This window comes from Shewanella algidipiscicola, from assembly GCF_003605125.1.
Lineage (GTDB): Bacteria > Pseudomonadota > Gammaproteobacteria > Enterobacterales > Shewanellaceae > Shewanella > Shewanella algidipiscicola.
On record NZ_QPQT01000014.1, the window covers coordinates 57,672 to 115,342 of the forward strand.

The 57,671-nt window shown below is 47.3% G+C and carries 49 protein-coding genes and 1 other RNA gene (2 of these 50 cut by a window edge); 25 read left to right on the top strand and 25 right to left on the bottom strand.

Features of this window, described 5'->3' with window-relative positions; translation table 11 throughout:
* The 8 genes from DVO77_RS14980 to DVO77_RS15015 form a co-directional block, all read left to right on the top strand.
* Positions 1-289, top strand: the final stretch of a protein-coding gene (locus DVO77_RS14980) for a LysR family transcriptional regulator (protein ID WP_119978890.1). 674 nt of this gene lie to the left of the window's left edge; the window shows 289 of its 963 coding nt (coding positions 675-963); its start codon lies off the left edge, out of view; its stop codon occupies positions 287-289.
* A 210-nt stretch (positions 290-499) separates the two neighbouring features.
* Positions 500-1,942: a disulfide bond formation protein B gene (locus DVO77_RS14985; RefSeq protein WP_119978891.1), complete on the top strand. Its 1,443-nt coding sequence runs from the start codon at positions 500-502 to the stop codon at positions 1,940-1,942.
* A 123-nt stretch (positions 1,943-2,065) separates the two neighbouring features.
* Positions 2,066-4,267, top strand: a complete 2,202-nt coding sequence (locus DVO77_RS14990; protein ID WP_119978892.1) for a molybdopterin-containing oxidoreductase family protein — start codon at positions 2,066-2,068, stop codon at positions 4,265-4,267.
* 11 nt (positions 4,268-4,278) lie between these two features.
* Positions 4,279-4,827: a 4Fe-4S dicluster domain-containing protein gene (locus tag DVO77_RS14995; RefSeq protein WP_110459039.1), complete on the top strand. Its 549-nt coding sequence runs from the start codon at positions 4,279-4,281 to the stop codon at positions 4,825-4,827.
* Positions 4,824-5,456 carry a TorD/DmsD family molecular chaperone gene (locus DVO77_RS15000; protein ID WP_110459038.1) on the top strand — a complete coding sequence of 211 codons (633 nt, stop codon included), beginning with the start codon at positions 4,824-4,826 and terminating at the stop codon, positions 5,454-5,456. The genes DVO77_RS14995 and DVO77_RS15000 overlap by 4 nt, the downstream gene beginning before the upstream one ends.
* A 9-nt stretch (positions 5,457-5,465) precedes the next feature.
* Positions 5,466-6,437, top strand: coding sequence for a formate dehydrogenase subunit gamma (locus DVO77_RS15005; protein WP_110459037.1), 972 nt, complete (start codon positions 5,466-5,468; stop codon positions 6,435-6,437).
* 131 nt (positions 6,438-6,568) lie between these two features.
* The gene (locus tag DVO77_RS15010; RefSeq protein WP_211328820.1) at positions 6,569-7,657 is read left to right on the top strand and encodes a porin; all 1,089 of its coding nucleotides are present in this window, start codon (positions 6,569-6,571) and stop codon (positions 7,655-7,657) included.
* A 199-nt stretch (positions 7,658-7,856) separates the two neighbouring features.
* Positions 7,857-11,417, top strand: coding sequence for a hypothetical protein (locus tag DVO77_RS15015; protein WP_119978894.1), 3,561 nt, complete (start codon positions 7,857-7,859; stop codon positions 11,415-11,417).
* Positions 11,418-11,499: 82 nt separating this feature from the next.
* On the opposite strand, the gene DVO77_RS15020 is transcribed toward DVO77_RS15015, so the two are convergent.
* The 3 genes from DVO77_RS15020 to DVO77_RS15030 all read right to left on the bottom strand — a co-directional run bounded on the left by DVO77_RS15020 (position 11,500) and on the right by DVO77_RS15030 (position 14,824).
* Positions 11,500-11,847, bottom strand: a complete 348-nt coding sequence (locus DVO77_RS15020; RefSeq protein ID WP_119978895.1) for a YkvA family protein — start codon at positions 11,845-11,847, stop codon at positions 11,500-11,502.
* Positions 11,848-11,925: 78 nt separating this feature from the next.
* Complete coding sequence (locus DVO77_RS15025) at positions 11,926-14,238, bottom strand: YgiQ family radical SAM protein (protein WP_119978896.1); 2,313 nt, start codon at positions 14,236-14,238, stop codon at positions 11,926-11,928.
* A 187-nt stretch (positions 14,239-14,425) separates the two neighbouring features.
* Positions 14,426-14,824, bottom strand: coding sequence for an MAPEG family protein (locus tag DVO77_RS15030; protein WP_119978897.1), 399 nt, complete (start codon positions 14,822-14,824; stop codon positions 14,426-14,428).
* 222 nt (positions 14,825-15,046) lie between these two features.
* Between DVO77_RS15030 and DVO77_RS15035 the strand changes: the two genes are divergently transcribed.
* Together DVO77_RS15035 and DVO77_RS15040 are read left to right on the top strand one after the other, a co-directional pair.
* Positions 15,047-16,267: a threonine/serine exporter family protein gene (locus DVO77_RS15035; RefSeq protein ID WP_119978918.1), complete on the top strand. Its 1,221-nt coding sequence runs from the start codon at positions 15,047-15,049 to the stop codon at positions 16,265-16,267.
* Positions 16,268-16,537: 270 nt separating this feature from the next.
* On the top strand, positions 16,538-18,124 hold the full coding sequence (locus DVO77_RS15040) for a BamA/TamA family outer membrane protein (protein ID WP_119978919.1): 1,587 nt from the start codon (positions 16,538-16,540) through the stop codon (positions 18,122-18,124).
* 103 nt (positions 18,125-18,227) lie between these two features.
* Here DVO77_RS15040 and DVO77_RS15045 read toward each other — a convergent pair whose 3' ends face one another.
* Positions 18,228-20,069 carry an SLC13 family permease gene (locus DVO77_RS15045; RefSeq protein ID WP_119978898.1) on the bottom strand — a complete coding sequence of 614 codons (1,842 nt, stop codon included), beginning with the start codon at positions 20,067-20,069 and terminating at the stop codon, positions 18,228-18,230.
* 373 nt (positions 20,070-20,442) lie between these two features.
* On the opposite strand from DVO77_RS15045, the gene DVO77_RS15050 reads away from it, so the two are divergent.
* The 6 genes from DVO77_RS15050 (at position 20,443) to DVO77_RS15075 (ending at position 25,523) form a co-directional block, all read left to right on the top strand.
* Complete coding sequence (locus tag DVO77_RS15050) at positions 20,443-20,925, top strand: TlpA disulfide reductase family protein (protein ID WP_110459024.1); 483 nt, start codon at positions 20,443-20,445, stop codon at positions 20,923-20,925.
* A 3-nt stretch (positions 20,926-20,928) separates the two neighbouring features.
* Positions 20,929-21,144 (top strand): DUF4266 domain-containing protein, encoded by a 216-nt coding sequence (locus DVO77_RS15055; RefSeq protein ID WP_119978899.1) that lies wholly within the window; start codon positions 20,929-20,931, stop codon positions 21,142-21,144.
* Positions 21,135-22,427, top strand: coding sequence for a DUF3570 domain-containing protein (locus DVO77_RS15060; RefSeq protein ID WP_110459022.1), 1,293 nt, complete (start codon positions 21,135-21,137; stop codon positions 22,425-22,427). Before DVO77_RS15055 ends, DVO77_RS15060 begins: the two co-directional genes overlap by 10 nt.
* Before the next feature lie 142 nt (positions 22,428-22,569).
* Positions 22,570-23,412 carry an FAD:protein FMN transferase gene (locus DVO77_RS15065; RefSeq protein WP_119978920.1) on the top strand — a complete coding sequence of 281 codons (843 nt, stop codon included), beginning with the start codon at positions 22,570-22,572 and terminating at the stop codon, positions 23,410-23,412.
* 69 nt (positions 23,413-23,481) lie between these two features.
* A complete protein-coding gene (locus DVO77_RS15070; protein ID WP_110459021.1) occupies positions 23,482-24,141 on the top strand; it encodes a response regulator in 660 nt (219 codons plus the stop codon).
* On the top strand, positions 24,141-25,523 hold the full coding sequence (locus tag DVO77_RS15075; RefSeq protein WP_119978900.1) for an ATP-binding protein: 1,383 nt from the start codon (positions 24,141-24,143) through the stop codon (positions 25,521-25,523). The genes DVO77_RS15070 and DVO77_RS15075 overlap by 1 nt, the downstream gene beginning before the upstream one ends.
* A gap of 185 nt (positions 25,524-25,708) precedes the next feature.
* Here DVO77_RS15075 and DVO77_RS15080 read toward each other — a convergent pair whose 3' ends face one another.
* The 3 genes from DVO77_RS15080 to rsmI form a co-directional block, all read right to left on the bottom strand.
* Positions 25,709-27,259, bottom strand: a complete 1,551-nt coding sequence (locus tag DVO77_RS15080; RefSeq protein WP_119978901.1) for a GGDEF domain-containing protein — start codon at positions 27,257-27,259, stop codon at positions 25,709-25,711.
* A 374-nt stretch (positions 27,260-27,633) separates the two neighbouring features.
* An RNA gene (gene rnpB / locus DVO77_RS15085) (RNase P RNA component class A) lies at positions 27,634-27,985 on the bottom strand.
* Between the two features lie 74 nt (positions 27,986-28,059).
* Positions 28,060-28,902: a 16S rRNA (cytidine(1402)-2'-O)-methyltransferase gene (gene rsmI / locus DVO77_RS15090; protein WP_119978902.1), complete on the bottom strand. Its 843-nt coding sequence runs from the start codon at positions 28,900-28,902 to the stop codon at positions 28,060-28,062.
* 88 nt (positions 28,903-28,990) lie between these two features.
* Here rsmI and DVO77_RS15095 point away from each other — a divergent pair, with 88 nt between their 5' ends.
* The 4 genes from DVO77_RS15095 to DVO77_RS15110 all read left to right on the top strand — a co-directional run bounded on the left by DVO77_RS15095 (position 28,991) and on the right by DVO77_RS15110 (position 32,393).
* Entirely contained in the window at positions 28,991-30,823 is a 1,833-nt protein-coding gene (locus DVO77_RS15095; protein WP_119978903.1) for a penicillin-binding protein activator, read from the top strand.
* Positions 30,820-31,164: a YraN family protein gene (locus DVO77_RS15100; protein ID WP_110459016.1), complete on the top strand. Its 345-nt coding sequence runs from the start codon at positions 30,820-30,822 to the stop codon at positions 31,162-31,164. The genes DVO77_RS15095 and DVO77_RS15100 overlap by 4 nt, the downstream gene beginning before the upstream one ends.
* A 69-nt stretch (positions 31,165-31,233) precedes the next feature.
* Positions 31,234-31,827 carry a phosphoheptose isomerase gene (locus DVO77_RS15105; RefSeq protein WP_110459085.1) on the top strand — a complete coding sequence of 198 codons (594 nt, stop codon included), beginning with the start codon at positions 31,234-31,236 and terminating at the stop codon, positions 31,825-31,827.
* Positions 31,824-32,393: a BON domain-containing protein gene (locus tag DVO77_RS15110; RefSeq protein ID WP_110459015.1), complete on the top strand. Its 570-nt coding sequence runs from the start codon at positions 31,824-31,826 to the stop codon at positions 32,391-32,393. Before DVO77_RS15105 ends, DVO77_RS15110 begins: the two co-directional genes overlap by 4 nt.
* 26 nt (positions 32,394-32,419) lie before the next feature.
* Here the strand turns inward: DVO77_RS15110 and DVO77_RS15115 are convergent, their stop codons facing one another.
* On the bottom strand, positions 32,420-33,286 hold the full coding sequence (locus DVO77_RS15115; RefSeq protein WP_119978921.1) for a DMT family transporter: 867 nt from the start codon (positions 33,284-33,286) through the stop codon (positions 32,420-32,422).
* Between the two features lie 132 nt (positions 33,287-33,418).
* On the opposite strand from DVO77_RS15115, the gene DVO77_RS15120 reads away from it, so the two are divergent.
* Positions 33,419-34,294, top strand: a complete 876-nt coding sequence (locus DVO77_RS15120) for a LysR substrate-binding domain-containing protein (RefSeq protein ID WP_110459014.1) — start codon at positions 33,419-33,421, stop codon at positions 34,292-34,294.
* A 70-nt stretch (positions 34,295-34,364) separates the two neighbouring features.
* Here DVO77_RS15120 and trpS read toward each other — a convergent pair whose 3' ends face one another.
* The 3 genes from trpS to rpe are packed head-to-tail and all read right to left on the bottom strand — an operon-like array spanning position 34,365 to position 36,746.
* Positions 34,365-35,366, bottom strand: coding sequence for a tryptophan--tRNA ligase (trpS, locus tag DVO77_RS15125; protein ID WP_119978904.1), 1,002 nt, complete (start codon positions 35,364-35,366; stop codon positions 34,365-34,367).
* Positions 35,367-35,370: 4 nt separating this feature from the next.
* Positions 35,371-36,069 (bottom strand): phosphoglycolate phosphatase, encoded by a 699-nt coding sequence (locus DVO77_RS15130; protein WP_119978905.1) that lies wholly within the window; start codon positions 36,067-36,069, stop codon positions 35,371-35,373.
* Positions 36,066-36,746, bottom strand: coding sequence for a ribulose-phosphate 3-epimerase (rpe, locus tag DVO77_RS15135; protein ID WP_110459011.1), 681 nt, complete (start codon positions 36,744-36,746; stop codon positions 36,066-36,068). Before rpe ends, DVO77_RS15130 begins: the two co-directional genes overlap by 4 nt.
* A gap of 214 nt (positions 36,747-36,960) precedes the next feature.
* Here rpe and DVO77_RS15140 point away from each other — a divergent pair, with 214 nt between their 5' ends.
* A complete protein-coding gene (locus DVO77_RS15140; protein ID WP_110459010.1) occupies positions 36,961-37,308 on the top strand; it encodes a hypothetical protein in 348 nt (115 codons plus the stop codon).
* Positions 37,271-37,492, top strand: a complete 222-nt coding sequence (locus DVO77_RS15145; protein ID WP_119978906.1) for a DUF2970 domain-containing protein — start codon at positions 37,271-37,273, stop codon at positions 37,490-37,492. Before DVO77_RS15140 ends, DVO77_RS15145 begins: the two co-directional genes overlap by 38 nt.
* Here DVO77_RS15145 and DVO77_RS15150 read toward each other — a convergent pair.
* The 9 genes from DVO77_RS15150 to DVO77_RS15190 all read right to left on the bottom strand — a co-directional run bounded on the left by DVO77_RS15150 (position 37,489) and on the right by DVO77_RS15190 (position 46,544).
* A complete protein-coding gene (locus DVO77_RS15150) occupies positions 37,489-38,328 on the bottom strand; it encodes a Dam family site-specific DNA-(adenine-N6)-methyltransferase (protein WP_119978907.1) in 840 nt (279 codons plus the stop codon). The two genes, DVO77_RS15145 and DVO77_RS15150, sit on opposite strands and share 4 nt — an antisense overlap.
* A gap of 52 nt (positions 38,329-38,380) precedes the next feature.
* The gene (locus DVO77_RS15155; RefSeq protein ID WP_119978922.1) at positions 38,381-39,853 is read right to left on the bottom strand and encodes an AAA family ATPase; all 1,473 of its coding nucleotides are present in this window, start codon (positions 39,851-39,853) and stop codon (positions 38,381-38,383) included.
* Between the two features lie 16 nt (positions 39,854-39,869).
* Entirely contained in the window at positions 39,870-40,946 is a 1,077-nt protein-coding gene (gene aroB / locus DVO77_RS15160) for a 3-dehydroquinate synthase (protein ID WP_119978908.1), read from the bottom strand.
* 15 nt (positions 40,947-40,961) lie between these two features.
* The gene (gene aroK / locus DVO77_RS15165; RefSeq protein ID WP_110459006.1) at positions 40,962-41,477 is read right to left on the bottom strand and encodes a shikimate kinase AroK; all 516 of its coding nucleotides are present in this window, start codon (positions 41,475-41,477) and stop codon (positions 40,962-40,964) included.
* Between the two features lie 215 nt (positions 41,478-41,692).
* Complete coding sequence (locus DVO77_RS15170; RefSeq protein ID WP_110459005.1) at positions 41,693-43,744, bottom strand: type IV pilus secretin PilQ; 2,052 nt, start codon at positions 43,742-43,744, stop codon at positions 41,693-41,695.
* 22 nt (positions 43,745-43,766) lie between these two features.
* Entirely contained in the window at positions 43,767-44,282 is a 516-nt protein-coding gene (locus DVO77_RS15175) for a pilus assembly protein PilP (RefSeq protein WP_110459004.1), read from the bottom strand.
* Entirely contained in the window at positions 44,282-44,902 is a 621-nt protein-coding gene (locus DVO77_RS15180) for a type IV pilus inner membrane component PilO (protein ID WP_110459003.1), read from the bottom strand. The genes DVO77_RS15175 and DVO77_RS15180 overlap by 1 nt, the downstream gene beginning before the upstream one ends.
* A complete protein-coding gene (locus DVO77_RS15185; protein WP_110459002.1) occupies positions 44,899-45,477 on the bottom strand; it encodes a PilN domain-containing protein in 579 nt (192 codons plus the stop codon). The genes DVO77_RS15180 and DVO77_RS15185 overlap by 4 nt, the downstream gene beginning before the upstream one ends.
* Positions 45,465-46,544, bottom strand: a complete 1,080-nt coding sequence (locus DVO77_RS15190) for a pilus assembly protein PilM (protein ID WP_110459001.1) — start codon at positions 46,542-46,544, stop codon at positions 45,465-45,467. Before DVO77_RS15190 ends, DVO77_RS15185 begins: the two co-directional genes overlap by 13 nt.
* A 186-nt stretch (positions 46,545-46,730) precedes the next feature.
* Between DVO77_RS15190 and DVO77_RS15195 the strand changes: the two genes are divergently transcribed.
* Positions 46,731-49,280 carry a penicillin-binding protein 1A gene (locus DVO77_RS15195; RefSeq protein ID WP_119978909.1) on the top strand — a complete coding sequence of 850 codons (2,550 nt, stop codon included), beginning with the start codon at positions 46,731-46,733 and terminating at the stop codon, positions 49,278-49,280.
* A 101-nt stretch (positions 49,281-49,381) separates the two neighbouring features.
* Here the strand turns inward: DVO77_RS15195 and argH are convergent, their stop codons facing one another.
* From argH to argC, 5 genes are all read right to left on the bottom strand, one after another.
* Complete coding sequence (argH, locus tag DVO77_RS15200) at positions 49,382-50,746, bottom strand: argininosuccinate lyase (RefSeq protein WP_119978910.1); 1,365 nt, start codon at positions 50,744-50,746, stop codon at positions 49,382-49,384.
* Positions 50,747-50,818: 72 nt separating this feature from the next.
* Positions 50,819-52,036: an argininosuccinate synthase gene (locus tag DVO77_RS15205; RefSeq protein ID WP_110458998.1), complete on the bottom strand. Its 1,218-nt coding sequence runs from the start codon at positions 52,034-52,036 to the stop codon at positions 50,819-50,821.
* 64 nt (positions 52,037-52,100) lie between these two features.
* Positions 52,101-53,006 (bottom strand): ornithine carbamoyltransferase, encoded by a 906-nt coding sequence (locus DVO77_RS15210; RefSeq protein WP_119978911.1) that lies wholly within the window; start codon positions 53,004-53,006, stop codon positions 52,101-52,103.
* A 47-nt stretch (positions 53,007-53,053) separates the two neighbouring features.
* Complete coding sequence (gene argB / locus DVO77_RS15215) at positions 53,054-53,839, bottom strand: acetylglutamate kinase (protein WP_110458996.1); 786 nt, start codon at positions 53,837-53,839, stop codon at positions 53,054-53,056.
* A gap of 22 nt (positions 53,840-53,861) precedes the next feature.
* Positions 53,862-54,845 carry an N-acetyl-gamma-glutamyl-phosphate reductase gene (gene argC / locus DVO77_RS15220; protein WP_119978912.1) on the bottom strand — a complete coding sequence of 328 codons (984 nt, stop codon included), beginning with the start codon at positions 54,843-54,845 and terminating at the stop codon, positions 53,862-53,864.
* A gap of 520 nt (positions 54,846-55,365) precedes the next feature.
* Between argC and ppc the strand changes: the two genes are divergently transcribed.
* Positions 55,366-57,671, top strand: the 5' portion of a protein-coding gene (ppc, locus tag DVO77_RS15225; RefSeq protein ID WP_119978913.1) for a phosphoenolpyruvate carboxylase. The gene runs 331 nt beyond the window's last position; the window shows 2,306 of its 2,637 coding nt (coding positions 1-2,306); it begins with the start codon at positions 55,366-55,368; the stop codon falls past the right edge of the window.

The window sequence follows — 57,671 nt, forward strand, 5'->3', positions numbered from 1 at the left end:
TTATACAGACAGTGTTGCGACTGCGATGCAATTGTTAGCTAAATCAAACAGCATTACCCTTAGTTGCAATCAATTTACCCGAAACTTCGTCGATATGATTCCAGCTATAAGTTATCGACGATTACCTGATGAAATGATTAAAACAATAAAAGAAATACGAAGCGAACACCGCGCCGTAGGCAATTATATTCTATATGGGAATATTAATAACTCCCCAGCATTCAACTGGGTTAAATCAAAACTTGTTTATGGATTAGAACGAGAGTGGCGCTTAGCTACGGCCAAATAAAACATAAATCACAAATGAAACACGAGGTATTAAATGGAGTTCACACTTTTTTGCATCGCGGCCTACGCGGCCTATCTTGTTTATAAGAAACCTGAAAAAGAAAAATTAGCAGACAGACTTCTTTTCAGTTGTATAGGAATGAGTTTCTTTATTTGGATCATGATGTCTTGGGGCATTTTACTTCCAGTTGGAAATTATTAGAGAGATATTATGAAAGAGCATACATTTAATAAGTTAGCATCGTTTGCCTCGATAATTATCATGGCTTTACCCGTCGGAATAGCCTGTTTCTTTTTCGGATTCATTCTTCTTGATAACCCATGTGCATTTTGCTGGCAAGAGCGCACAGCCATGATACTGGTGTCGCTTACCGCGCTCTACATCGTTCGCTTTGGTATCAAACCTAAATATATAGCGGCTTTGGTATGGCTAGGTATTTATGGTGCTTTTATGGCATTACTACACACCTCAATTAATTTGGGAAGTGATATAGGTCAAGGATTCTCATTAAAAATAATGGGCGCTCACACTTATACATGGGCATTACTTGTCTTTGTCATCGTTTTGGTCGTCGTCGCATTACTGATGCTCACACTGGGCAATAAATTCCCTGATAATGCCTATAGCAAAAAACCTTTCGACACCTTACCGAAGCTTGCTTCTTGGGTATTTATTTTCGTCATTGCTGGCAACATAGTGCAAGCATTTACCCAAACAGGTCCTATTCCGTTCGTGGGCCAAGACAGCCCGGGGCGAGTTTCCTTCAATCCCAAGTTTATCAGCTGGGAGTTAGATCACTGGCCAACGTACGCCCCTAATGCTCGTGGCGCTTATGGTATTAGCGATCCCGATATTGAACAGTGGCAGCCAGCATCACCTCTATTTACTGCGGCTCCAACAGCTAAATTACTCAGCCAGGCCTCACTACCGAATACTATCTCTGGCCGCGTAACCGCCATTGATTATCAAGCCGAAAAGCAAATTTATGCCATAACCACCTCCAATAATTGGGTCTATATCCTTGACCATGAGCTCAAGTTACTCAATCAAGCGCAGATCGACGGTATGTACATGCTGCATATTGAGCAACTCAACGGAGTCGCCTTCACTTCTACAAATACTTTGATGGTCATGGGGTTTAACAAGGCTTGGGCCGAATTGGTTTTAGACCCTGAACAAAACTGGGAAATAAATTATCGCGGCTTCACTCAAAGCAGCGACGGCATAGGTGAGACAGCCCGTGGTCAGTTTAGCACCATCCGAGCCAAGACCAGCTACAGCCTGACGCTGGGTTACAGCAAGATGCTGGATCAATATATCACAGTCACCACCCGCGATGAGCTCAACGAAACATTAGTGGTATCGAGATTCGACAAAGAAGATACGACACTGTCTGCCGAAGCCAACCTTAAAGGGTTAACTGGTAAGGCGCTGCCGAAGCTAACTGGGATCAGCATCGATGGCGAGCAAGCTTGGTTACTCAATAATGATGCCAGCGAAGTGCTGCAGTTCAATTTAACCACAGGCGAAGTGAGTGCAATGACCCAACTCGTCGGCACCACTAATCCTCAAGGGCTTTTGGTTCACGACGGTCAACTCTTAACAGTCAGTCGAGTCAATGGCCAAAACCTACTTCAAACGTTCGTAATGTAACCCATCTTAGCCCTAGAGGGGAATATCCCTCTAGGGTAACGCTGGGTCAATCCCAGCAACATAAAGGCCTTAGGGCTAATAATCATAACCGACCAACGGTCCACATTATGGTGAGTGATGACGATGAAAATCAATAGACGCACATTTTTACAAGGAGCCAGTGCCACGGCGGTACTCTCTTCCTTATCAGGGTTAACGCCCGGAATGGCTAATGCTAAAGTTGCTGGAGTCAATTCGGGGCTGCTAGCTAAACGTAATGGCAGAGTCGTTTACCACAGCTGTTTACGCAACTGCGCCGCTCGTTGCCTGCTTAAGTTTAGAGTACAGGATGGCATAATGACCTATGTCACTGGAGCAGAAGAACAAGCGAAAACTGGCAAGGCTCCCTGCCTTAAGGGGCAAAGCTATGTACAGTATACTTACGCCGCCGACCGAATATTACACCCTATGGAGCGAGTGGGTAAAAAAGGCGAAGGCAAATGGCGCCGCATCTCTTGGGAACAAGCCTATGAGAAAATAGCCAAGCGTTTTAATCAAATAGTTAATGAACATGGTTCCGAAGCCATACTGCCTTACAGTTACTCTGGTAACTATGGTGCCATAGGCATGTCTGCATCGGGCGAGCGTTTTTGGAATCGCATAGGTTCCTCTATTTTAGAACGTAAAGTGTGTACTTACGCCGCCTACGATGGGCTCAAATCGCTTTATGGTACCTTTCTCGGTCCCGATCCTGAAGATGTCTTACTTAGCGATGTCTACTTAACTTGGGGTCACGATGAAGTCGTTTCTAACACCATCGCCATCAAGTTAATTAACCAAGCACGCGATCGTGGTACCAAACTACTCGCAGTAAACCCACAACGTACCCCACTCTGTTCTCAAGCCGATATATACCTACAACCACGCCCGAGTACCGACGTACAACTGTGTGCGGGCATTATTAAATACCTAGTTGAAAAAGATCTCGTAAACCACGAGTTCATCTCCGAGCAGACCGTAGGGTATGACGAGCTCCTCAAGCGACTCGATGAAATCAGCTATGACGAAATCGAAACTATTACTGGTGTTCCAAGAGATAAGATGTTCGAGTTTGCCCAGGTATTAGGGGAAAACGAAAAAACCATGCTACGGATGGGATATGGTTTCCAACGTAACTTTAATGGTGCCAGAATGTCACGGGCGGTCGCCATGTTACAAGCCGTGACCGGTAACTTTGGTAAACGAGGCAACGGCCTTATCTACGATAATGTTCATGCCGGTGGTGGGTTAAATCAATATCAGGCCAGCGGTAAATATATGCGCAAAAATCCAGATGCGCAGCGGATCAATATGACTGAGTTGGCTAAAGCGCTACATCCTAGTCATCCCACCAGCCACGATAAACCGAGTAAGCCGATCCATGGGATGATCATTTATAACGGCAATCCTGTGGTAGTGGCTCCCGATACCAACGCCGTCCTCGATGGCATGAAACGCGAAGATCTGTTTGTCGTCGGCCACGATATGGTCATGACTGACTCACTTCAATACTGTGACATCATTGTTCCTGCCGCGAGCCAGTTTGAGACCGAAGATATCGTCGGTGATTACCACGGCTATTATGTTCAAGTCTGCCAAAAAGTGATTGAACCACTGGGCGAATCTAAATGTAACTGGACCTTTTTTCGCGAGCTAGGACAAGCGATGGGCTTTAAAGATGAAGCGTTTCAAGCCAGTAATGATGACATCATCAAAGAACTCCTCGACACCGACTCGCCCTATTATAAAGGGGTCAATTATGAGCGTTTGATGAAAGAAAAGTATATCAAACTCGATGTACCTCAACCTGTCTTGGCTGATGGGAAATACGATACACCCAGTGGCAAAATAGAGTTCAGCTCTAAGCTCATGGCCGACGCAGGATTTCATCCGGTACTCGACTGGGGGTTACCAGAGGATGAGATGGAACCAAGAGAGCGTGACCTCCCCTTTAGATTACTCTCATCTGGCGTTCCTCAACGCGTTAACAGCTCTTTTTATAACGTTAAATATATTCGTGCCATTCCCGCTTATTACGTCAAAATCCACCCTAAAGATGCGCAGCAATATGAGATCAAGCATAACGACAGAGTCACACTGAGTAACCATAGAGGCGAAGCCAAATTTGTCGCTATGGTCACCACAGGCGTACCACAAGGCTCGTTAATGACCCCCAAATGCAATTGGCTCAGGCTCAATCCTAATGGGACTGACGGTTGCACAAATTCGTTAACGACAGACAAATTAACCGATATGGGCGGCTGCTCAGCCTATCATTCAACCCGCGTGGCACTGGCTAAAGCCTGAAGGAGATCCTCATGAAAAACAAACATCAACTCGGATTTGTCTTCAGACAAGAAAATTGTGTCGGTTGCCAAGCCTGCACCATCGCTTGCCAGATCCATAATGAGCTGCCTGAAGATGTCCGCTTTCGTAAAGTAGACCGCTTTGAAGTTAAGCGAGATGACGACATGGTCGATGTCTGGCTAAGCCATTCTTGCATGCATTGTGGGAATCCTGCCTGCCTAATGGTTTGTCCATCCCAAGCATATACCATCCGCAATGACGGATTAGTGGTACTCGATAGAGAGAAATGTACCGGCTGTGGTTTATGCATCAATGCCTGCCCGTATGATGCCGTTGTCATGCTAAAGACCGATGGAAAAGCCGCTAAATGTAACATGTGTATCGAGCTTATCGATCAAGGGCTTAAACCAGCATGTGTCGATGGCTGCCCAGTAAAATGCCTCGATACAGACAGAATAGAACAACTGTTAACCCAGAGCCACACCGTCAGTAAAGAGGGCATCGGTTATGGGCACTGCATTACCAAACCCAATATGGTGATCGTCAAGGAGCGGCTATGACAAAGCTTGAATTTGGCCCCGTAGCCCTTGGGTATCACGCACTCAAAGGAATGCTATTTACGCCAGCAAGCGATGAATCGCTGCAACAGCTCATCAACTGGCTGGAGTCACAGCCACGTTATGGCGAACTACTTAATGAAGCTCGGCAATGGCACGGATCGTCGTTAGAGTTGGAATGTGACTTTAATCGGATGTGCATCGGTCCTACCAAGTTGCTAGTGCCACCGTATGAGTCGGTCTATCGTGATTATGGCAGGCAAATTCATACCGAACGCACCGTAGCCGTAGCCGATTTTTATCAACAGTTAGGCCTCATTCCCGACTCTGGATTTAACGAGCCGGCAGATTATATCGGCAATGAACTGGAGTTTCTCTTCTGCGCCGAGGCCATGAGCTACCAACAAGTACAGCAAGATCCACAGGCTGCAGCCGAGCTGACGCTGTTAGCCCAGACGTTTTTACAACATCACTTAGGCACTTGGTATCAAGACTTTACCACTGGCATGTCTAAACATGCTCGGTTGAAGTTTTGGACTTGTTACGCCCAAGTCTTGGAGGATTTTCTTGCTGACAGACTGGGGACGCTCGAGATCAATAACCCAATTAAAAAGTGTCACTTAGATGCTTAAGGATTTGAAATGAAAATGATAACTGCTGTTATCGCTGGAGTGATGGCATTTATGTGCAGCTTTCACTTACTGGCAGCCGACACTCTGATACCTGAGCCACAACAATGGCAACCGATACAAATAGAAGTTGTTCAGGGAGATATCCCCGAACTCAGGGGGATGCCGTTACAGGCTCAGTTTCCCGCACCACAACCTTCGGTCAACCAAGAATACATAGAGATCCTCAGCCCTGCTTCATTCTGGGCCGATCTACTAAATTATGGCTTTTTCGGCATGATCGCCTTACTCGCGCTTTTTGTTGTCATCAATGGTAAAGCCAAACTCAACCAAGGCTTTTCTGGTAAAAAAGTCGACCGCTGGAGCGGTATGGATGTTCTCGTACATTGGGTCGGAGCAATTGCCTGCCTAGCACTGGTTATCACAGGTCTCATCATGACCGCCGGCCGCTTTTGGTTAGCCCCCAATATGGGGGCTTACCAATGGTTCGGCTTTATCGATACCTCTGTTGCTCTACATAATCTGATGGCATTTCCCTTCATGCTTGGCTGGGCAGTCATGGTGATAAAGTGGGCTAAAAAACAGTTACCCGAAGCCTGTGATATCGGCTGGCTTAAAGCAGTTGGTGGCTACCTCAATTTTGGGCCCTTTAAAGGTAAACACCCGGATGCCGGTTTCGCTAACGCGGGGGAAAAACTGTGGTTCTGGTGCTTCACCCTCTTTGGTGCATTAATGGTTGGCTCAGGCTTAATCTTGATGTTCCCAAGCTTAGTGGCCACTAAAGATGGTGCAAATTTGGCGCTCATCCTACACCTTGTGAGTGCCTTTGTGCTCGGCGCCTTCACTGTCGTTCATATCTATATGGCCACCGTCATATCTGAAGGCGGTATGGAATGCATGCTCAGCGGTCAATGTGACGAAAACTGGGCAAAACAGCACCATAACCTTTGGTTCAACGAACTCAAAAAATCAAGCAAAGTGTAAAACGATCTCGAGGCTTGGTGCATTAGCGCCGAGCCCTTCCCCCTTACAACCCATGTATGCAATGACTTGCTTAACGACCCTTAACATTAAGAGGTTGGCGGCTTCTTGCATACAAAAAATGGTCTACCACAATGAACATAAACCTTACTCTGCACCAAGGCACTCTCATTTTTGTAATGGGACTGTGTACCACATCGGCTTATGCAACGGAAAACAATACGTTGACGTCACAAGTTGAGGCGCTTAATCAACGTATCGCCCAACTTGAGCAACCTAAAAACCCGTCACAATTTAAAAACAGTCAAATCAGCCTCTACGGCTCTATTCGCCCAACCTTGAGCTATCTTGATGACAATGATGAACATACTTGGGATGTGCGCGATGCGCTATCTCGAATCGGTGTCAAAGCCAGCACAGCATTCGCCGACGGCTGGACAGCGATTGCACTAGGTGAATGGAGTATAGATATCGCCAATTCAGGCGACTTTGGTAATGCCCGGCAGGCTTATGCCGCAATCTCTTCACCATATGGCCAAGTGGCTATTGGCAAGCAGCGACCAGCGCAATACACCTTAGTTGCCGAATATGTGGACATTTTTAACCATGGCAACAGTCCCTATGCGTATGATCACGAAAGTCCATTTTTTGTCGATAATTTTGTGACTTATCAATTAATCACGGGTGATTTTACCTGGATGGCAGGCGCTCAAATTGACGAAGACAGAGGCGATGCAAATGCCGATATGATTAACATTGGGTTGGGTTATGACGTTGGGGCATTACACCTAGGGGTAGGCTATGTCACCCAAGATACCTTAATTAATGATCAGGTTGATGGCGATAACCAAACCCTTGGCGCTGTCGCTGCTTATACCTTCGACAACGGCTTATATCTGGCCGTCAGCTATCAAGATAAGCAGTATAACCTCGACAACCAAGCCCTTAACGCCGACCGAAGTGGTAGCACATTAGATACCGCACTAGCTTATCCACTGAACGATGAATACCAAATTAAATTGGGGTATTTTCAGTTTAAAGATGGCATCGATGGTAACCACTCTGCAAACTACAATGGCTTCAACTCCACACTAGAGTGGAATCCGCTCGATAACGTGCGCGTGCACTTAGAGTATCTCAATAAACAGATCGAAAATGGTCAAGACGATCAAGCTGTCACAATCGGCTTTAGATACGACTTCAACCTCACCTGGCAAGGTTAATTTAGCCCTTTTCTATTAATACTCATCAAAGAGGCCGATCGCCAGCCTCTTTCGCTTAAGCAACGTAATGCTAAGGCTTAGCATCAACAACTGTCACAAAAAAAACATGTAACGCTTTGTTATTTATAGGGTAACAATGTAAAATCACTTCTTTACTCCGCTAAATTTTCCAACTTATTTCATTGAACAAGGCGTTAGAATGGACTCATTTCCAAAATCTCAGATCATCGAATTTGATCGCACTAGCATCAACAGTATCGAGCAAGCATTAACTGAGTATCAAGTCAGGCTAGATGCGCATCAAGCCTTTAACGATGGCCATTTTGATATCGCCTTCATGGATATCAGCTGTGGCCATAGACAACACCTGCAACTGGCAGATACGGCCCATGCCGCTTTAGTCATCAAAGCCCTCAATTTGACGCCTGATGGCGGCTATAACTTACAAGATATCGTCAGTGAAGAGAGCAGCCTGTATATTTCAGAAGCCATTCTATTCGGCCTCGCCCTCGAACATGACGCTCTTAAGCCGCAACTGCGCCGAACCGCGCAAGCCATAGTTGATTATGCGCGTTATGAGAATGACACCAGCGAAATGTGGGTCGATGATATGCGTGTCTTTGGCGCCGAAGCGCTATATATGTTGGCCCAACAAGATGCCGAAGACGCGGTTTATCTGGCACAATTTTTTATTCCCTATTGGGACGATGAGCACGCTACCGGTTATGAACACATGCTGCTCAGCCTTGTCAAGCAGCATGGCTGGTGCGAGGCTATGATGAAAGCATTCATTTGGTGTGACAATACCGCCTTCCGCTTTGCCTTCTACGGTAGTCACTGGGAGGCCACATCTGCGCAATATGAACCGCTAGGGGTATACCTGCAGCAAAATCCACAACACTACCCGCGCTTTATTGAATTAATTAAACAACGCTTTGCCGCGCAACCTATGCTTGCCTACTGCGAAAGTGAAGATCTCGACAGCCAAAATCCGATCTTGGCCATCTACCAAACTCTGTTCCCCGAGTTTTGTAGTTGGGAGGAGGATGAAAACGACATTGAGCTCGGACGTCACTTTATCCATGATAGCCTCGAGAATGAGGCAATGGATCTACAGCTTCAGTTACAAAACGAGCTCGACGGCCCACTGATGGTCTACGCCCAGAGTGTGTATCAACAACAGCAAGATGAACGTCTTTATGATGCCCGCAAGGAAGCACGGCAAGCGGAAATGGGCGGCATTCATATGTTAACCGACTTCATTGCCACCTTAGATAATGGCGAAGCCATACTGGAATATGTGGTACTCAATAAGCAGCCGAGTGTCCTTGATAGCCTTGCCCCCTTCGATATTTGGACACATTGTAAAACCCATGCACCGTCATTATACGATGCCATGGATGACGCCTGTTGGAATAGAGGCAGTCTGGAAAATCTGCGTGAAAACTTGCACGAGGTATTACGCTACCCCGCCAACGATCTACTCGAAGAGGAAGATACTTTCGTTAGGGTTGAATTCGAACATGGCCTCTTGTCAAAAGCCTTTGTTACCCCAGATAAAAACAGTGTCGACCACGTTAAGTCGGCTCATATCATGCTGAGATTTATTGATATTTTTTACCACTTGTTAGGCCAACAGCCCCTATCTTCCCAGCTGTGTGAAATGCTCACGGGTGAAGGCGGCTACCAGGCCGTGATGACCACCGAGGCCTATTTTGCCCGCTATGATCCTGACCCCAGCAGCGCACCCGGCGAGCTTAACAAGCACGAAAAACATAAGCTCGAACAGCTTATCAATAGCTTTTACGATTTAGATGACCCCGTCACCTCCACTATGTTGCAGCAGGCAGATCAGCTGTTCCGTCAACGCGCATGCTATGACACTAACCTATGGCATGAGGATAATCTCGGTACCGATGCACTCAAAGCCTACCTGCTAAAGCAAGATAGCGATAAGCAGATTAATGACAGTTATACCGCAGCGCTGCAAGCGGAATTAACCGGCGTATTCAAGCGCGCGTTAGCCTTACTGCTCGAGCGCGCCGAGATTCAGGGCCAAGGTCATCGTAAAGAGCTAGGATTTACCCCTGCTGAGCTCGAGCAGGTCAGCCATTTTTTCACAGCCGATGAGGCCGAGCTCAGTCAGCAAGGGATCATCGAACTCTTCGATCAACACCTACACAGAGACGAGGTGTGCCGCCGATCTGATCTCTACTTCCCTAAGATCAGTGACAAGCAGATCAGCTACCACTGCTTCAAAGACTATGATGATGATTATCAGCGTGTAGCGATTATCTGCTTCTGGTTGAAACAGTTGCCAATAGCACAGGCTCATATCGCCGAGCGGTTGTGGCAACTGTTAATCGCCATGGCGCCAATGAAGATGATCCGTCACATCAGCCGTCTCTATAGTGAGCATGATTACCGCTTACGGTTTGATAACCCCCTCGATGAGATTAATTTCTATGAGATGCTAAACCACCACGGTATCGCCGAAGATTATACTTTAGCGTTTCAGGTCGAGCAGTCCATCTACAGCTCACAACGTGAGAACGATTACCTTGCTTTAGTCGAACTGATGCAAGCCACGACCCTCAGCGCCCAAGCGGATACCAGCATGATGGGCGCAAGACAACGATCCCAAGCACAGGCGTTGCTGCGGGGACTCGATTATACCTATCAAAGCCATAAGCTGAATTTTCATCAGGATGTCTCGCTCAGATTCCCTGAACTTCCCTTTGCATTAGATGATGATTTTAGACAATGCTTGCGCCACTTTATCGCGCTGAACATCCAATCGTGGGAGAACGTGATTGCGCACACATTTGCCGCATCGACACTGTTTTTTGGCTTTATCGGCGATACCAATGATTTACCCAAGAAGCTGAGACTGCCCGTCAAGTTGCATCCACAGGCCGAGATCAGTCAATCTCGCCATTGCGATAACATGAGTTGGATTAATGTCACCATTGCCCAACGTGTTGGCGACGAGTTGCAACTGTTAGTTGTCGATAAAGCCTCTGCCGCCCAAGAGCAATTCTACTTCGGCGGCCAACTCCTGATCCTTGATAGCAAGGTAGATGCCAGCGCAGTGCTCCATGCTCTGCATCAGTTACCCGACTTAACACAGCGCCAACACATTATCGACAATACCCTCTGGTCTTACTTACAGGGGGAAACCCCCTATGAGGCGATCGCTCCCTTATTTAACGCATATTTATCTACAGAGACCACCGTTGGTGTCGACCAATATCGTTGCTATAGCGTGGGACAGTTTTTGTGGTGCATCGATGTTGAGCGCCGTGAACGACTCATGTTGCTGCTGGCGAATCATAGCTACCGGGCTTACAAGATAATGATGGAGGAACTCGTCAAGGGCTATATGGATAGGCACGTACAAGAGGGCGCTATCGATTTGGCGACGCGCCTAACCCTCGATAGCGACGACTATGAAGATGACGCCTATCTGATGCTAACTGATTGGTTATTAAGCCATGATATTAAGCGTGAATTAATTGTGCTGTTTGCGATTAAAAACTATCACTCAGGCATGGGAGATCGCCTAGCGGCACTCGCCCGTGAAGGGACGCTCAAGCCGATATTGACTTATCTGCATGTGAGTAATCGCGCCGCCTTGGTGGATATCTTAGCCGAGCAAGCCGATGCGGCGACACTACTGACGATATTTAATGGCGATAAGTCACGTCAGGTGCGTGACCGCCTCGCCGCAGTGAGTCCCACTGCGACCGTCGCCATATAATATGCAGTCAGCACGCATATCCTGTGGCCACTGTGGTTAAAGATTCATGACCTTCAGGCTATGTGTTGTCGATAGATTCGCGTTAATCAAACCAAGCGGCGGTTTTTTCTGCCGCTTGGCTTTTGACATGGTCATCGACATACAGACTTACCATGGTCAGCGCCGCGGCAAGCGCGCCTAAATCATCGGTAAAACCGACCAGAGGTGTCAGGTCGGGAATCGCATCGATTGGGGCAATAAAATACGCTAACGCACCAAAAATAATGGTCTTGGCCCATTTAGGGGTGTCGGGACGTTGCGCTGCATAATATAAACACAAGGCATTCTCTATCACCTCACGCCCTGCTTGCTTGGCAAACTGTTTCACCTTTTGCCAAAAACTGGCGTCACTATAGGTGTCGCTGCCATCATTGGACGCATGTTTACTCATGGAAAGCTCCTTAAAAAAATAGGGCAATATCGATGATATTCCCCTATTTTGATGCATTTGACTAGGTCTGTGACCTAACTAGCGTTGATGCTTTGGCGTAGTACCCCAACCATTTTTAACTGGCCGCTTAGCCCCTTTGCCTGCGCCTTGCCCTGCAGGAGCCGATTGGCCTGAACCACTTTTATGGGCCGAGGGCTTCCCCTTGGCTTTAGGTTTACCTGCGTTAGGCTTGCCCGCCTTATCCTTACTCTTACGCTCATCAAACTGATCGGCCGAGAAGCGAGTCACAGCTTTCTTTCCTGCTGGCGTCTTGCCCTTAGCCGGCTTAGCTCTAAAGCCTTGGCGCTCTTGGCGGGTTTCTACCGGCACTAAACAATGGGCGCCGCTACCGATCAACTTCTCTTTGCCCATGGCAATTAAGGCTTCACGGATCATTGGCCAGCCAGCAGGGTCATGGTAACGCAGCAAGGCTTTATGCAGCTTACGTTGACGACCGCCCTTGGGTACTTGGACGGTTTCGCTGGTATGTTTCACATTTTTAAGTGAATTGAGCTCTGTATGATAAATGGTGGTGGCGTTCGCCATCGGCGACGGATAAAAGTTTTGCACCTGATCGAGCTTAAATTTTTGCCCTTTAAGCCACAACGCCAAGTTCACCATATCTTCATCTGTGGTGCCTGGATGCGCCGAAATAAAATAGGGGATCAAATACTGCTTCTTGCCCGCCTCAGCCGAATACTTATCAAACAGTTCTTTAAACTTGTCGTAAGTGCCCATGCCGGGTTTCATCATCTTATTGAGCGGCCCCTCTTCGGTATGCTCGGGGGCAATTTTAAGATAACCGCCCACATGATGACTGGCCAACTCTTTGACGTAGCGTGGATCTTCGGTGGCTAAGTCGTAACGCACACCCGAAGCAATAAGCACTTTTTTAATGCCCGGCACGTCACGTGCCGCGCGATACAGATCGATCGTCGCCTGATGGTCGGTGTCCAGATGACCACAAATGGCCGGGAACACACAGGATAAACGGCGACAGGTCTTTTCGGCTTTTTCGCTCTTACAGCCTAAGCGATACATGTTAGCCGTTGGCCCACCCAAGTCAGATATCACCCCAGTAAAACCGGGCACCTTCTGCTGAATATCTTTGATCTCTTTAATAATAGAGTCTTGCGAGCGGCTCTGAATAATTCGCCCTTCATGCTCAGTAATAGAGCAGAACGAGCAGCCACCAAAGCAACCACGCATAATATTAATCGAGGTCTTGATCATGTCATAAGCGGGGATCTTGGCATCGCCATAGACAGGATGCGGTACCCGTTGATAGGGCAGATCAAATACGCCATCCATCTCATCGGTGTTTAATGGCCATGCTGGCGGATTGACCCAAATCGCGCGCTCGGCGTGAGTCTGAAATAGGGCACGGGCACAACCGGGATTTTGCTCTTGATGCAAAATACGTGATGCATGAGCATAGAGATACTTATCTTCGGCCACTTTTTCATAGCTAGGTAACAACACATAGGTATTTTCCCAAGGCTTAGGCCGAGGTGGCTGCACTGAAATAGCCTTGGGCGCATCGTTGTCGAACACCTTAACATCGCTCGGCCCTGACAGATTTTGACAGCCCACATCGTCGGCACCATAAGGATTAGGAATAGGATCGATTTTATGCAACTGATCTATCTTGCGTGAATCCATGCCCTTCCAACCCGGCAGTGGCTCCTTACGAATCACTGTGGTGCCTCGCACATCATGGATCTCACTAATAGGCTCACCCGCCGCCATGCGGTGCGACAACTCAACCAGCGGACGTTCGGCGTTGCCGTAGACTAAGATATCGGCCTTGGCATCGAGAATGACTGAGCGGCGCACTTTATCTGACCAATAGTCATAATGGGCGATACGGCGCAAGCTCGCCTCGATGCCACCAATGACGACAGGCACTTGCTTAAAGGCTTCTTTGCAGCGCTGGGTATAAACGGTGACGGCGCGATCGGGGCGCTTACCGCCAATATTTCCTGCGGTATAGGCATCATCATGACGCAGGCGACGCTCGGCAGTGTAACGGTTGATCATCGAGTCCATGTTGCCTGCAGTCACGCCGAAATAGAGGTTAGGCTTGCCTAACTTCATGAAGTCATTTTTATTCGACCAATCAGGCTGGGAGATAATGCCAACGCGAAATCCCTGCGCCTCAAGCATACGGCCGATAACGGCCATACCAAAGCTGGGGTGATCCACATAGGCATCACCTGTGACAATAATAATGTCACATGAATCCCAGCCCAGTTTATCCATCTCTTTGCGAGACATAGGCAAAAAAGGTGCCGCCGGTTCGGTACGGCCCAAATACTTGGGATGTGTAAATAACGTGGATTCAACCTGCATGAATAATACTGCCTAACTATCAAACCAATAAATAAGTGTAGTCACTTAGGGAGGTGCCCCAATTGACCTTGTCATTTGCGCCAATTACAGCAATGATGCAACGCTCGCGGCGCAACATCAAAAAGGACGCGGAGTATAACAGCTCCCCCCTCATTATTGCGACCAAAAAAGCAGCAATCTGGTAATATTATGCGCCGATAATAAAATAGCCAATATTAACCACAGATAGCGTAAGGATAACGATCCAGGTCAATAACACTCCCCAAAACCGCCCAACATGATACCCCCCTTGCCCCAAGGTTAACCCTAGCGCATGCAGTACTCTGGCAAGCAGCCAAATTAGCCCTAAAAGATGCAAATAACCATGAGGCAACCCGTTCAGTTCAGCCACCAGCAATAAGATAAGCGCCATAGGCGCATGCTCAATCAGATTACCATGTACTCGGTTGGCAAGCCGCAATGTGGGCTGGTCATCTACCCCTAAACCAACCTTTAAACGCCGCCTTAACTTCACCACACGCAGCGCAAAATAGACCGCCATGATGGCGGTTAATCCGATATATAAACTGGATACTGTGACCGACATTGTCTCTCCTTGATGCTGTGGTTGACACTGTTATCGCGCCACAGCTGTTTTACGAGTAAGTTGCTGAACGCAGCAATTGTAAACCCAAGGTTAACATTAGATGACCCATACAGGTGATGCGCGTTAAAAAAACACCAAGCCGTTAACCTTTTTAACTTAAGATAGGGTAAGATGCGCTCGCTCGAGCACTCCCCATCAGCTTTATCATCACGGAACACGCAATTGGATAGCGAAGAATTTATAGAGAAGCGCAAGTTTATCATTAAGTTAGGTAAGTATTTGCATAAATTTGGCACCCCTGCTTACCGCTTAGAATCTCACCTTCAGACCATCTCTAAATTATTAGGCATTGAGGGATATTTCCTGATATCACCGACGTCGATGACCTTTGTGTTACAGCATGATGCCGACCAAGAATATAACCATGTGGCCCGAGTCAAGCCTGGCGATCTCGATTTAGGCTCGCTAGCGCGAACCGATGAGCTGGTTGGCGAGCTCGTTTCCGGTCAGCGCACCTTGCAAGAGGCCACCGAAAGACTCGAAGAGATTGCTAACAAACCCAGCCCTTACGGCACCCTATTGACCTTATTGGCCTTTGGGTGCTCGGCAGGCGCCTTTGCCATGCTAATGGGCACCAGTTGGCATGACGTATTTTGGTCGGCCACCTTAGGCGTTATGGTGTATGGCCTTGTTTACCGCGCCGAGCACTCGACACGTATTGCCGAAGCCCTAGAACCCTTGGCGGCCATCTTGTGTGCCATCGTCGCCTGCGGCATCGCCTATTTCGACCCTTTCATTAATATTCCGGTGGTGATTCTCTCCGGCATTATTATCTTTGTCCCCGGGCTGGCGTTAACACTGGGCTTAGCCGAATTGGCGGCGCGGGATTTAATTTCGGGCACCGCGCGGATCATGGACGCGTGCATGCTGCTGTTTAAGCTCTATTTTGGCGCCATCTTTGGCATGGTGATTGGCTCGGCAATTTTTGGTGAAACCATCTATTTCGAACCCGATCCCTTGCCTCGCTGGGCCATTTGGTCAGCGGTCCCCATCTTGTCCATGGCATTGGTTATCATCTTCAAGGCACGTTTAAAAGATGCCGCTTGGGGGGTGTTTGCCGGTATTATCGCCTTCTTTTCGGCCATGCTTGCGGGGATCTATTTAGGTGAATCTATCGGCATCTTTTTTGGCGCCTTGGCGGTCGGGATCTATTCCAACTTATATGCTCGTTGGATGAAGGCTCCCGCCTCCATTGCCCTACTGCAGGGGATCGTTATCTTGGTGCCGGGCAGTAAAACCTATATTGGTCTCAATACCCTCATATTGGGTGAAACCATGCTTAACCAATCGCATATTGGCTCGCAAATTTTCTTAATTTTTATGTCACTGATCGCCGGACTCATATTTGCCAACGTCGCTGTACCACCGCGCGGAACCCTATAATCTACGCACTATGCTGATGCAATACGGCGCATGCATCAGCATTTGCGTAAATAAAATCATTACCTTATTTCAATTCCCAGCTTGACTAATACTGACACTGGGTGTGTTATTTAAATGTATCTTTATTGTAAGTCATGGGTACTTTGATCATCACATAACAATAAGGTGGGTCGCTCCATGCCATATGTCGCTCGCTATCTCGCGCTATTAAGTTACCTGCTGCTAGCCCCACTGCATGCGGCGACCTCCCCTGAGCCGACATCTGCGCCAATGAATACCCAAGCAGGATTAGCCAACACAGCACAAACTGATCTCCAAACGGTAAAAACCCCGATCAACAATATCGTTGTCGTCAGCCATGCTATCTTCGATGAGTCCGATCCCGAGGCTTTTTTTATTCACCGCTGGGCCAACTTTCTGCACATCAATACGCGCGAGTCGACCATACTCAGCAAGCTCAGCTTCGACGCTGCCGATCAGGTGTCACAACAAGATATTGAAGAAGCGCAGCGCATCTTAAGGTACGAGCCTTACATCCGCGATGCCCAGATAACATTTGCGCAGCCCGATCCCGATGCGGATCCAACTGGCCCAGGAAAAACAGTATTAGTGGAAACGTGGGATAATTGGTCGCTACTGCCCACGTTTAGCGCCGGCAGAAGCGGCGGTGACAGTAAGCTTGCTATCGGTATTAAAGAAGATAACTTACTCGGTTACGGTATTCGTACTCGATTGAAATATAAAACCAGTACCGATCGCAGCGGCTACCAACTGGCCTTTCAAGCGCCCATGGATAACTGGGTAAAGCGCGCCACCCTCTCTGTCAACTTTTACGACAACAGCGATGGTGAGGCGGCCATGGTTGATTTTACCAAGCCATTTTATACCCTAGATGATACCAACATGTACTCAGGCCAGTATATCAATGATTTACGAACCGATACCCTGCGCCAAAATGGGAACGATGTGAATCAATTTGAGCACCAGATCAATTTCAATAATGTCCAGTATGGTTGGCGCCTAAACAAGGAAAATGACTGGCGTTCTCGTGTGCTGGTGGGGGTCACCCAAGATCAACATAGCTTTGAGCATATCGCCGAATTTACCGATGCGCCGCTGCCACAAGACAGAGATTACCTCTATCCCTGGATAGGCTATCACTACCTGCAAGATGACTTTAAGGTGCTCAATAATGTTTACCTTATCAACTATAACGAAGACATTAATCTCGGTTGGCAACATTATGTCAGTCTTGGTATCGAGACCCAAGACACCGATGACAGCTCCCCAGTTGGCTACCACATCAACTGGCGATCATCTCGGGGTTACCAAAGCGATGCTCAACTACTGCTGATGAACATCGATGGCGAAGGCGTGTTTGCCACCAGCCAACCCGACTATTTTAAGGTGAGTACGACAGCGGAATATTTTTATCAGATGTCGCCTAAGTGGACCGCTTACGCCAAAATGCGCCTGAGCGCATCACAAAATAACTATCTAGATCAAACATTTGCCCTAGGTGACAACACTGGAGTGCGTGGCTACCCAAATGATTACCAGCATGGCGATAATCAATGGTTGTTGACCGCCGAAATTCGTAACTATCCCAATATTAATCTGTATCAACTGGCCGAACTGGGCTGGGCGGTGTTTAGTGATTATGGTCATGCCACTGGCGGAACCGACCAAGATAATGAAGAGTCCGGCCCCATAGGGAGCTTTGGCATTGGTGCCCGCATTTACTCGTCGCGATCCAGTTACGGCAGTGTGGCTCATATCGATTTATCAGTGCCCTTTACCAGTGGCGCCGACGTCAACAGTTGGGAATGGCGCTTTCAAGTAAAACAGCACTTTTAACGGCTAAAGGCAACGCCAGCGTATAAACCTTCAAGGTGATTGCCATAACGATGTGATAAATAGCGACGTTATCACCAAAGCGACATGACTACGATAGCGCCCCCTACAGTGGCCACACCATAAGCAGTAACGGTAAGCTTATCGCCACGACTAACAGCTCTAGCGGCAATCCCATTTTCCAATAATCACCAAAGCGAAATCCCCCCGGCCCTAGGATTAAGGTGTTATTTTGATGCCCAATCGGGGTCAAAAAAGCACACGAGGCGCCGATAGCGACCGACATCAAAAAGGAATCCGGATTCACCCCTAGCTGGCTGGCGGTACTGATGGCAATGGGGCACATTACCGCAGCCGTGGCCGCGTTATTCATAAAGTCCGACAGGCTCATAGTGATAACCAGTATCAAACCCAAGGCAACGACTGGATGACCCTGTGCAAAATTATCGAGCAACGCCTTAGCGAGCAGATCGGCCGCACCAGTCGATGCGGTGACACTTGCAACAGGAATAAGCGCCCCAAGCAAGACGATAACCGACCAATCAACCGCATCGTAGGCGCTCTGCAGCGGTACTATGTTCAGCGCCATATAGGCTAGTACGCCCAAAGCAAACGAGATAGCCGTTGGGATTAAGCCCGTTGCCGCGCCAGTGACAGCCAACACCATAATAAACAATGCCAGCATGACTCTTTTGGTCACTATGATCCCAATCGCACGCTGAGCTAAGGGCATGCAACCTAAACTAGCGGCAAAATCACTTATCGCTTCGAGTTCTCCCTGCATCAGCAACACATCGCCCGCTTCGATGCGCGTTAATCGTAACCGCTTTATCGAACGCCGCCCCCGCCGAGAAATCGCCAGTAAATTAACGCCATAGCGTCCTCTTATCTGCAGCCCCTTTGCGGTTCTGCCACTGATGGCCGATCGCGGCATCACCACTAATTCCTGCAACACTATTTCATCCGATTCTGACTCTTTTTTTACCTCAGCAGGGGCTTCGTCGGCGCTGTCAACTTCGGCCGATTCAGACTGATTTGTCTTATCGACCTTAGGCGGTATGCGATCTTCCACTAATTTAAATTCAAACTTGGACAACACCTGTGACAGCGACTCAGGCTCGGCCTCGATAATCAGAATATCGCCAGCACGTAAAATTCTCGACTGACTCGGTGCAGACACCCTAAATGCATTGCGAACCAAGCCCACGACCTGAGCATCGGTCTCATCCATCTCATGATCAATTTGGCGTAAAGATTTACCCAGCGACTGACTGCCCTCTTCAACCCGCACCTCAGCAAGATAGGTCCCTGTGTCGAAACTGCTGCCAGCCGCCTGTTTGCGCGATGGCACCAAACGCCAACCAATAAGCGCCACAAACACTACGCCCACCACCGCCACGGTTAACCCTACTGGTGTAAAGTCAAACATGGCAAAACCTTGGGAACCTGTCTCGGCGCGAAAGCCAGACACTATGATGTTAGGTGGCGTACCGACGAGGGTCGTCATGCCCCCTAAAATCGTACCAAAAGCCAGTGGCATCAACACTCGTCCCGGTGGCAGTGATAACTTAGTGGCCACTTGTATGGCCACCGGCATCAACAACGCCATCGCGCCGACATTATTCATAAAAGCACTGAACAAGGCGCCTATGCTCATAAGTACAGTGATCATCACTGTGGGGCTGTCGCTGGAGGGCAACATTTTTTGCATCATGGCATCCACCGCACCAGAGAGCTGCAGCCCTTTACTTAACACCAACACGCAAGCCACAGTGATCACCGCTGGATGACCAAAACCTAAAAAAGCTTCTTCAGGGCGGAGTAAACCCAGTAACACACATCCAAGCAACGCCGCCATTGCCACCAGATCATGCCGCCAACGCCCCCAGATAAATAGGATAACGGTTACGGCAAGGACAAGAAAAATCAGCATCTGTGGCTGGGTCATACACATGGCCTACATAATTTTTTAGGTAGCTCAATAACAGTTGATATTCCTACTTTTAGCAAGCCTGAGTGTTCACAAAAACAACCTAACCCAAGGCGCCCACACACCAGCAAACATTGTGTTGCATCATGGTTCTAGCGGCTTTTAACCTGTCTCTCATGGGGTATGAGACAAGCGTGTCATTGAGAGGCGCTAAACCATTGTTATGTCATTGCACCAGCGACCTAAGCCAGATTAATACCTACTGAGGGGGCAAACCGGTCTGTTTGGCATAATACTCTAGAAACAACTCACCCCTGACTCGCAAGTGTTAAGAAAACCTTAAGATTCGCCCACTAGATTGATAAGCATCACCTCATCTGGAATCGACTTTATGAAGCAATTGTTGCTACTGCTTAGCTTGACCTGTTCAAGTTTTCTCTCGCTGCCGACCTATGCCGCGCCTTCGTTATCGCACCCGGTATTAACCTCACAGGGCGAGCAAACCACGCTTAGCGAATTTAAAGGCCAAGTCGTTTATGTCGACTTTTGGGCTTCGTGGTGCGGCCCATGCCGTAAATCTTTTCCTTGGATGAACGCCATGCAAGCTAAATATCAGCAACAAGGACTCGCCATCGTTGCCATTAATTTAGATACCGAAAAAGCGTTAGCGGATAAATTCCTCAGTAAGTTACCGGCGCAGTTTCATGTGCGTTTCGACCCCGAAGGCACCACAGCTCAAGAGTTTAATCTTCAAGGTATGCCAAGCAGCTTTATCTTTAACAAACAAGGTGAGCTCGTTCAGAGCCACATGGGCTTTTTCGAAGAATATGCATCGCAGTATGAGCAAGAGCTCGTGACGCTATTAAAGGAGTAAGCAATGAAAAAAACAATTCTAACTGTGGCCATTATCGCCAGTCTATCGGCCTGCTCTAACCTAGGTGTAGAGCCGTGGGAAAAAGATCAACTGGCCCGTGCCGACATGGCGTTAGATGCCGAAAAGCTCGATTATGCCCTTGATGATCATATCTATTTCAGTAAAGAAGGTACCAGTGGTGGCCGCGCATTTGCGGGGGGAGGTTGCGGATGCAATTAACTAAACATCGTAATATTGCCAGTGCACTGGCAATGGCGAGTTGCTCCTTAGTTGGCCAGCAAGCGCAAGCAACTGAAACGAGCCCTGATGATTGGAAGGTCGATGCCGCCGTAATGTATTACGGCGAACAAGACAGAGTGCAAGCGGTCGAGGCGATAGGTAACGTACAAAAAGCCTTTGGCGACACCTCGCTACTCGACATGAAATTAGTCGTCGACAGCCTAACTGGCGCATCGGCCTCGGGGGCTGTGGCGCAAGACACCAGCCAAACATTCACTCGCCCCTCGGGCAATGGTGAATATGTGGTTGCCCCTGGCGAAACGCCCCTTGATGACACCTTTCATGACACTCGCGTACAAGCTAGCGTCAACTGGAGTGAAACCTTAACCCCGCAATGGAAGGTTAACGGCGGTATTTATGGCTCCAAAGAGTTCGATTATATGTCGATGGGTCTCAATGGCGGCGTAGAGCGCAGCTTTAATAAAGATAATACTACCTTAGCGTTATCTGGCTCCTATACCTATGATGTTATCGATCCCGTTGGCGGCAAACCGGTGGCATTTTCGGCAATGGTGCATCGTGGCGACTTTCAAAATGAAGATGATTATCGCGCGGCGTTCAATAGCACCCGTATCGAGGGCACCGAAGACAAGAGTACCGCCGATCTATTGCTAGGGGTGACTCAAGTGCTTAACCGTCGCTGGTTGTTCCAAGCCAACTACGGCTTATCAAGCGTCTCTGGCTACATGAATGATCCGTACAAAATATTAAGCCAAGTCGATAGCACAGGTACCACCCAAGACTACCTGTATGAAAACAGACCCGATTCGCGCCTAAAGCATAGCGTTTACATGATGACTAAAGGCGCACTGGACTCAGGCGTGGTGGATTTTTCTTATCGTTACAGCACTGACGATTGGGACATTCAATCACACACCTTAGAAACCCACTATCGCTACTATTTCAGTGGTAATTTCTATGGTCAAATTCACTTGCGCTACTATCAACAACAGGCGGCTAACTTTTATCAACCGTTTCTGCTCAGCTCAGACCCACTGCCTGAATATGCCAGCGCCGATTACCGCATTGGTGACATGACCGCTTATACCGTTGGCATTAAATTTGGTCAACGCTTAGCGGGTGGCCATGAAATGAGCTATCGATTGGAGTATTATCAACAAAACCCTGAAAATAATGGCACAGAGTTGATAGGCCAATTGCAAAACTATGATCAATTCCCTCAGGTAAAGGCGATCATGGCGCAATTTAGCTACTCATTTTAGCCAACCTCGTGCCCGCAGATGCGGGCCTTTAAGGATAGCCATGGCACCCAGTGACTCACGTACCGAAATGACGCAGCCCCCTTTAGCGCAGGGTGCAGAGCTGCACCCCCGCCCGTGGGGATTTTTGGGACAATTTCGCGCCATGGCCAGTCCTTGCGAATTACTTATCGCCACGTCAGATGTGACCACAGCAAGCCATATCCTTAACCTCGCTGCCCATGAAGCTAAGCGAATAGAAACCAAATACAGCCGATTTATCACCCATAATCCCCTTTGGCAGCTTAATCATGGCGACGGCAGCCCCATGCCCATCGACGCTGAAACCCATCGTTTGCTTAGCTTTGCGCAGCAGTGCTATAGCCTCAGTGATGGCCGTTTCGACATCAGCGCAGGCCCATTAATGCAGCTATGGCGCTTTGAAGATCTCCAACATGGGCGCATCCCCTCAGCTCAAGAGATCGACCACGCTAAATCCTTGGTCGACTTTTCGGCGCTGCACATCACCCCAACCAGCCTGCAGATGCCCAAGGCCATGAGTTTAGATTTTGGCGGCATCGCCAAAGAGTATGCGGTCGATAATACCGCCAGATTAATAGCCGAGCGGTGGCCAGCGCTTTCGGTATTGGTTAACTTTGGCGGTGATATCGCCTGCCCTGTAACGCGCACATCCCCCGAAAGTGCTTGGCAAGTAGGCATCGAAAACCCCAATGCGTTAGATAGCGCAAGCGCGTTATTACAGATCCGCCAAGGCGCTCTCGCCACCAGCGGCACAACAAGGCGCTACCTTGAAAAAGACCATAAGCGTTACGGCCACATTGTCGACCCGAGTAGCGGTTTTCCCGTAGCAAACGCGCCACTATCGGTCACCGTATTGGCACAAAATTGTGTGATGGCTGGCATGCTGTCGACCATGGCTATGCTCGAAGGCGCTAACGCCGAGGCCTTTTTGACGGCGCAAGGCGTCTATTTTCAAGTGTATCGATAATTCACTCACAACTTGATATAAATAAACTAATCGACCGCATCCTTGTTGGGTCATCGCAATAGGATCAATATGCGTATACTGCTTGTCGAAGATAATGATTTACTCGCCCAAGGGATCTGCCTGAGCCTCGGCAAAGTGGGCATGCAGATCGATCACCTTAGTAGCTATCAACAGGCCTTGAACTCAGTACACAACGAAGCCTTTAGTGCCATAGTACTCGACCTTGGCTTACCCGATGGCAGTGGCAAAAACCTATTAAAACATTGGCGTAAGCAAGGATTATCCACCCCTACCATAGTGCTAACAGCCAATACCGATTTCGACACCAAATTGGCCTGTTTAGATATGGGCGCCGACGATTACCTAAGCAAACCCTTCGATGTGCGCGAGCTAGCCGCGCGGATCCGCGCCATTGTACGCCGTCATCATGGGCAAAATAACAACAGCTTAAGCGTTGGCGCCTTGCACATGAACTTAAATACCCGCGAAGTGCAGTTTCGTGAGCGTGCAATTGCACTCTCTCGGCGCGAGTACCAGCTGTTACATGAGTTGGCGCAATCCGCTGGCAGAGTACTAACTCGCCACCAGCTCGAGCAGCTCACTTATGGCTGGGATGAAGTGGGTAGTAACTCTATCGAAGTGCACATTCATCACTTACGCAAAAAAACCACCAATGAATTGATTAAAACCGTACGCGGCATAGGTTATACCTTGGTTGAGACCGAATAATGTATTCACTACGTTTGATGCTAACTACGCTGATGCTGACAGGCATCGCCCTGTCGGTTGGCTTGTCGAGCTGGATGAGCACCCGTGATGCTTCAGAGCAGATTGAAGAACTCTTCGATGCGCAAATGATGCAAACGGCTAAAATGCTGGAACTGTTTTATCAACATGGCATTACAGCAAGTGATGCCCAAGCATTAACCGAACAGGCTCAGGTATTTCATGTTGAAAATAGTGATGTTGATACTTTTGCTGAACAGGCTGACGCCCTACAACTCTCCTATGAACACAAATTAGCGTTTCAGATCTGGTCAGATAAAGGCGAGCCTTTAATTCTGTCTGACAACATCACCGCCCAGCCGATAACCGAATTTGTCGCCGGTTATCATCAAAAAATCTTAGCCGATGAACTGTGGCATGTGTTTAGCTATTATTCAAAAGATAACCGTGTCTGGATTGTCACCGCCCAGCAAGACGAAGTGCGCCAAGAGCTGGTGTCACAAATTATGCATAATGCCGTTAGCGCTCCTTTGATGATCGCGCCAGTTGTGCTGCTGGCAATGTTACTGCTGTCTTATTGGCTATTTAAACCGCTCAAGGCATTTGAGCAACGGCTCAACCAACGAAGCCCCCATGATGTCACGCCTATCTCTATGCCCCTGCCTAGCGAACTTCTCCCAGTACAAACGGCGCTCAATTTATACATCAACCGCTTTGCCAACGCCTTAGCGAGAGAACGACGCTTCAGCGCCGATGCGGCGCATGAATTAAAAACCCCACTGTCGGTCATTAAGCTGCATCAAGATGGACTAGCAGAACTCATCCCCCCGTCACAACAAGCTAAATTACATTTAGCCGCCATTAACAGCGGCGTCACCCGCCTCAGTCATACCGTAGAGCAACTGTTATTACTCGCACGGGTCGATTCGATAGAAGAGCTCACACTCGGGCGCAGCCATGTACAAACTATGGTAGAGGAGGCGCTAAACCAACTTATGCCAGGGATCACCGATTTCGAATGGGCGATGGCGATCCCCAGTGACCTGTATGTGGCCGCCGACCATTTTTATATCGAATTAGTACTCAAAAACCTATTAGAAAACGCCTGTAAATACAGCCCAAAAGAGTCACTTATTCGCATTAGCGCGACAAGGAACGCTAAATACATTGATATTGGTATTACAGATAACGGCCAAGGGATGACGCCAGAGCAAATTGCTAATGCCGTAGAGCGCTTCTATCGAGTGAATGAAAATGAAGGTACAGGGGCGGGCTTAGGATTATCGATTTGCCACCATATTGTTGAGCTGCATCGCGGTAAACTCACCCTAACATCACGCCCACAAGCGGGACTCACTGTGACGGTCAGCTTACCCGCCGCCTAGCTAAAAATGCTTAGCGTAGCCATTAGCGACCCGATAAAGGCTCCAGAGCAAACAGCAAAGCACACACCCGTTTGAGCAGCGATGCTGGCAGCCATCATCTCATCCACTGACCTGCTTGGTCTTGGTATAAGTGGCTTTAGGCGGCCTAAGTTTGACTGACAACCTTAAACACTGGGATCTAAACCCTACTTGGGCGGTGTCTCTGACGGGGATGAAGATAATGTGGCAAAAGCGTAATTATTTTTACCTTGCCTTTTAACCTGATACATCGCCTTATCGGCCATTTTCACTAAGGTATCGGCATTATCGCTATGTTGCGGATACAAGGCTATCCCAATGCTCGCGGAGATAGCAACCTCAGTATCTCCATAGGTAAAAGGTTGTTTTAAAACATTAACGATACGTTCAGCGACCAATTTAACCGAAGCTTGATTTTCAATTTCTGTACATAAAATCAAAAACTCATCGCCGCCAATACGCGCCGCGATATCGATATCGCGAATGCTATAACTAAGACGCTGAGTGGCAGCGATTAAGAGTTGATCACCGGCATCATGCCCAAACGAATCATTGATCGCCTTAAAACCATCTAAATCAACAAAAAGCACGGCTCCATTGTGACTGTTTTCCGCCAGCAAAGCATCGTTAAGACGCTGCATAAAAAGCGTTCTGGTGGGCAGACCGGTTAACGCATCGTGATTCGCCAAGTGACGGATGCGTTTTTTCGCCTCTTTTAAATCTGTGATATCTTCCTTAACCGCCACAAAATGACTAATGTTACCGTCATGCTGTTTCACTGGCGCAACCGAAGCGATCTCCCAAAACAACTCACCATTTTTCTTGCGATTGTGAAACTCACCACGCCAGATATGCCCAGAAGTGATCTCTCGCCACAACTTTACATACTCACTGGGATTCATCTCCCCCGACTGTAATACTCGAGGGGTTTGCCCCATCAACTCATCAAAACTGTAACCTGTTTTCTCAACAAAGGCCGGGTTAACATAGTTAATCGCTCCCGTGCAATCGGTAATGATAATGGCCGACGCCGACTGCTCGACCGCCAATGACAAAATCCGTAATTTCGACTCTAATACCGAATAACTCAGTAAAACCAGTGAAATAGCAATGCCCCCCATAATAAACACACCACTTAATAACACACTGGAGGAGGTCACACTCGGATCTAAAAATTCACTATAGGAGGTAGAAAAAAGCGCAACGACACCACGAATACCATGGGATAACCCAAATAAACCACACATAACCGCAACCGCATAACCTGCGGTGCGCCACGGTGCATCTCTCTCTGCCAGTAAGGTCTTCACTGTCATTGCACAAATAATCACAAAAGCGAAGCTGAGTATGGCAATTCTAAAATTGATACTATTATCAATATAATAGAAGTAACTAAACAGCAGCAAGGTCAGCAGTGGAAAGCTAAAATCGACTAAAGTTATAGGTGCGCGACCGGTAAAAATACGCACACCACGATATATCAGCAGAAACCCAATTACAGATAGAGTATTTGCGATAACGATGGAGAGAAAATCTGGTAGGCTACCCCGCCCAAAAAGCAGCAAACTAGCTAACGCAATACAAGACATGCCCGACGCCCAAAAGCCTGAACCATTACGCTGATGTTGCGCCCGCCACAACGAAATTAGCGCCACGGCAGAGCCGATAGAAATAAGCGCGGTGACGACGAGTAAAGTACGATTATCTAATATTTGCATATGAACCGCGTAAGACCATTTGCATCGGTGAGCTCCATTTCAAGCCTTTCGGGCGTCGCATTAATGGCAAAATGAGCGGTGACCTTATTTGTATTTTTACAATGTTTATATTTAGTAATATTTAGCAGTGAGATGTTAACACAAAAAGGTCATTTGAGCTGTGATATAAAGCATATACGACTTTATTCTGTTGCGTTGAAAGAATGCAGTATTAATTTGTCACCACTCGATTAGAAAGAACTAGATTTAGATAAGGTGGAAAGTAAGATAACAGTCTGTACAAAAACAATGAGTACCGATACTTTATCCTACCAAGATTGGCAAAAGCATAAATACAAAAGGCCTCACATTGCTGTGAGGCCTTTTGTATAAAGAGGGTGAGTTGGCCGATAAGCCGGGTCCTGTCGTGGACAGTTATTCATCTAGGCCTGCAATCGCTCACAGGCTCAAGCGACCTACCCGGTTCCAACGCGAGCCACGCCATACGGAACCCTATTTGGTCTTGCTTCGGGTAGAGTTTACCTTGCTACGGACTATTGCTAGCCGCACGGTGCGCTCTTACCGCACCCTTTCACCCTTACCAACTTGATAAATCAAGCTGGCGGTCTCCTCTCTGCTGCACTTGTCGTCGGTTCACACCGCCCAGGCGTTACCTGGTACCCTGCTCTTTGAAGCCCGGACTTTCCTCCCCGTTCTTGCGAACGCAGCAACTGTCTGGCCAACTCGGCGCGGATTATAGCTTAATGACACTTGGCATTCCACCTAATCTTCGCCACAGACAAGCTAGGCTGGAGAATCGATTACAATCCGATCTCTAAGCCATATTTATATAGGGCATTTTTCTTCAATCCGTGGATCTGTGCAGCGATGGCGGCTGCCTTTTTTAACGGTAACTCTTCACTTAACAGTTTAAGGGTGTTGATAGCCACCGTTGGGATGCCTTCATCATCATTAATTCGATGACCATGGCACATCAGCACAATTTCACCTTTTTGCTGATTAGGATCTTGCTTTACCGTCTGCAAGATTTCAGCAGCCGGGCCTGAGAGGAAGGTTTCAAAGGTCTTAGTCACTTCTCGCGCCATCACCACATGGCGATCTTCGCCTAGTGCGGCCACGATAGATTCGAGACTGTGGACGATGCGGTGAGGCGATTCATAAAAAATCAGCGTACGTGGATCTTCAGCCAGTTCGGTTAACTTATCGAGGCGGCCCTTCTCCTTGGCCGGCAAGAAGCCTTCAAAAGAAAAGCGATCCGATGGCAACCCTGACGCACTCAATGCGGTAATGGCTGCACAAGGCCCGGGTAGCGGAATCACGTTGTAACCCGCCTCTCGTACCTGAGAAACCAAGTGATATCCGGGGTCTGAAATCAAAGGCGTGCCCGCATCAGAGATTAACGCGACCGCTTCACCATTGGACAGTTTTTGAATGATCCACTGGGCACGATCCCGTTCATTATGATCATGTAGTGCCGTTTTACGGGTTTCGATACCAAAATGGCTAAGTAATTTACCACTGTGACGCGTGTCTTCGCAGGCGATAAGTGACACCTGATTCAGCACCTCGATTGCACGAGTACTGATGTCTCCAAGGTTGCCTATGGGGGTTGGAACTATGTAAAGCGCGACCGACAGGTCCATATCTACCTCTGTAATGATTGTCACAAGACTTTCGTCAAGCTGAAGAGCAGGTTAAACTACAGCCAGCATCTTACCAGAGTGAAGTCCTGTGTTAAAAAGACTGAATACAACTAAATTTATCTTTATCGCGGTTTTATCAACGGTGTTATTTGGTTGTGCCACTTCGACACCTCCAGTTAAGGAGACCCAAAGCCAGGTATCCTTGAGCAGCGCGCCACTCAATGCCTCACAGTATTTAGCCGATGCTGCAAAGGCATCATCAGCAGAACAACGCGATAGACTCATGTTGCAAGCGGCCCACGCCTTTATTAATCAGAGTGATACCACTAATGCGGCGCAAACATTGGCGTCAATCAAAGCGAGCTTAGTGCAAAAGCCAGAACTGTTGGCGCAACATAAATATTTAACCGCACGCGTGCTAGAGCTCACCTCGACCTATGATGATGCACTCGCCCAGCTCAATTATCCAAGCCAGTGGCGCTTAGCCGAATGGCAAATGGCTAACTATTACCAGCTTAAGGCGCGCCTCTACCAACTGATAAAACAGCCTATCGAGCAAGCAAGACAATTGAGCCTGCTGAGCCTTTATCTTCCTAAGCCTGACTCATATCGGGTTAATGATGAGATTTGGCGGATTTTACAGCCACTGCATGAACAAACCTTGTTGTCATTTAGCCAAGATACCAGCACCCCAGTTTTTACGGGTTGGTTACAGCTAGCGTATATTGCTAAGCATTATGCCATAGATCCGCAAGTGCTCGTGCAGCAATTATCGGCTTGGCAACATGATAATCCACGCCACCCAGCAGCCATGAAGCTGCCGACGGATCTTGAGCAGGCGGTCAACGTTAAACCTTACAGACCCAAAAATATCGCGGTGCTATTGCCACTTAGCGGCTCGAGAGCCGCAATCGCCAACCCGATTAAGCAAGGTATCGTCTCGAGTTATCTGGCAAATCCTGATGATTCGGTCTCGGTGAACTTTTTCGACTCAGCCCAAGGTGCCGATATCGCCTACCAACAAGCGGTAAATGCTGGCGCCGAATTTATTATTGGCCCACTACTGCAATCGGAAGTCGCCACCATTATCGAGGCGCAAAATGCGGCGCCACAGAACACACCATTACCACAACTGTTTCTGAATAAGGCCGACAACATTACCCCTAATGCCGATCAGTTTTTCTTTGCCTTGTCGCCAACCGACGAAGCTATTGATGCCGCGCAAAAGCTGTTTAAAGACGGTATAGAAAAGCCGCTCCTATTAGCCAGCAATGATAATATCGGCCGCCGCATGGCCGATGCCTTTAACGAAAAGTGGCAAGCCCTGACTGAGGAAACTGCTGAGGTACACTTTTATAATAGCGGCGATGAAATGAAGGTGACGGTACAAAAGTCACTGGGCGTGATTGACAGTAAAGAGCGCATTGCGCGCATTAAAGCCTTACTGGGTAATCAAATTGAGGCTGACTTTCGCTCTCGTCGCGATATTGATGCTATTTACATGATCTCCAGCAGCCAAGATCTGCCCTTACTCAAGCCCTTCATCGATGTTAATTTCAGTGTGTTTGCTCAGCCGGTACCGCTTTATACCACCAGCCGTAGTCGTATTGAAAACAATTCCCGCGCCGCCGCACAGGAGCTCAATAATCTCACCATTAGTGATATTCCCTGGCTATTAAAAGCCAACGCCGAAACGGCAGAGGTGGCTAAGCTGTGGCCCAACTGGAGCAACAGTCAAAAACGCCTCTATATTATGGGTTATGATGCGCTGCAGTTGGTGAGTAAATTAGCCCAGATGCGAGCCTTACCGGGTTATCAATATTCTGGTGGCAGTGGACTGCTTTCGGCCGCGCCGGATGGTACTATTAACCGTCAGCTGAGTTGGGGACGTTACCAACGCGGAAATCTGCGACCATTATGACGCTGCCAGCCCATTTAAGCCGAGGCCGCTCAGCAGAAGATGCGGCGTTAGCTTATTTACAGGCTCAAGGGCTGATATTCGTCGAACGCAATGTGCGCTACCCGTTTGGTGAAATAGACCTCATCATGAATGAGGGTAAAAAATGGATTTTTATTGAGGTAAAATACCGCCAATCCAAGCAGTTTGGCGGTGCAATACACGCGATTAGCCGAGGCCAAATCGAGCGACTGCGTCGAGCAGCAAATCATTATATGCAGCGCAATCATATTGATGCACAATGCCGCTTTGATGTCGTCGCCATAGATGCTAATGATATAAATTGGATCACCAATGCATTTTAGTGATCACTAAGCCTCATGCACACAAGTAAAGGCTTGTTGACAGAGTTATTGTTTTTTAAGGACCTACCCATGTTAGAACGTATTAAAGATAGTTTTACTCACTCAATCCAAACTAAAATCGATGCTGCTGAAGCATTGCCTGAGTCGATTGAGAAAGCAGCTGAAATGATGGTGCAATGCCTATTAGGTGGCAACAAAATTCTAGCTTGTGGTAATGGCGGTAGCGCAGGGGATGCACAGCATTTCTCGGCCGAGCTGCTTAACCGTTATGAAATTGAGCGTCCACCGTTACCGGCTATCGCGTTAACCACTGACACCTCAACCATTACGGCTATCGGTAACGATTACAGCTATGACGAGATCTTTTCTAAGCAAATATTAGCCTTAGGTCAACCTGGCGATATTCTACTGGCAATTTCAACCAGTGGTAATTCGGGTAACGTCATCAAGGCGATGGAAGCGGCCCTGAGCCGTGATATGACTATCGTGGCCCTAACCGGTAAAGATGGCGGCGCTATGGCAGGCCTGATGGGCACTAACGATGTTGAAGTACGTGTACCCTCGAATGTGACCGCGCGTATCCAAGAGGTGCATTTATTGGTTATCCATTGCCTCTGCGACAATATCGATCGCACGCTATTCCCGCAGGACGAGCAAGCATGAGAGCTTGGCTCCCATTAATTGCTATTGCTTTACTGCTTCAAGGCTGCGCCGGCGCTGTAATGGTCGGTGCGGTTGGTGGTGCCATGATGGTAAACGATGAGCGGAGTTTTTCGACGCAAATCGAGGACACCAATGCGGACTTCCAAATATCGAGCGCCCTAGGCGCCCACGATGATATTAAAAACCAAACTAATATTACCGGTATCGCCATGAACGGCAATGTGCTGGTTATCGGCCAAGCACCTAACTCTATGTTGCGTGACAAGGCGATTAATATCATCCAAGGGCTCAACCTAGGGGGTAAGATCCATAATCAGATCCGTATCGGTAACCCAACCTCTTTTACCACGCGCAGTAATGACACTTGGATCACCACCAAAGTCAAAACGCGCATGCTCAATGACAACGCACTCGATATTACCCGTATTAAGGTGATCACCGAAAACGGCGAGGTGTTTTTGCTTGGCGTCGTCAGTCGCGAGCAAGCCGATCTGGCTGTGGACATCGCCCGCAATACTGCTGGCGTGCGTAAAGTGATCAAAGTGCTCGAGACGCCTAGTAGCTAGTGGGCGCTTGGCATCATGGCCTACTGTTAAGATAACGCCAGCTTTCGCTTGGCCAGTGCCAACTTAATTTGCGGAAAAATCAGCGATGGCAACACAATTAATGCCGCGCCAAACCAGCTGAGCCCATCGAGCCATTCATCAAACCATAACCAGCCAAAAAAGATAGCAAATAACAAACCACTGTATTCGGCCACCGCAATATCACCCGCCTGCGCGCGGCGATACGCCAATACACAAAACAGCTGATACGCCAGCAAAAAGCCATTACTTAATATTGCGACCCCTAACATTTGCCAGCTAAAACCAGTAAACCCCGTCAGCGCGGCAATTAAGGCCACCAGCGGTAGGCTGAGTAGGTTATATAGCATCACGGTGAGGCTTGCCGCTTCGGTGCTGGGCAGTTTACGTAGCGCCAATTGATTGCCTGCAAACATCATGGCAGAAAACAGCACAGCTAATCCTGCCAAGTTGAGCTCACTGGGACGTAATATGATCACTATGCCAATAAAGCCCAGCACAGCCACTACCACTTGCGTGCGCGTTAATTGTTCATTAAGAAACAGCATCCCCATGACAATAATCATTAACGGCGCCGAGTAAAACAGCGATCCCACTGTGGCCAATGGCAACGCTAATAACCCTGCTATCAAGCATAACGCCCCAACGGCGCCACTATTAGCTCGCAGTGCATGTAACTTCATAAACTGCGATCGCGGTCGGCCGGCATAGCACCATAGCGGCAGCATCATCACTATGGCCGTCACTTGTCGCAGCAGCAAAAACATCGCCGCGTTACTCTCTTGTGGCAACCACTTAATCGAGACATCGTATAGCGCACTAAATACATTGCCTAGAATCAGTAGTCCCAGCCCAATCACAATATTTCGCTGCATTGGCAGTATCTCAATTATCTCCCATAACGGCTGCATCATAAGCAGCAAAAAACTAAAGCAGAAGTGATGATTTCTTTTAATAGATGAATTAAATTCATACCTAGACTAAATGAGATCGCAAGAGACACGACAATGAGGAAAATTCCGCCGCTAAGGGCATTACAGGTTTTTGAAGCCGCCGCGCGTCAGCAACATTTCTCCCGTGCGGCCGATGAGCTGTGCATAACCCAAAGCGCGGTGTCCCATCAAATTCGGCTGCTTGAAGAACATTTTTCGCAACCTTTGTTTAAGCGTGAAGGACGCGTTTTAAAACTCACCGACAAAGGACAACTGCTCTACCAAGAAGCAGCACGAATTTTTAATGAATTGAGCGTGCTCAATCAACAGATGATTGGTGAGCAGCAACAAGCATTACGGTTAGCGGTATATAGCTCATTTGCAGTGAAATGGTTGATCCCACGCCTAAGTGAATTTAGGCGGCATCAACCCGAAATTCAGATCCGCCTCGACATGGTCACCGACGATCCTGTGCTGTCCCATAGTGAAGCCGATATGTTTATTACTGGACAAAAACAACAAAAAGGCTATTGGCAACAATTGCTCCATCGAGAACGCCTTATCCCGGTTTGCAGCCCCGACTTTGTCAATCAAGGCCAGACGCTGGATCTACCTTGGTTGATAAAGCAACCTTTACTGACCGTCGATGAGGGGCCACTGGGGCTCGATTGGCAGCGTTGGTTAGCCCATCATCAACTTACCGTCACACGCCATACTAAGCAGCACCTTTTTAGCCATGTGTTACTCGCCATTGAAGCGGCGATTGCAGGCCAAGGGGTGGCCTTAGCATCGGATTTTATGGTGGCCGACGATATTGCTCGCCACCGCCTCATCGCGCTGCCCTTTCCCAGCATAGATACCGGATTTGAGTTCAACTTTTTATGCAAACAACGTCGCGTCAAAGAACCCGCCATCGCCAGCTTTATCAATTGGCTCCTGCTGCAGCAGTAAAGCGTTTGCATTGCCACTAATGAAAAAAGCCAGCTTAGCTGGCTTTTTAACACAGAATACTGGCTATCGATTAGACGATAAGGCCAATCTTTTCGTATACTTTTTTCAGCGTAACCTCGGCTCGTGCCTGCGCTTTTTCAGCCCCTTCTTGCATCACTTGATTAAGGAAGGTTTGATCGGCTCTAAACTGATGGAAACGCGCTTGTAGTGGCTCTAACATATCCACTACGGCTTCACCCGTGGCCACTTTTAAATGACCATACATCTTGCCTTCAAACTCGGCTTCAAGGCTTGCAATCGACTGACCCGTACAGCCCGACATTAAACTCAGCAGATTAGATACACCAGGCTTAGCATCGACATCAAAACGCACCACTGGTGGCTCTTCACTGTCGGTCATCGCTTTTTTGACTTTCTTCATAATCGCTTTGGGATCTTCAAGTAAGCCGATAACATTATTACGATTATCGTCAGACTTAGACATCTTCTTCAACGGCTCTTGCAGCGACATCACCTTAGCACCCGTTTCTGGAATAAATGGCTCTGGCACCACAAAAGTATCGCCATAGGCATTATTAAAACGGGTCGCAATATCACGTGTTAACTCTAAGTGCTGTTTCTGATCTTGGCCAACTGGCACTTCGTTGGCTTGATATAGCAAAATATCGGCCGCCATCAATACTGGGTAATCGAACAAACCTGCGTTGATATTATTGGCATGTTTTTGTGATTTATCTTTAAACTGAGTCATACGATTTAGCTCACCCATTTGGGTGTAGCAGTTTAGCGCCCAGCTTAATTGCGTATGCTGAGGCACCTGAGACTGTAAAAAGACGGTGCTCTTTTTAGGATCGATACCGCAGGCCAAATAGATGGCTAGCGTGTCTAGACAGGCTTCACGTAATTTAATCGGATCTTGTCTAACGGTGATCGCATGGAGATCGACAACGCAATAAATACAGTCATGACTGTCTTGCATACCCACCCACTGACGCAGAGCACCCATGTAGTTACCAATACTCAGCTCACCAGATGGTTGAGCACCACTAAACACGATAGGTTTTGCAGTCATTCGTTTATTGCTCCGTTGATTCAGCACTTGAGTTAATTAATGCTGTTATTTCACTAAATTGTTCACATACGGCACTTGGGCCGCTGAGCCCGATATCTTCACCGTAGTTATACCCATAGGTCAAGCCGATTGAGGCAATACCCGCCGCTTTGGCCGCCAAAATGTCATTTTTAGAGTCGCCCACCATTAAAAGCTGCTCTGGTGTTAACTGCCACTGGGTTAATAGGTGAGTTAACGGCATAGGATCGGGTTTCATTTTGGCTAACGAGTCGCCACCCAGCACTAGGCTAAAGAACTCGGCAATACCGAAAGCCTCGAGTAATGGCAGGGTAAAACGATAAGGTTTATTCGTCACCACAGCCAAGCGATATCCGGCAGCATGCAACTGCTGCAATACCGGCTTAACACCGTCATACAATTTACTGTGTTGCTGTAAATTGGCTTGGTAATGGCGCATAAATAGCGGCATAGCATCGGCTAATTCGGCCGCATCTATCGCCCTATCATGAGCAAAACTAAGTGCTCGCTCGGCTAACTTTTCGGCACCATTGCCCACCCATGAACGTACCTGTGACTCACTACAGTTAGGCAGATTTAACTCGGCCAGCATAGCATTTGTGGCGGCGGCAAGATCTGGCACACTGTCGATGAGTGTGCCGTCCAGATCAAAGGCTATCGCCTTAATTTGCTTAGCATGGATCATGACTTAGCCTCTGTTGTCGCCAGTTCTGCGCGCATTTCATCAATGACAGCTTTATAATCTGGCTGACTAAAAATTGCCGAGCCAGCCACAAACATGTCGGCGCCAGCGGCAGCGATTTCGGCAATGTTGTCGACCTTAACGCCGCCATCGACTTCGAGGCGAATATCAAAGCCACTGGCGTCGATGCGCTCGCGCACTTGACGTAGCTTGTCCAGCGTTGACGGAATAAACGACTGGCCGCCAAATCCAGGGTTAACTGACATCAATAAAATCACATCCAGCTTATCCATCACATGATCAAGATAATGCAATGGCGTACCTGGGTTAAACACCAGCCCAGCCTTACAACCCGCTTCTTTAATCAACTGTAAACTTCTATCGATGTGCTCAGAGGCTTCTGGGTGAAAGGTGATGATCGATGCGCCCGCATCAGCAAAGTCGGGAATGATACGATCCACAGGCTTAACCATTAGGTGCACATCAATCTCGGCAGTAACACCATAATCACGCAGCGCCTTACACACCATAGGGCCTATGGTGAGATTGGGTACGTAATGATTATCCATCACATCAAAGTGAACGACATCGGCACCCGCACTGAGCACGGCATCAACATCTTCCCCAAGGCGGGCAAAATCGGCAGAAAGAATCGAGGGAGCAATTAAAAATGGACGCATGGTAAACTCGCTAGTGTGGATAATAAATACGCTATTCTACCTCAATGCCTTACTGCCACTCTAGGGCTTTACTAGCATTAACTGTGCTCAAACTCAGAAATAAGCGCTTTTATTCAAGCGACTTAATTACCTACGTAAATAGATGTTCAAAATATAAACGGCTTTGCTATAATGTTGCAAATTGTGACATTTACGTGTGATACAGGATGTAGAGATGAAAGATAAGCTAAAACTATTGAATAATATAAAATCAGTAGGTTTACTGGCAGTGGCAACTCTTGCTGTTGGGATGACAGCCGTAAACGTTAAAGATGATACCCAGACCGCTAACTCATCGGCCTGTGAATGCGATAGCAACGCTGTTTATAACTCGGCATTACCCGCAAGCCACCCGAGTAATCGCTGTGCGCAACCATCTGATAATGTTAGTTGGATAAATTGGTTAACGGGTAATAGCCGCTCGAGTCAGTTCCATTTTGTCGACCTACTAGAATTACTCCATGGGCATAAGACCAGTCCGATGGATGACATTAACCCAGCGAGCCAGAAAAATCGCTATTAAAGGGCACTCCCTCATCCAACTGTTATTTAGCACTTTAGCTGCTTTTTTTGGCGTGCAAAGCGATCAAAACCGCCATCGTGACTTTCAATCTCACTCGCCAACCCCCTATATTATCATGGGGATAATTTTAGCCATTGGCTTGGTAATGGGGCTAATCGTTATCGTTAATCTGGTACTGACTTAATCGTTTTCGCTATGATATCTATCATCATATAGCGCCATCAACTCATCTACTTTTTTACGGCCACTACCATTTTGGCTAATGTTACGTTGCACCTGAATCGTATCGAAACGGGCGCCGTGATAAAGCTCGCGAGTTAATGGTATATCATGATTGCTGATCAACACAGGTATACCTCGGTCAATCGCGGTGTGGCGCGCTTTTCGAGCCAGTAATGCCTGATCATCTAAGCTAAAACCTGAGCCCACATAGGTGGTAAAACTGGCTGTTGTCGATAGTGGCGCATACGGCGGATCGCAATAGACAACGTCACCACTTTGGGTAAAGCTAAACGCCTCTTCATAACCAATACAGCGAAACTCAGCTTTCTGAGCTTTGTCAGCAAATGCCATGATCTCATCGTGAGGGAAATAGGGTCTTTTATATGAACCAAAAGGCACATTAAAGCCGCCTTTTTTATTGTAGCGGCACAGGCCATTAAAGCCGTGACGGTTCATATAAAGAAAGTAGACTGAACGTAAAAACGGATCGCTTACCTGATTAAACTCACTGCGAACTTGGTAGTAGACTTGTTTGTCATTCTTAGTATCGCTGAACATCGCCTTAGCCGCCCGAATGTACTTTTCAGGAGTGGCTTGCACGATTTTGTACAAGTTAATCAAGTCATGATTAATATCGCATAACAGGTATTGCTGGTAATCAGTATTGAGGAACACCGAGCCAGCACCAACGAAAGGTTCGACTAATCGATCGCCTTGGGGAAGGTGTTGCGTGAGAGCATCAACCAGCTTAAATTTTCCACCAGCCCACTTAAGGAAGGCCCTTTGCTTTTTAATCATCTAAATCGATTGAATGCGCCATGAAAACAAGGTGCCGATTGTACTCTGTTTATTATTGAATTTCACGAGTCGGGAGCCGTTGTTGTAACTCATATTGAGATAAATCGCCCCACACCCGCAACCAAGGTGGTGCTAGCCCTACTTCATTTTGTAAGCGCTGCGCCTCTGCCATTGCCTGCTCGCGGGAGCTGTAACGCCCGTATAGCAAGACCCAGCGCTGTTTGTAGCGCGCCACTTGAATATTATCTGAGCCATTAAGTTGTTCAACAATTTCATTGAGTGACTTGAGCTTTTTGACGCTAGCCAGTTGTAATGTGTAACCCGTCTGCGGCATTTGGCGGTTTAATTCACCGTTATTATTCAGAGTAGGCTCAGGTTCAACCTCTTGCTGTGGCGCTGTCGTTATAGCTGTAACATCATCTTTAAGCGAAAAAATTTCCACCTTATCATTATGCAGCTGCATCTCTGCCCTATCGGTACTGATAGGCTCAAATTGCCCCAATTCACTATAATCGACCTCAGCCTCCACACCGTCACTTAACGTATTTTCCTCGCTCTGCTCAGCAGCAATTAGATTATCATGTCGCAAGGTGGCTCGCGCTATTGCACGTTCAGCAATATCCTCAGCATGGGGCGCTTGTAGGCCTAACTGACGCGAATCAAAATAGGGTGCCAGCAACGCCTCACCATAAGTAATATTGGCGCGAGTGGCACGAACAGAAGCGACAGTCTGTTGCTGAGGTAAGACTAACGGCTCAACATCAGGCAGCATGACAACATATCCAGCAACCAAGACGGCACAAGCAAGCAGAGTCAGTAAAACCGACTTAAGCCAGCCTCTTTTAACTGGAGTCTCTGGCTCCCCATCAAGCGCAAGTGACAGTAACGCCACCACCTCACTCGGTAAGCCTTGCTGCTGTTGCAGTTGGTCTTTAACAATATCTCTGGGAGTAAAAGTGGTTTGCTCACTGCGCTGCAACAAGGTGTAATAAAGCGCCTCGCGTTCGGCATAGCTTAACGGCTCGATCACCATGGGAAGTAACAGCTGATGCTGACTTTCTGGCAGTTGCGTTAATAACTGGCTTAAAAATACATTGGGGGTGGTGAGTGTTACCGAGAGACTTTTACCCACCAACTGCATTTGGCTTAACACTATACATTCTGCCCAAATCTCCAACGGGAGATGATGAGCATCATCGAGCACTATATGGCTATTAGCCGGTAAAGCTTGCGCTAAATCTAGCAGGGTTTCTGGCAGTGGCAACTCATCATCGAAGACGGGTTCTGACAATAGTTGCACTAAGATTTTACGACGAATTTCGGCGCAGTCAGCGTGCTGCGGGCACGTAACCAAGGCGGAACTGACATCATCGAGAGCATCGACAAGCGCTGTGACTATGGTGGTTTTGCCTGCACCATATTCACCTGTTAATACGGTTAACTGCTGACCATATAAGATCACGTGCTGTAAACGATGCAGCAAAGATTCTTGGCTAGGTAATAATATCGAAGCTTGATATGTCACAGGATCACCACACAAGTTAAGCGCGGCAAAGGATCTCTTCTAAAAGAGGCTCAGGAACGTTAGCATAAATCCCCGCTTGGCCTAGGCCTTCGGGTAACACTAACCTAAGCTTACCTTGAAGCACTTTTTTATCACGACGCATATGCTTAATAAACTGTTCAAAACCCATGTTATTAGGCGCTTGGATAGGCAGGTCGAAAGCGGTAAAGAGTTTTGCGATTCGCTCGACAACACTTTGCTCTACCAAATCCATTTTACAAGCAGTTTGAGCCGCAAGCACACTACCAGCAGCAACCGCTTCACCATGCAGCCAGACACCGTAACCCATTTCGGCCTCAATAGCATGGCCAAAGGTGTGGCCGAGATTAAGTAATGCCCGCACCCCTTGTTCGGTTTCATCTTGGGCGACGACATCTGCTTTTATCTGGCAGCAGCGAGCAATCGCATACTGTAATGCCGACTCATCTAACCGCTTTAACTCAGCGACATTATCTTCAAGCCAACAGAAAAAGGCCTGATCCCAGATAATACCGTACTTAATCACCTCTGCCATTCCGGCTGCAAATTCTCTCACCGGTAGTGTGTTTAAACACTGTGTATCTATGACCACTAGTTGCGGTTGATAAAAAGCGCCGATCATATTCTTCCCTAAGGGATGATTAACCGCTGTTTTGCCGCCAACAGAAGAGTCAACTTGGGATAATAAGGTTGTTGGTATTTGGATGAAATCAACTCCGCGTTGGTAACAGGCCGCTGCAAAGCCAGTCATGTCACCGATAACGCCGCCGCCCAGTGCAATAAGCACAGTATCTCGCCCCATATTCTGCGACAGCAGTGAGGTCAAGATATCATCCAGTGTTGCTAACGTTTTGTACTGTTCACCGTCGGGTAAGATGACCGGTGTCGCACATTGAAAAGGAGTTAATAGCGCCTGTACCCTTTCAAGGTACAGGGGCGCTACTGTATCATTACTGACGATAAGCACTTTTTTATTCTGGAGGTATAACTCGAATAACTCGGGCTTCTCCAGCAGATTCGGGCCAATATAAATCGGGTAACTACGTACACCAAGTTCAACCTGAATCCGTTCCATGCTTCCGCCTAATGATTAAAAACCTAACTGTTCAATAATTTGATTGGCAACCACTTTCGCACTCTGTTCATCGGTTTTCACGATGACATCGGCAATCTCTTCGTAAAGAGGGTTACGCGTTTCAGCAAGTTTTTCTAACACTTCACGAGGGTCATCTACTTGTAGTAACGGACGACGCTTATCTCGTTGCGTACGCGCAACTTGCTTGTCGATAGTCGTCTCTAAATAGACCACTATGCCACGAGCAGAAAGATTGTTGCGAATATCTTTACTCTCGATTGATCCGCCGCCAGTTGCTAAAACAATACCTTGTTTTTCAGTTAAGTCAGCGACAACTTGTGTTTCGCGACGACGAAAACCTTCTTCGCCTTCAACGTCAAATACCCACGCAATATCCGCACCAGTGCGGTTTTCAATTTCTTGATCTGAATCGTGGAATTCTAAATGGAGCATCTGCGCCAGATGACGACCTATAGTGCTTTTACCAGCCCCCATAGGACCTACTAGGAAAATATTACGTTTTTCAGCCATTGCTTTACGTCTGAATCTTATATGAAGTTTGCCTACGCCAACCAGAAAATCAGGCCGACCTTAAATGTTACCTTGCTCTAATGAGACTTGACCATGGATTATCTCAGTTATCCCACCTTAAAGGCAAGTGATGCGAGTAAATTCTGTGAAATTATACTCCCCCACTAAAAAGCCAGCGTTTATACGCTGGCTTTTTTACTATAGAGCATAGGTAGTTACAAATCTTCTGAAATGATTTTTGGGGTTACGAAAATCAATAACTCCTGGCGTTCATTTTTATCAGAAGTGTTTCTAAACAGGTAACCCACAAAAGGAATATCCCCTAATACAGGCACTTTGCTGACACGGTTGATCAGTTGCTGCTGGTAAATACCACCTAATACGATAGTTTCACCATGATCGACAAGCACCTGAGTACCAATACGTTGAGTATCGATAGATACCGCTTGCCCTAGCGGTGTATCAACCACTTTACCTTGTGAATCCTGCGTGATTTCAAGATCCAAGATCACTCGGTTGTCCGGGGTGATTTGCGGTGTCACGCGTAGCGACAACACCGCTTTCTTAAATTGCACTGTGGCCGCACCACTTGAAGCCGACTCGACATAAGGGATCTCGACACCTTGCTCAATATAAGCCGCCTTTTGATTAGAGGTCATAATGCGCGGGCTGGCGATGATTTCACCTTTGCTTTCTTGCTCAAGCGCACTCAACTCGAGATCCAGCAAGGTACCATCGGCCAACTTAGCCACATGAAATGCAATACTTGCAGGATTGGTAGCTGCTGCGGGTAGGTTAACATTGAGACGATCGCCAATATCGGGAACGATACCATTGGCAATATCATTGGCTCCGCCCAAACTACCTGAAGTGCCTTTACTGCCTTGCTGATCAGTGATGCCCCAGCGAATACCTAAGTCTTCAGAGACGTCATCTTTCACCGTGACCATGCGTGACTCGATCAAAACCTGACGAATCGGAATATCTAATACTTCGATTAAACGATGAATATTTTCTAAACTTTCTTCGGTGTCTTTAACCAGCAAGGTGTTGGTGCGCTCATCGACCGCAACGGTACCGCGTGCAGATAATAAACTCGAAGTATCTCCTTTCAACAATGCGGCAATGTCGAGAGCTTTAGCATAATTAATCTGTAAATATTCAGAATAAAGCGGAGCAAGCTCTTTCACTTCTTGCATATTTTTAAGCTCTTGGCTTTCACGTATTGCCATCTCTTCCGCTGGCGCAACCATTAAAATGTTACCTTCGATGCGCTTATCTAAACCCTTAGTTTGCAGAATTAAGTCTAACGCTTGATCCCAAGGTACATCATCGAGTCTCAGGGTAATATCCCCCTCGACAGTATCACTGGTCACTAAGTTAAAGTTGTTATAGTCGGCAATAATTTGCAATACGGTTCGAACAGAAATACTTTGGAAGTTAAGTGACAGCGAGCGTCCCTCATATTTTTTCTCTTCTTTTACAACGTTATTCCGTACCGCCTTATTCACACTTAAGCGAAACAGATCACCTTCTTGCTTATAGTTATAATCATATTGGCCATCAATATTGAGTAATATGCGAGTGGTTAATTCTTCTTTGAAAGTTTCAAAGCTTCTAACAGGAGTGGCAAAATCTTGCACATCCATCACATACAATAAGTTGGAGCCAATATCCGTGTTATATAATTTGAGCTCTAATTTGGCCCCCACCTGTTCAACATTGGCGGCAACTGAAGCGTTATTTAGTTTAACCAATAACTCACCACCACCCTCTGTCGTACGACGAAAATCGATATTTTTGATGCCATTAACAAATGGATTAACCGCACTTTCACTGCGGTTAGCAACTTCATCATTAATCGTTAGCCTATAGGTATTACCTAACACTTTACCTTGATACGCTTTTACCTTAACCAAGTCCACCAGCACATTTAGCCTGTCACTGTCTTGTAACATAGAGACTGATTTAACGCCTACATTATCGACAGGTAATCGCGACTTTTCTAAACCTGATAGGCTGTCATCGAATCCCAAAATAATTTGGGCCGGCGACGCATTGAGATTAATATCTGGCTCTGTAACATCGTCCTCAAATATCAACTGTAATTCGAGCTGGTGATCAACGACTGAGTGATACTTAACATCCACTAAGCGGTTTGCAGCTGAAGAATACGGCGCCACACCTAATATTAACGCTAGGCCTAAGGCCGCATTAAATAAAGGTGACATTTTTAGTAATGCATTTCTCACGGCAGAAGATTCCATCTTTCCCCTTATCCTTCGCTTGTTATTCACCAGTGAGCTCCATGTTGCTTAATCTTTCAGCCCAGCAACCTGAACCATCAGGAATTAATTCTATTATTTCGACTGTTTGCGGTGTTACTTTAGCAATTCGCCCGTGATACAACCCTAAATACTCACCGATACCTAATCGATAAACACTGCCATCGTTTGTTTCTATTAGTGCCCAAATCGTTTCCTTTTCACTTAACGTACCACGCATTTTTAAATTATCTAACGCATAGGTTTCTAATCGTCCTTTACGGCGTTTTAAATCTGGTTGGAGGCAATCTTTTGTCGTATCGATAACCTCTTCAGTTAATTCACGTGATGGTGGCACAAATGGGCTGCGCATCAAATGGGCTTGATAGACAAAATGTTCAAATGTCGGCGGTTGTTTTAATGGCGGAACATAAGCGACATGCTGCGCCTTAGTTGTGGTCACAAACTCCTCTATATCGCTGCGATCCCCCATACAACCTGTTAAAGCAATAATTAACACTAACCAGGGTAGCTGTTTCATTACTTAGCCCCCTTGGCATTTTTATCGTTAGGTAACTGAACACCTTCTTTAAAACGATAAGTCTTAGCTAAGATCTCCATCGCTAACTGCCCCTGGTCGCTCCGCTTAATCACGAAATCATGTAAGCTCACGATACGAGGTAATTTGGCCACATCACTTACCAACTGCCCCATCTCATGGTAATCCCCTGTCACCGACATACTAATGGGGAACTCGATATAGAAATCACGTTGGATCTCTTCTTGCCATTCGAGGCTTTCGATCCCCAAACCCGAGTCGGTGGCAACAAACGTAAGATCATCTAGCAATCCTGGCATTTCATTTTGCGAAGGTAACATTTTAAGTAACTCAGCAAACTGAACTTCCATCTCGGTAAGTTGCTCACGATATAATTTAAGATTAGCCGCTAATTGATATTTCGCTTTGAAATCATCTCGCAGTGTGAGTTCTTTATCTTGTTCGCGATTTAACGTATCGATGGCATCTGAAACAAATAAGAAGTAACTAGCAATAAAGATAAGAATTGCCAGTAACGTTGCAAAGACAACTTTAACCTGAGTTGGCCAACCCCCAATGTTTTCAAAGTCGACATCGTTAAATTCACTCAGATCGAGTTTCATTTGCTCGCTCCTTGGGCAGTATTACTTTCTGCACTCTCGTCACTAATAGAAACACGTAAACTGAATCGCTGTAGTTGGCGCATCGCTTCATTTTGAGAAACGATAGACTGCATATTAGGATCATGAAGCCATAATGATGTTGTCACTTTACGCATCATATTGGCCACATTGTTATTAGATTCACTCCGCCCTTCTATCCATAACAAGCTGCCCTTCTTTTCGATACTTGATAGGTATATTCCAGGAGGGACAATGCGCACCAGTTCATCTAACACATGTGTCGGTAAATTTCGCGCCTGCTGTAAATTAAGAATAATCTCGGTACGACGTTCAATATCTTTTTTACGCTCACGAATTTTCTTAATTTCGGCTATCTGCGTTTCTAATAATTGAATTTCAGATTGCAAATAGGCATTTCTGCCACGTTGCTCTTCGGTCATCATATCGATGACCATTAACGCCGCATAAACCAGTAGTGAAGCGCCGATAAAAACAGCCATTAATATGCCTAAATAATCGCGTTTATGTTTTTCTCGTGCCTCTTCTCGCCATGGAAGTAAATTTATGTTCGCCATTGAGAGTAACTCCTAAGCGCTAATCCACACGCAACCATATATTTATTAATTGTTGGCTGCAGGCGCGTTTTAATTTCATCATCGGCATGCAAACAACCTGCAAAGGGGTCGGCAATTACGCTTTGTACACCCAGCTCATTGGTTAATAAGTTGGCCATACCTTCGAGTTTTGAGGTGCCACCGCACAAGAGAATATAATCGACTTTATCTTTACCACTGGAGGTACAGTAAATTTGTAATGTACGTTTTATTTGTTGTAATAACTGATTTTGAAAAGGAGATAGCACTTCGAACATATAATTGCGAGGAAGAGAACCTTCAACCTTAGCGGTTTCGGCCTGGTCATGAGACATGCCATAAAATGATAAAATTGATTGAGTAAACTGCTCACCACCAAACGCTTGTTCGCGAATAAAGGTCGTCTCTCCGCCTTCAACCACTGAAAAAGTGGTCATATTGGCACCAATATCCACCAGCGCAACGATTTTATCTTTTCCACCGTCAGGTAGTTGTGCTGCCACTAACTCAAACGAACGCCCTAAGGCATAACCTTCGATGTCGACGACTTTAGTCTCAAGATTAATATCATCCAAACTATCGACTCTGGCATCAATATTTTCGGTTCGACAAGCGCTAAGTAATACATCCACTTTTGAGGGATCGGTACTATTCACATTGAGCGTTTCAAAATCGATACTGACCTCATCGAGTGAATAAGGGATCAAGTTATCGGCTTCAATCTCAATTTGAGTCTCCATCTCTTCTTCGCTAAGCGAAGCGTCCATGTAGATAACCTTTGTCATCACCGCCGATCCCGATACAGCAACGGCAGCGTATTTGACCGATTTCGGTAATGCACGCTTAATCAATTTAAGCGACTCTAAAACGGCATCGGTATCGCGCACTTCATGATCGTTAACGGCTCCTTTTTTTACAGGTACCGCTGCATGACTCAATATTTTATAACCATCAGCAGTCTTACTCAGCAGGATTGCTTTAATTTCGTGAGAACCGATATCGATACCCACCATCTGCGGAGCCTGACGCTTCCATAAATTTGAAAGCATAATATATCGCCACTTTATTGTTATAATTTCAAGAATTAGATTAGCACAAAATCAATCTGTTATAGCTATTTGTACAAAATGTTTATCACTTTTACAATTGCCATTTTTTTGACAACCTTTTTTGCTTCACCAATAGCCTCTCGCCTTATATACTGTTGTGCCTGCTCTATTTATTGGAATAATCTGGTGAAGTGGTTTAAACGAATTATTATCGCGCTATTTAGCCTCACTCTTTTGGGAGTAGGTGCTATTGCCGCTGCATATTTTTATGTGCTTCCCGATCTACCCGATGTTACCACCCTTAAAACGGTAAAATTGCAGACTCCGTTACGAATTTACAGTGCCGATGGCAAACTCATCTCACAGTTTGGTGAAAAACGTCGTATCCCAGTTGAATATGAACAGGTACCCCAACAACTGATAAACGCAGTACTGGACACCGAAGATGCGCGTTTCTTTGAGCACAAAGGGATCGATCCTATCGGTATCGTTCGTGCAGCCTTTATTTTGGCGACTACGGGCAAAAAGAGCCAAGGGGCCAGTACCATTACCCAGCAGGTCGCCAGAGGCTTTTTCTTATCCAGAGAAAAAACCTACATCCGAAAAATTAAAGAGATTTTTTTAGCCCTTAAAATTGAGAAAGCACTGAACAAAGAAGAGATCCTCACCCTCTATCTCAATCGTTCATTTTTAGGTAACCGAGCCTATGGTGTAGGCGCTGCGGCTCAAGTCTATTACGGTAAGGAGCTCGCGCAACTCACCTTACCCGAAATGGCAATGATTGCCGGTCTGCCGCAAGCGCCATCCGCAGCTAACCCCATTCGCAACCCCGTTCGCGCCATCAATCGTCGTAACTGGGTACTTAGCCGCATGCTCGAAAAAAATAATATTACCGAACAGGAATACTTAGCAGCGATAGCCGCTCCTATTACTGCGGAATATCACGGCGCAGAAGTTGAGCTGTACGCCCCCTATATATCTGAAATGGCACGTGATTACCTAGCAGAAAAATATGGTGAAGAAGAAGCATACACAGGTGGATATAACGTTTACACCACAATTGATTCAAGGCTACAACAGCTAGCACAGCAAGCCTTAAGAAATAATGTTTACGCTTATGATGAGCGCCACGGCTACCGCGGTCCAACCAAGGTACTGTGGCAACCAGCCGCTGCCATACCAGCAAACGAAAGCATTATCGAGCAGCTCAAACAAACACAAGGTTTCCAAGGATTAGAACCGGCAGCCGTGCTTAAAGTGGGTGAACAAAGTGCCCAAGTACTTACCGCAGAGGGACAGATAATTACTCTAGAGTGGCAAGGATTAAAATGGGCACGTAAGTTCATAAGCAACTCACGTCAAAGCCGTGCCCCTAAAGCAGCGAGCGAGATATTAAATGTCGGTGAGCAAATTTGGATCCGCCACGCAGAGACTTGGCAGCTATCTCAAATTCCAGAAGTGGCTAGCGCCATTGTCTCTCTTGATCCACATAACGGCGCCATCAAGACCTTGGTTGGCGGCTACAGTTTCCACACCAGCCAATATAATCGCGTCACCCAAGCGAAACGTCAGCTGGGCTCTAACATTAAGCCGTTTATTTATACTGCCGCGCTAGAAAAAGGCTACACCCTCGCGACCTTGATTAATAATGCGCCCATTAATAACGCCGACATCCGTCAAGGCACAGCATGGCGACCTAAAAATTCCCCCGACAGATACACAGGCCCGACTCGCTTACGTGTTGGCCTAGCCCAATCCATTAACGTCATGTCTGTTCGAACCATGCGTTATGTCGGCTTAGAAGAGACCATTGATACGTTAGTTCGTTTTGGTTTCGATAGAGAAGATATGCCCAAAAATGAGTCATTAGCATTGGGCTCACCTTCGGTAACACCATTGCAGGTGGTCACCGCGTTTTCGGCGTTCGCTAATGGAGGTTATCGCGTCGAGCCCTACTATATCGACCATATTGATAACGCCTACGAACAAACGATTGAACAGTCAAATCCGACATTTGCCTGTACCCCCGAAATCGACGATACACCTAATGATACCTTGCCTGCATTGATCACAGCGACAGAACTGACCACCAGTGCAGAGACAACTAATGAATTATCTCAAGCGGTAAGCGTAAATGGTTGCCCTATTGAAGCGCGTCATGCCGAGCGCATTATTTCAGAGCAAACCGCTTTCTTAATTACCGATGCACTTAAAAGTGTTATTTGGGGCGGGGGTGATTGGCGCAAAGGCACTGGTTGGAACGGCACCGCATGGCGCGCCGCTCGCGTAGTGAACCGACGTGATATTGCCGGTAAAACGGGTACCACCAACGAATCTCGTGACACCTGGTTTAGTGGTTTCAATCCAAAACTGGTCACCACGGTGTGGGTTGGGTTCGATGATCACAGCAAAGAGCTGGGACGCACCGCTTGGAACGCTAATGGTGAAAAAGATCAAATATCGGGCGCCGAAGCCGGAGCAAAAACGGCTGGACCGGCCTGGAACGAGTTTATGAAAAATGCACTCGCCAATACGCCTGAAGAGCCGTCGCAACCTCCGAAGGGGATTGTATCGGCGCGCATTGATTTAGCCACAGGTAAGCTTAGCCGCAAAACTGACCATACCAGTGCGTTTGAATACTTTGTCAGTGGTACCGAGCCTACTGAGATGGCTACCGAGCCACAGCAGCAAGATGATATTTTTATCGATGATGCCGTAGAAGAGCTATTCCAGTAAGCGATGCAAATAGGCAATTAGGCCTCATTGAAGCCAGGATCTTGACCATAAAAAAACCTGCCACGGCAGGTTTTTTCATATAAACGCAATAACGATAACGGTTATACCAACTTAGCACTCAGCGCTGCTTTGACTTGCGCTAATGCTGTGCCACCTAAAGCTTCACGCTTAGCCAAGCATGAATCGATAGTCAGGCATTGGTAAACGTCTTGCTCAATCACGCTGGCAAAGGTCTGTAAGCTAGATAGTGTAAAATCTTCAATCGGCTTTTGCTCAGCAATCGCGGCCACGACTACCTCCCCGACCACATGGTGCGCCTCTCTAAAAGGCATCCCTTTAGCAACCAGATAATCCGCCAGTTCAGTCGAATTCGCATATCCTTGCTGCGCAGCCCTAAGGGTATTTTCACGATTCACCTTTAAACCAGACAACACTAACGCCGCCATTTCTAAGCAAATGGACCAGCTATCCATGACATCAAATAGCCCCTCTTTGTCCTCTTGCATATCTTTATTGTAGGCTAGCGGTAGCGCCTTCATGGTGGTTAAAATCCCCACTAAGCTGCCGTAAACGCGGCCAGTTTTACCCCGAATCAGCTCTAATGCATCTGGGTTTTTCTTTTGTGGCATCAATGATGAGCCAGAAGTGACTTGATCATCTAACTCGATAAAACCCGCCTCTCCGCTATTAAAGAAGATTAAGTCTTCGGCCATACGGCTTAAGTGCATCATGCTGATCGACGCATCGCTACATAATTCAATCACATGGTCTCTATCCGAGACAGTGTCTAAACTGTTCAGGGTCGGTGATGCGAACCCTAACGATTTCGCCAGCGCATAACGATCCATAGAATAAGCCGTACCCGCTAGCGCACCTGTGCCCAGAGGGCAAGTATCGGCGCGTTTCAACGCATCCTCTAAGCGACTAATATCACGCTCGAACATCTCAACGTAGGCTAAACACCAATGACCAAATGCCACGGGCTGAGCACGTTGAAGATGGGTGTAGCCAGGCATAACAGCATCGAGCTCACGTTCGGCTAAATCCAGTAAGGCACTTCTAAGTTTACCCAACAAACCTAATAGGCTTTGCCCCTCTTTTTTGCACCATAACTTAAGATCGGTGGCCACCTGATCATTACGCGAACGACCCGTATGCAATTTTTTACCTAAGTCGCCCACCTTAGCGATCAGTGATTGCTCGACGAAACTGTGAATATCTTCAGCACCAGAGGCCAAAATTAACTCAGGCTTGTCGTTAACTTCATCGAGAAGCTGATTAAGCGCACTTTTTAATTCGATACATTCAACATCAGTTAAAATACCAACCGAGGCGATCGCATCGGCCCACGCAATCGAGCCCACAATGTCTTCTTCGATCAAGCGATAGTCAACGGGCAACGAATCGTTAAAAAGTTTAAACAGTGCACTGCTCTCTTGGCTAAATCTTCCACCCCATAACGCCATCTCGATATCCTCTTCATTCGGTAAAAATACAGGGGCGATAACTCGCCCCTTGCAAGCGGTAAACTGATTAAATTACTTAGCGTTTAATGCTCTAATGCGGCTAGCTAATGAATATAAACGAATGAAACCTTCAGCATCTTTCTGGTTATAAACGTCATCTTCACCAAAGGTGGCAAAAGCTTCTGAATATAGGCTATTGGGAGAACGCTTCTTCACTGCCTGTGCTTGCCCTTTATAGAGCTTAATCACCACTTCACCGTTAACCAGATTTGCCAGCGGCTGCGATGCCCCCAGCAGTGATTCACACAGCGGCGTAAACCAACGACCGTCATAAACCAAATGAGCCATTTGCGCGCCCACTTGCTCACGCCATTCACGACTACTCTTATCTAGCACTAACTCTTCAATCGCCCGCAGCGCGGCAAACATCACTGTGCCACCTGGAGTTTCATAACAGCCACGTGACTTCATCCCCACCAAGCGGTTTTCGGTAATATCGATACGGCCTACACCGTGTGCCGCGGCAATGGTGTTAAGTGTCATGAGCGCCGCATACGGTGATAATGCTTCACCGTTAACCTTGGTGACGCGGCCAGCTTCCACCTCGATTGACACATATTCCGCTTCATTTGGGGCATCTTCTGGCGCCACCGTCATGGTCCAAACCCCTTTACTTGGCTCGTTCCATGGGTCCTCTAGTTCACCACCTTCGTGAGAAATATGCCAAGCATTAGCGTCGCGGCTATAAATCTTAGTCGCCGAAGCTGTGGTTTGAATATTTCGCTCGGCAAGGTAGTCGAGCAGATCTTCCCGGCTCACCATCTCCCACTCACGCCATGGCGCAATCACTTTCAGATCGGGAGCCAGAGCAGCAAAACAGCCTTCGAAACGCACCTGATCATTGCCCTTACCCGTACAGCCATGGCATAAAGCATCGGCGCCTACTTTACGAGCCACTTCCACTTGAGCCTTGGCAATAATCGGTCTAGCCATAGAAGTACCCAGTAGATATGTCCCTTCATAAATGGCCCCCGTGGCAATAGTGGGATAGATATAATCGGCCACCAGCTCTTCTTTTAAATCGACAATATGGCACTCTGATGCACCCGAAGCGATAGCCTTCTCATGTAACCCCTCAAGCTCTGCTTCACCCTGCCCAACATCGGCACAGAAAGCGATGATTTCACAGTTATCGTAGGTCTCTTTTAACCAAGGGATAATTGCCGAAGTATCTAAACCGCCTGAGTAGGCCAATACCACTTTTTTTACTGCTGTTGTTTCGTTACTCATGACTCTTTCCTAATGATGTATTCATGAACGCCAAGGCATTCAATGGTGTTGTAGGGGAAATTAATTAACTTAATAGTGTCACTAATACGGCATTTTGTGCATGCATACGATTTTCGGCCTGCTGTAAAATCAATGACCCTTCGCCATCGACCACATCGGCAGTTACCTCTACGCCGCGGTAAGCTGGTAGGCAATGCATAAAATATTTTGCTCCAGCCTTTTGCATCATGGTGCTATTAACCTGATAAGGGCCAAATTTATCGTTAATGTCATCGAGGCTGGTGTTGTCGCCCATGGAGATCCAAGTATCGGTATAAATCGCATCGTGACCGGCAATCTTGTCAACATCTGTGGTTAACATTAACTCGCCACCGTGAGCCGCGGCAATTTTTTGCGCTTCGAGTACAACCTTGCCATCGGGGAAATGTCCCTGAGGACAGATAACCGTCATGGTGGCCCCCAATAATGCCGCGCCGTACATCAAGGAGTGAGTCACATTGTTACCATCGCCAACATAAGCCAATTTAAGTTGACTCAAATCGTCAAATTGTTCTGCCAAGGTAAGAAAATCGGCTAAGCCCTGGCAAGGGTGATACATATCCGATAAGGCATTAATTACAGGTACTGTACCGTGCTCGGCAAGCGCCTCAACGGTTGAATGTAAGAAGGTTCTCGCCACAATCGCATCGGCCCAGCAAGAGATGTTAGCGGCAAAATCTGACACGGGTTCACGCTGGCCTAAGGCACCATTTTGTTGATCTAAATAGACACTATGACCACCGAGTTTATTGATACCGATATCGAAGCTAACACGAGTGCGTAGTGAAGGCTTTTCAAATAACATCACCACACTCTTACCGTCTAATGCGGTGCGGTAGTCACTAGGATTCGCTTTGATCGTTTTAGCCAATGACAGTAATTCCACCAACTCTTGTTGGCTCAGCTCTTTAATCGATAATAGGTGGTTCATAACTCTACTCCTGAAAATAAAAATCCTTGGCGAATATGCAATCAAGGTTATTGCGGCAGTACTTGAGTACCGATGGCTTCACCTTGCACCAATGCCGCTAACTGAGCACTATCGCGCCATGAAGCAACCTGCACGGGTTGCCCCAACCACTGCGCCACTTCTAAAGCCGCTTCTACTTTAACTTTCATGCCTTTGTCGATAACACCTTGGCGAGTCAACTCAGCGGCTTCGGCCTTATTCAAAGAGGTAATAAGCTGCCCTTTACCATCAAGTACGCCGCTCACATCAGACAGTAAAACTAATTTGCCATTAACCAATTTAGCTAAAACGGTTGCTGCCTGATCGGCATTGACATTTAATAGCTGACCTAAGTCATCCACAGCAATGGAGCTGACGATGGGCATCCAGCCTTGTGCCAAAATAAAATTCAGATAGGTCGCATCTTTTGGGCTAACTTCGCCGACAAATCCCAGCTGCTCATCCTTTATCTGCGCCGAGACAATACCGCCATCGGCTAGGCTCATGCCTACGCAGGTCACACCGGCTTTAACTGCCGCCGCCTGTAATATCTTGTTGGATGTCCCTGCTAACGCCCCCACGACTATCGGTACCTGCTCGGCTGGCGTGACCCGTAAACCGTCAAGCTTAACGGTTTGCATGCCATTGGCGGCCAATTGCTCATCCACCAAACAACCACCACCGTGCACCATAATGACAGCTTGTCCTGTTTTGATAATATTGGCTGCTGTGGTCATTAAGCGAGCCATTCCCATTTCGCACTGTAATAGCGCGCCACCGACTTTAAGTACTAAAGGTTGCTGTGAAGATATCATGGCTATGCTCTCGTGAATTTGATTATGAATAATTAAAGTGAATCTTTATGCATTGATGAGCTTGGCTAGCTGCCCCTTTCATCAAATTATCGATTGCACTCGCCACTACGAGGTACCCCGTTTGTGCATCGAATTTCCAACCTAATAAACAGTTGGGCGTCAGCACGACATCATCGATCTTAGGAAATTGATGTTGATATACATGAACCAGTGGGCATTCATTGTAGACGCTATACGCATTGGCTATGTCGGCTTCAGTCACCCCGGTTTTAAGCTGCACCGTAATCGTGGCTAAAATCCCACGTTTAAAGTTACCAAGATGCGGCGTGAAGATAACTTCTTTACCCAACTGAGTTGCAATTTCTGGTTGGTGCCTATGCCCTAACACGCCATAAGGAGTGAGGCTTACTTCGCAAAAGCTGGTGTGCAGCTGCGCCTTTCTCCCGGCGCCAGTCACTCCGCTGACCGCGTTGATCACCGGCAGGCTTTCACCTAGTAATGCAGCTAATGGCTTTAGGGCTGTCAATGAAGCGGTAGGATAACAGCCTGGTACAGCAATCATTTTACTGTTTGCAATTGCAGCATGATTCCATTCAGCCAACCCATAAACCGCGTTAGCAAGCACCTCTGGATATTCATGTTCAAAACCATACCATTTAGGGTATTGCTGCGCATCGGCAAACCGATAAGCACCACTTAAGTCAAACACCGTTAACCCTTGAGCATAAAAGTAAGCGGCAAGATGCAAACTGACACCATGATCAGTCGCCAACACGACAGCATCGGCCTCTGCAATTATTGTCTGCTTAGCAGCTTCAGAAAGCGGTAATAGCGGTAAGGTGATATGGCAATATACAGGATATAAATCGGCCAGGGCTTTGCCCTTATCGAGACTGTTTTCAGACACATACAGACCTTGTATCTGTAACTCTTTATCGGCCTGAATTAATGCAGTTATCTGTGCACCTGTGTATCCACTGGCGCCAATTATTGCGATGTTTTTCATACTTATAGACTTCTTATTAATTAACCATAAAGGAAAAAGAGGGGGCACTACTTAAGCCCTGGTAGAGATACCAACATGACAAGTTTATCGTCGCAGGAAGTTTGTGTAGCTAACCTTATAATCCGTTTTTAAGTATGAAATCTTCATTTGTCGTCTCAATAATACACTTGTAGATAAAGGCGCTGGCCTTAAGTTGCTTGATAGATTATCACGAGAAATTATTTATGCAACATGCGTGAATATATATTTATAGTGATTTTTGCGAAAATGGGTCATAACTGATGCTTTTTTGGCTAGTTGATACTCAACCCAGCCCTAGGATAGTAGCCGATAACTAGGCTACCGCCATAAAGCCCGCAGCAATCCCAAAACAGGAGTGATAATGCAATAACAATGCAACTTAAGTGTCGCTAAGCAGTGATGTGAAGCACATAAGTTTGTAATATCCAGATATGCTATCTTGACCGCAGCCTAATTGGCTGGGTATTGTGAATGATTAATTTAGAGGTATGGAGCATTTATGGCTGATATGTACGCATCGTTACGATCCAATGTAGGGACTTTAGGTCAGATCTTAGGCGATACCATTCGCACCCACTTGGATGAGCCATTTTTAGATAAAATTGAACAGATTAGGCACTTGGCTAAAAGTTCACGCCAAGGAGATGATGCGGCAAGAGAGCAGATGCTGACGCTATTAGCCGCCCTTCCCGATGATGAGTTAGTGCCATTTGCCAAAGCCTTTAATCAATTTTTAAACCTTGCCAATATTGCCGAGCAGTTTCACACCATCAGTAGAAATTGCGACGAATTAGTCTGCGTGCCCGATCCTGTAGAGCAGTTGCTCGGGCGGATGCTTAATGGACGAGTTGATCAAGACAAAATGCTCGAGTGCTTACAAACACTCGATATCGATTTGGTACTGACAGCCCATCCAACTGAAATTTCTCGACGCACGCTGATACAAAAATACTCGGCAGTCGTCGACATTCTCGCAGCCTTAGAAAACCCACAGCTCACCGAGCGCGAAAAAAAGCAGAACCACCTTAGATTACGCCAACTGATCGCGCAAATCTGGCATACCAATGAGATCCGCCATGAACGCCCAACACCCGTCGATGAGGCCCGCTGGGGATTGAGCACTATTGAAGCGTCATTGTGGCAGGCCATTCCAGACTTTTTACGTCAACTCAATGAACAAGTTGAAGAGCGTACCGGCAAACAGCTGCCCACCAATATCGCCCCAGTGCGCTTCTCAAGTTGGATGGGAGGAGACCGTGATGGCAACCCCTTTGTTACCGCAAAAATTACCCAAGAAGTCTTAGATCGTAACCGTCATACGGCGGCAAGACTCTACCTTAAAGATGTGGTGCTGCTGGTCAATGAACTGTCAATGGAAGAGGCGAACGCAGAGCTGTCAGCACTCACTAACCATAGTCATGAGCCTTACCGAGATGTGCTGCGAGACTTAAGACAAAAATTACGCGATACCATAGATTACCTAAACTTGCGACTCGAGGGGCATTCTCCCGAAGTGGACTTAAGCACCCTCATTTGGCATGAAGATGATCTAAAGCAGCCGCTTACTTTGCTGTACAACAGCCTCACAGAGTCAGGCATGAGCCTGATTGCTAACGGCTTATTGCTCGACATGCTGCGCCGTATCGCTTGTTTTGGCATCCACATGCTAAGACTCGACATTCGCCAAGATGCTCAGCGCCATAGCGATGCCATCGCCGAACTTACCCGCTACTTAGGCTTAGGGGATTACCACCACTGGGATGAACACGAAAAACAAGCCTTCTTGCTTAGAGAACTTACGGGTAAGCGCCCACTCATCCCGCATAATTGGCAACCCAGTGATGATGTGGCAGAGGTCTTAAGCACCGTTAGATTGGTCGCCAATCAGTCAGCTAAAGCGCTGGGTTCCTATGTGATCTCCATGGCCAGCCAACCCTCGGATGTGCTAGCCGTACTGTTATTGCTAAAAGAAGCCGGCTGTCCGCACCCCATGCGTGTGGTGCCATTGTTTGAAACCTTAGATGATCTCAACAATGCCTCAAGCTGCATGTCAGCGCTATTTAATATCGACTGGTATCGTGGCTACTGTAAAGGTAGTCAAGAGGTGATGATAGGTTACTCAGATTCAGCCAAAGATGCCGGTGTTATGGCAGCAGCTTGGGCACAATATCGCGCTCAAGAGCAGCTAGTACAAATATGTAAACGAGCCGATATTAAACTCACTTTGTTCCATGGTCGTGGCGGCACCATTGGCCGTGGGGGCGGACCGGCACACAAAGCGATCTTATCCCAACCGCCTGGCTCAGTAGATGGACGCATCCGCGTAACAGAACAAGGTGAGATGATCCGCTTTAAATTTGGCCTTCCCAAATTAGCGGTACAAAGCTTAGCACTCTACACCTCGGCCGTGATGGAAGCGACGCTCTTACCACCGCCTGAGCCTAAGCCTGAGTGGCGTGATGCTATGGAGCGGCTAGCAGCCGATTCGGTTAAAGCCTATCGTGGGATAGTCAGAGACGAACCTGACTTTGTCGCCTACTTCCGTGCAGCAACCCCCGAGGTAGAACTGGGTAAGCTACCATTAGGAAGTCGTCCGGCCAAACGCCGTGTAGATGGCGGAATTGAGAGTCTTAGGGCGATCCCATGGATCTTTGCTTGGTCACAGAACCGCCTTATGCTGCCAGCGTGGTTAGGCGCAGGCGAAGCCTTACAAGCGGCAGCCGATCGCGGCGAGCTAGCACTACTACAAGAGATGGAGCAGCAATGGCCATTTTTTGAAACTCGTATCTCTATGTTAGAGATGGT

Bases quoted from the DNA above. Each gene is read 5' to 3' on its own strand.
- DVO77_RS14985 (WP_119978891.1), top strand. From the start codon at position 500: ATGAAAGAGCATACATTTAATAAGTTAGCATCGTTTGCCTCGATAATT.
- DVO77_RS14990 (WP_119978892.1), top strand. From the start codon at position 2,066: ATGAAAATCAATAGACGCACATTTTTACAAGGAGCCAGTGCCACGGCG.
- DVO77_RS14995 (WP_110459039.1), top strand. From the start codon at position 4,279: ATGAAAAACAAACATCAACTCGGATTTGTCTTCAGACAAGAAAATTGT.
- DVO77_RS15000 (WP_110459038.1), top strand. From the start codon at position 4,824: ATGACAAAGCTTGAATTTGGCCCCGTAGCCCTTGGGTATCACGCACTC.
- DVO77_RS15005 (WP_110459037.1), top strand. From the start codon at position 5,466: ATGAAAATGATAACTGCTGTTATCGCTGGAGTGATGGCATTTATGTGC.
- DVO77_RS15010 (WP_211328820.1), top strand. From the start codon at position 6,569: ATGAACATAAACCTTACTCTGCACCAAGGCACTCTCATTTTTGTAATG.
- DVO77_RS15015 (WP_119978894.1), top strand. From the start codon at position 7,857: ATGGACTCATTTCCAAAATCTCAGATCATCGAATTTGATCGCACTAGC.
- DVO77_RS15020 (WP_119978895.1), bottom strand. From the start codon at position 11,847: ATGAGTAAACATGCGTCCAATGATGGCAGCGACACCTATAGTGACGCC.
- DVO77_RS15025 (WP_119978896.1), bottom strand. From the start codon at position 14,238: ATGCAGGTTGAATCCACGTTATTTACACATCCCAAGTATTTGGGCCGT.
- DVO77_RS15030 (WP_119978897.1), bottom strand. From the start codon at position 14,824: ATGTCGGTCACAGTATCCAGTTTATATATCGGATTAACCGCCATCATG.
- DVO77_RS15040 (WP_119978919.1), top strand. From the start codon at position 16,538: ATGAATACCCAAGCAGGATTAGCCAACACAGCACAAACTGATCTCCAA.
- DVO77_RS15045 (WP_119978898.1), bottom strand. From the start codon at position 20,069: ATGACCCAGCCACAGATGCTGATTTTTCTTGTCCTTGCCGTAACCGTT.
- DVO77_RS15050 (WP_110459024.1), top strand. From the start codon at position 20,443: ATGAAGCAATTGTTGCTACTGCTTAGCTTGACCTGTTCAAGTTTTCTC.
- DVO77_RS15055 (WP_119978899.1), top strand. From the start codon at position 20,929: ATGAAAAAAACAATTCTAACTGTGGCCATTATCGCCAGTCTATCGGCC.
- DVO77_RS15060 (WP_110459022.1), top strand. From the start codon at position 21,135: ATGCAATTAACTAAACATCGTAATATTGCCAGTGCACTGGCAATGGCG.
- DVO77_RS15065 (WP_119978920.1), top strand. From the start codon at position 22,570: ATGGCCAGTCCTTGCGAATTACTTATCGCCACGTCAGATGTGACCACA.
- DVO77_RS15070 (WP_110459021.1), top strand. From the start codon at position 23,482: ATGCGTATACTGCTTGTCGAAGATAATGATTTACTCGCCCAAGGGATC.
- DVO77_RS15075 (WP_119978900.1), top strand. From the start codon at position 24,141: ATGTATTCACTACGTTTGATGCTAACTACGCTGATGCTGACAGGCATC.
- DVO77_RS15080 (WP_119978901.1), bottom strand. From the start codon at position 27,259: ATGCAAATATTAGATAATCGTACTTTACTCGTCGTCACCGCGCTTATT.
- rsmI (WP_119978902.1), bottom strand. From the start codon at position 28,902: ATGGACCTGTCGGTCGCGCTTTACATAGTTCCAACCCCCATAGGCAAC.
- DVO77_RS15100 (WP_110459016.1), top strand. From the start codon at position 30,820: ATGACGCTGCCAGCCCATTTAAGCCGAGGCCGCTCAGCAGAAGATGCG.
- DVO77_RS15105 (WP_110459085.1), top strand. From the start codon at position 31,234: ATGTTAGAACGTATTAAAGATAGTTTTACTCACTCAATCCAAACTAAA.
- DVO77_RS15110 (WP_110459015.1), top strand. From the start codon at position 31,824: ATGAGAGCTTGGCTCCCATTAATTGCTATTGCTTTACTGCTTCAAGGC.
- DVO77_RS15115 (WP_119978921.1), bottom strand. From the start codon at position 33,286: ATGCAGCGAAATATTGTGATTGGGCTGGGACTACTGATTCTAGGCAAT.
- DVO77_RS15120 (WP_110459014.1), top strand. From the start codon at position 33,419: ATGAGGAAAATTCCGCCGCTAAGGGCATTACAGGTTTTTGAAGCCGCC.
- trpS (WP_119978904.1), bottom strand. From the start codon at position 35,366: ATGACTGCAAAACCTATCGTGTTTAGTGGTGCTCAACCATCTGGTGAG.
- DVO77_RS15130 (WP_119978905.1), bottom strand. From the start codon at position 36,069: ATGATCCATGCTAAGCAAATTAAGGCGATAGCCTTTGATCTGGACGGC.
- rpe (WP_110459011.1), bottom strand. From the start codon at position 36,746: ATGCGTCCATTTTTAATTGCTCCCTCGATTCTTTCTGCCGATTTTGCC.
- DVO77_RS15140 (WP_110459010.1), top strand. From the start codon at position 36,961: ATGAAAGATAAGCTAAAACTATTGAATAATATAAAATCAGTAGGTTTA.
- DVO77_RS15145 (WP_119978906.1), top strand. From the start codon at position 37,271: ATGACATTAACCCAGCGAGCCAGAAAAATCGCTATTAAAGGGCACTCC.
- DVO77_RS15150 (WP_119978907.1), bottom strand. From the start codon at position 38,328: ATGATTAAAAAGCAAAGGGCCTTCCTTAAGTGGGCTGGTGGAAAATTT.
- aroB (WP_119978908.1), bottom strand. From the start codon at position 40,946: ATGGAACGGATTCAGGTTGAACTTGGTGTACGTAGTTACCCGATTTAT.
- aroK (WP_110459006.1), bottom strand. From the start codon at position 41,477: ATGGCTGAAAAACGTAATATTTTCCTAGTAGGTCCTATGGGGGCTGGT.
- DVO77_RS15170 (WP_110459005.1), bottom strand. From the start codon at position 43,744: ATGGAATCTTCTGCCGTGAGAAATGCATTACTAAAAATGTCACCTTTA.
- DVO77_RS15175 (WP_110459004.1), bottom strand. From the start codon at position 44,282: ATGAAACAGCTACCCTGGTTAGTGTTAATTATTGCTTTAACAGGTTGT.
- DVO77_RS15180 (WP_110459003.1), bottom strand. From the start codon at position 44,902: ATGAAACTCGATCTGAGTGAATTTAACGATGTCGACTTTGAAAACATT.
- DVO77_RS15185 (WP_110459002.1), bottom strand. From the start codon at position 45,477: ATGGCGAACATAAATTTACTTCCATGGCGAGAAGAGGCACGAGAAAAA.
- DVO77_RS15190 (WP_110459001.1), bottom strand. From the start codon at position 46,544: ATGCTTTCAAATTTATGGAAGCGTCAGGCTCCGCAGATGGTGGGTATC.
- argH (WP_119978910.1), bottom strand. From the start codon at position 50,746: ATGGCGTTATGGGGTGGAAGATTTAGCCAAGAGAGCAGTGCACTGTTT.
- DVO77_RS15205 (WP_110458998.1), bottom strand. From the start codon at position 52,036: ATGAGTAACGAAACAACAGCAGTAAAAAAAGTGGTATTGGCCTACTCA.
- DVO77_RS15210 (WP_119978911.1), bottom strand. From the start codon at position 53,006: ATGAACCACCTATTATCGATTAAAGAGCTGAGCCAACAAGAGTTGGTG.
- argB (WP_110458996.1), bottom strand. From the start codon at position 53,839: ATGATATCTTCACAGCAACCTTTAGTACTTAAAGTCGGTGGCGCGCTA.
- argC (WP_119978912.1), bottom strand. From the start codon at position 54,845: ATGAAAAACATCGCAATAATTGGCGCCAGTGGATACACAGGTGCACAG.